56 protein-coding genes (2 of these 56 cut by a window edge) are annotated in these 57,671 nt (G+C 46.8%); 23 read left to right on the top strand and 33 right to left on the bottom strand.

All coding sequences use genetic code 11. From position 1 onward, the window contains the following. Together DYP60_RS04175 and DYP60_RS04170 are read right to left on the bottom strand one after the other, a co-directional pair. Positions 1 to 1,071: the 5' portion of an EAL domain-containing protein gene (locus DYP60_RS04175; protein WP_165849492.1), read on the bottom strand. Its footprint begins 1,359 nt before the window's first position; 1,071 of the gene's 2,430 nt are visible here — the first part of the coding sequence; it begins with the start codon at positions 1,069 to 1,071; the stop codon falls past the left edge of the window. Positions 1,072 to 1,206: 135 nt separating this feature from the next. Beyond that, positions 1,207 to 2,556: a dicarboxylate/amino acid:cation symporter gene (locus tag DYP60_RS04170; protein ID WP_117329625.1), complete on the bottom strand. Its 1,350-nt coding sequence runs from the start codon at positions 2,554 to 2,556 to the stop codon at positions 1,207 to 1,209. 347 nt (positions 2,557 to 2,903) lie between these two features. Between DYP60_RS04170 and DYP60_RS13955 the strand changes: the two genes are divergently transcribed. From DYP60_RS13955 to DYP60_RS04145, 4 genes are all read left to right on the top strand, one after another. After that, positions 2,904 to 3,149, top strand: a complete 246-nt coding sequence (locus tag DYP60_RS13955) for a hypothetical protein (RefSeq protein WP_133299277.1) — start codon at positions 2,904 to 2,906, stop codon at positions 3,147 to 3,149. 711 nt (positions 3,150 to 3,860) lie between these two features. Then, a complete protein-coding gene (locus DYP60_RS04155) occupies positions 3,861 to 4,502 on the top strand; it encodes a GntR family transcriptional regulator (RefSeq protein ID WP_202384381.1) in 642 nt (213 codons plus the stop codon). A 627-nt stretch (positions 4,503 to 5,129) separates the two neighbouring features. Next, entirely contained in the window at positions 5,130 to 6,104 is a 975-nt protein-coding gene (locus DYP60_RS04150) for a dihydrodipicolinate synthase family protein (protein WP_117329621.1), read from the top strand. 75 nt (positions 6,105 to 6,179) lie between these two features. Beyond that, positions 6,180 to 7,415 (top strand): benzoate/H(+) symporter BenE family transporter, encoded by a 1,236-nt coding sequence (locus DYP60_RS04145; RefSeq protein ID WP_117329620.1) that lies wholly within the window; start codon positions 6,180 to 6,182, stop codon positions 7,413 to 7,415. A 434-nt stretch (positions 7,416 to 7,849) separates the two neighbouring features. Here the strand turns inward: DYP60_RS04145 and DYP60_RS04140 are convergent, their stop codons facing one another. After that, positions 7,850 to 8,383, bottom strand: a complete 534-nt coding sequence (locus DYP60_RS04140; protein ID WP_117329619.1) for a D-lyxose/D-mannose family sugar isomerase — start codon at positions 8,381 to 8,383, stop codon at positions 7,850 to 7,852. 24 nt (positions 8,384 to 8,407) lie between these two features. After that, the gene (locus DYP60_RS04135) at positions 8,408 to 9,751 is read right to left on the bottom strand and encodes a family 4 glycosyl hydrolase (protein ID WP_117329618.1); all 1,344 of its coding nucleotides are present in this window, start codon (positions 9,749 to 9,751) and stop codon (positions 8,408 to 8,410) included. Between the two features lie 121 nt (positions 9,752 to 9,872). Between DYP60_RS04135 and DYP60_RS04130 the strand changes: the two genes are divergently transcribed. Both DYP60_RS04130 and DYP60_RS04125 read left to right on the top strand, forming a co-directional pair. After that, positions 9,873 to 10,610, top strand: a complete 738-nt coding sequence (locus tag DYP60_RS04130; protein WP_117329617.1) for a response regulator transcription factor — start codon at positions 9,873 to 9,875, stop codon at positions 10,608 to 10,610. Then, positions 10,607 to 12,280 carry a cache domain-containing sensor histidine kinase gene (locus DYP60_RS04125; RefSeq protein ID WP_117329616.1) on the top strand — a complete coding sequence of 558 codons (1,674 nt, stop codon included), beginning with the start codon at positions 10,607 to 10,609 and terminating at the stop codon, positions 12,278 to 12,280. Before DYP60_RS04130 ends, DYP60_RS04125 begins: the two co-directional genes overlap by 4 nt. Here the strand turns inward: DYP60_RS04125 and DYP60_RS04120 are convergent, their stop codons facing one another. Genes DYP60_RS04120 through DYP60_RS04110 form a run of 3 tightly spaced genes read right to left on the bottom strand, consistent with a single transcriptional unit; the run spans position 12,281 to position 15,345 of the window. Then, positions 12,281 to 13,126 (bottom strand): carbohydrate ABC transporter permease, encoded by an 846-nt coding sequence (locus DYP60_RS04120; RefSeq protein ID WP_117329615.1) that lies wholly within the window; start codon positions 13,124 to 13,126, stop codon positions 12,281 to 12,283. Next, positions 13,123 to 14,013, bottom strand: a complete 891-nt coding sequence (locus tag DYP60_RS04115; protein ID WP_117329614.1) for a carbohydrate ABC transporter permease — start codon at positions 14,011 to 14,013, stop codon at positions 13,123 to 13,125. The genes DYP60_RS04120 and DYP60_RS04115 overlap by 4 nt, the downstream gene beginning before the upstream one ends. Before the next feature lie 57 nt (positions 14,014 to 14,070). Beyond that, on the bottom strand, positions 14,071 to 15,345 hold the full coding sequence (locus tag DYP60_RS04110; protein ID WP_117329613.1) for an ABC transporter substrate-binding protein: 1,275 nt from the start codon (positions 15,343 to 15,345) through the stop codon (positions 14,071 to 14,073). 174 nt (positions 15,346 to 15,519) lie between these two features. Between DYP60_RS04110 and DYP60_RS14145 the strand changes: the two genes are divergently transcribed. From DYP60_RS14145 to DYP60_RS04100, 3 genes are all read left to right on the top strand, one after another. Then, positions 15,520 to 15,675 carry a hypothetical protein gene (locus DYP60_RS14145; protein ID WP_160525809.1) on the top strand — a complete coding sequence of 52 codons (156 nt, stop codon included), beginning with the start codon at positions 15,520 to 15,522 and terminating at the stop codon, positions 15,673 to 15,675. A 204-nt stretch (positions 15,676 to 15,879) separates the two neighbouring features. Beyond that, positions 15,880 to 16,020 carry an amidohydrolase family protein gene (locus DYP60_RS04105; RefSeq protein ID WP_117329612.1) on the top strand — a complete coding sequence of 47 codons (141 nt, stop codon included), beginning with the start codon at positions 15,880 to 15,882 and terminating at the stop codon, positions 16,018 to 16,020. 106 nt (positions 16,021 to 16,126) lie between these two features. Beyond that, positions 16,127 to 16,498: an iron chaperone gene (locus DYP60_RS04100; protein ID WP_117329611.1), complete on the top strand. Its 372-nt coding sequence runs from the start codon at positions 16,127 to 16,129 to the stop codon at positions 16,496 to 16,498. A 17-nt stretch (positions 16,499 to 16,515) separates the two neighbouring features. Here DYP60_RS04100 and DYP60_RS04095 read toward each other — a convergent pair whose 3' ends face one another. The 6 genes from DYP60_RS04095 to DYP60_RS04070 all read right to left on the bottom strand — a co-directional run bounded on the left by DYP60_RS04095 (position 16,516) and on the right by DYP60_RS04070 (position 21,393). Further along, the gene (locus tag DYP60_RS04095) at positions 16,516 to 17,148 is read right to left on the bottom strand and encodes a carboxymuconolactone decarboxylase family protein (RefSeq protein ID WP_117329610.1); all 633 of its coding nucleotides are present in this window, start codon (positions 17,146 to 17,148) and stop codon (positions 16,516 to 16,518) included. Positions 17,149 to 17,259: 111 nt separating this feature from the next. Then, complete coding sequence (locus tag DYP60_RS04090; RefSeq protein ID WP_117329609.1) at positions 17,260 to 18,441, bottom strand: YibE/F family protein; 1,182 nt, start codon at positions 18,439 to 18,441, stop codon at positions 17,260 to 17,262. 68 nt (positions 18,442 to 18,509) lie between these two features. After that, positions 18,510 to 20,000, bottom strand: a complete 1,491-nt coding sequence (locus tag DYP60_RS04085) for an alkaline phosphatase (RefSeq protein WP_117329608.1) — start codon at positions 19,998 to 20,000, stop codon at positions 18,510 to 18,512. A gap of 236 nt (positions 20,001 to 20,236) precedes the next feature. Further along, on the bottom strand, positions 20,237 to 20,491 hold the full coding sequence (locus DYP60_RS04080) for a type II toxin-antitoxin system PemK/MazF family toxin (protein ID WP_206363099.1): 255 nt from the start codon (positions 20,489 to 20,491) through the stop codon (positions 20,237 to 20,239). Next, entirely contained in the window at positions 20,488 to 20,742 is a 255-nt protein-coding gene (locus DYP60_RS04075) for an AbrB/MazE/SpoVT family DNA-binding domain-containing protein (protein WP_117329607.1), read from the bottom strand. The genes DYP60_RS04080 and DYP60_RS04075 overlap by 4 nt, the downstream gene beginning before the upstream one ends. A gap of 189 nt (positions 20,743 to 20,931) precedes the next feature. Beyond that, complete coding sequence (locus DYP60_RS04070) at positions 20,932 to 21,393, bottom strand: putative immunity protein (RefSeq protein WP_206363098.1); 462 nt, start codon at positions 21,391 to 21,393, stop codon at positions 20,932 to 20,934. 234 nt (positions 21,394 to 21,627) lie between these two features. On the opposite strand from DYP60_RS04070, the gene DYP60_RS04065 reads away from it, so the two are divergent. Beyond that, positions 21,628 to 22,593: an ADP-ribosylglycohydrolase family protein gene (locus DYP60_RS04065; RefSeq protein WP_117329605.1), complete on the top strand. Its 966-nt coding sequence runs from the start codon at positions 21,628 to 21,630 to the stop codon at positions 22,591 to 22,593. A gap of 245 nt (positions 22,594 to 22,838) precedes the next feature. Then, positions 22,839 to 23,174 (top strand): hypothetical protein, encoded by a 336-nt coding sequence (locus DYP60_RS13950; protein WP_133299275.1) that lies wholly within the window; start codon positions 22,839 to 22,841, stop codon positions 23,172 to 23,174. A 149-nt stretch (positions 23,175 to 23,323) separates the two neighbouring features. Here DYP60_RS13950 and tkt read toward each other — a convergent pair whose 3' ends face one another. After that, positions 23,324 to 25,318 (bottom strand): transketolase, encoded by a 1,995-nt coding sequence (tkt, locus tag DYP60_RS04060; protein ID WP_117329604.1) that lies wholly within the window; start codon positions 25,316 to 25,318, stop codon positions 23,324 to 23,326. A 125-nt stretch (positions 25,319 to 25,443) separates the two neighbouring features. Further along, positions 25,444 to 26,295 carry a hypothetical protein gene (locus DYP60_RS04055; protein WP_117329603.1) on the bottom strand — a complete coding sequence of 284 codons (852 nt, stop codon included), beginning with the start codon at positions 26,293 to 26,295 and terminating at the stop codon, positions 25,444 to 25,446. Positions 26,296 to 26,621: 326 nt separating this feature from the next. Here DYP60_RS04055 and DYP60_RS04050 point away from each other — a divergent pair, with 326 nt between their 5' ends. Then, complete coding sequence (locus DYP60_RS04050; protein ID WP_117329602.1) at positions 26,622 to 27,935, top strand: sugar phosphate nucleotidyltransferase; 1,314 nt, start codon at positions 26,622 to 26,624, stop codon at positions 27,933 to 27,935. Between the two features lie 339 nt (positions 27,936 to 28,274). On the opposite strand, the gene DYP60_RS04045 is transcribed toward DYP60_RS04050, so the two are convergent. Genes DYP60_RS04045 through DYP60_RS14140 form a run of 3 tightly spaced genes read right to left on the bottom strand, consistent with a single transcriptional unit; the run spans position 28,275 to position 31,705 of the window. Next, positions 28,275 to 29,240, bottom strand: coding sequence for a glycoside hydrolase family 130 protein (locus tag DYP60_RS04045; protein WP_117329601.1), 966 nt, complete (start codon positions 29,238 to 29,240; stop codon positions 28,275 to 28,277). A 19-nt stretch (positions 29,241 to 29,259) separates the two neighbouring features. Further along, a complete protein-coding gene (locus tag DYP60_RS04040; protein ID WP_240622817.1) occupies positions 29,260 to 31,566 on the bottom strand; it encodes a glycosyltransferase family 4 protein in 2,307 nt (768 codons plus the stop codon). Position 31,567: 1 nt separating this feature from the next. Further along, entirely contained in the window at positions 31,568 to 31,705 is a 138-nt protein-coding gene (locus DYP60_RS14140) for a hypothetical protein (RefSeq protein ID WP_165849491.1), read from the bottom strand. Positions 31,706 to 32,397: 692 nt separating this feature from the next. On the opposite strand from DYP60_RS14140, the gene DYP60_RS14525 reads away from it, so the two are divergent. Next, positions 32,398 to 32,592 (top strand): hypothetical protein, encoded by a 195-nt coding sequence (locus DYP60_RS14525; protein ID WP_476712870.1) that lies wholly within the window; start codon positions 32,398 to 32,400, stop codon positions 32,590 to 32,592. 161 nt (positions 32,593 to 32,753) lie between these two features. Here DYP60_RS14525 and DYP60_RS04030 read toward each other — a convergent pair whose 3' ends face one another. From DYP60_RS04030 to DYP60_RS04000, 8 genes are all read right to left on the bottom strand, one after another. Beyond that, positions 32,754 to 33,422: a rhamnogalacturonan acetylesterase gene (locus DYP60_RS04030; RefSeq protein WP_117329600.1), complete on the bottom strand. Its 669-nt coding sequence runs from the start codon at positions 33,420 to 33,422 to the stop codon at positions 32,754 to 32,756. After that, the gene (locus DYP60_RS14135) at positions 33,419 to 33,592 is read right to left on the bottom strand and encodes a hypothetical protein (protein WP_160525776.1); all 174 of its coding nucleotides are present in this window, start codon (positions 33,590 to 33,592) and stop codon (positions 33,419 to 33,421) included. The genes DYP60_RS04030 and DYP60_RS14135 overlap by 4 nt, the downstream gene beginning before the upstream one ends. A 1-nt stretch (position 33,593) precedes the next feature. Continuing rightward, positions 33,594 to 34,205, bottom strand: a complete 612-nt coding sequence (locus tag DYP60_RS04025; RefSeq protein ID WP_117329599.1) for a response regulator transcription factor — start codon at positions 34,203 to 34,205, stop codon at positions 33,594 to 33,596. Further along, on the bottom strand, positions 34,202 to 35,296 hold the full coding sequence (locus tag DYP60_RS04020) for a sensor histidine kinase (RefSeq protein WP_117329598.1): 1,095 nt from the start codon (positions 35,294 to 35,296) through the stop codon (positions 34,202 to 34,204). The genes DYP60_RS04025 and DYP60_RS04020 overlap by 4 nt, the downstream gene beginning before the upstream one ends. 6 nt (positions 35,297 to 35,302) lie before the next feature. Next, on the bottom strand, positions 35,303 to 35,980 hold the full coding sequence (locus tag DYP60_RS04015; protein WP_117329597.1) for an ABC transporter permease: 678 nt from the start codon (positions 35,978 to 35,980) through the stop codon (positions 35,303 to 35,305). Next, on the bottom strand, positions 35,977 to 36,708 hold the full coding sequence (locus DYP60_RS04010; protein ID WP_117329596.1) for an ABC transporter permease: 732 nt from the start codon (positions 36,706 to 36,708) through the stop codon (positions 35,977 to 35,979). Before DYP60_RS04010 ends, DYP60_RS04015 begins: the two co-directional genes overlap by 4 nt. Then, on the bottom strand, positions 36,705 to 37,643 hold the full coding sequence (locus DYP60_RS04005; protein ID WP_117329595.1) for an ABC transporter ATP-binding protein: 939 nt from the start codon (positions 37,641 to 37,643) through the stop codon (positions 36,705 to 36,707). The genes DYP60_RS04010 and DYP60_RS04005 overlap by 4 nt, the downstream gene beginning before the upstream one ends. A gap of 72 nt (positions 37,644 to 37,715) precedes the next feature. Next, positions 37,716 to 38,150 carry an OsmC family protein gene (locus tag DYP60_RS04000; protein ID WP_117329594.1) on the bottom strand — a complete coding sequence of 145 codons (435 nt, stop codon included), beginning with the start codon at positions 38,148 to 38,150 and terminating at the stop codon, positions 37,716 to 37,718. Positions 38,151 to 38,267: 117 nt separating this feature from the next. Here DYP60_RS04000 and DYP60_RS03995 point away from each other — a divergent pair, with 117 nt between their 5' ends. The 3 genes from DYP60_RS03995 to DYP60_RS03985 are packed head-to-tail and all read left to right on the top strand — an operon-like array spanning position 38,268 to position 46,298. After that, positions 38,268 to 41,447, top strand: coding sequence for a hypothetical protein (locus tag DYP60_RS03995; RefSeq protein WP_117329593.1), 3,180 nt, complete (start codon positions 38,268 to 38,270; stop codon positions 41,445 to 41,447). After that, complete coding sequence (locus tag DYP60_RS03990) at positions 41,444 to 43,447, top strand: oxygen-binding di-iron domain-containing protein (RefSeq protein WP_117329592.1); 2,004 nt, start codon at positions 41,444 to 41,446, stop codon at positions 43,445 to 43,447. The genes DYP60_RS03995 and DYP60_RS03990 overlap by 4 nt, the downstream gene beginning before the upstream one ends. Position 43,448: 1 nt before the next feature. Continuing rightward, positions 43,449 to 46,298, top strand: coding sequence for a glycosyltransferase family 2 protein (locus DYP60_RS03985; protein WP_117329591.1), 2,850 nt, complete (start codon positions 43,449 to 43,451; stop codon positions 46,296 to 46,298). Here the strand turns inward: DYP60_RS03985 and DYP60_RS03980 are convergent. The 6 genes from DYP60_RS03980 to DYP60_RS03960 are packed head-to-tail and all read right to left on the bottom strand — an operon-like array spanning position 46,264 to position 50,793. Further along, a complete protein-coding gene (locus tag DYP60_RS03980; protein WP_117329590.1) occupies positions 46,264 to 47,013 on the bottom strand; it encodes a LamG domain-containing protein in 750 nt (249 codons plus the stop codon). The genes DYP60_RS03985 and DYP60_RS03980 overlap by 35 nt on opposite strands. Then, on the bottom strand, positions 47,010 to 47,861 hold the full coding sequence (locus tag DYP60_RS03975; protein WP_117329589.1) for a polysaccharide deacetylase family protein: 852 nt from the start codon (positions 47,859 to 47,861) through the stop codon (positions 47,010 to 47,012). Before DYP60_RS03975 ends, DYP60_RS03980 begins: the two co-directional genes overlap by 4 nt. Continuing rightward, the gene (locus tag DYP60_RS03970) at positions 47,858 to 48,502 is read right to left on the bottom strand and encodes a carotenoid biosynthesis protein (RefSeq protein ID WP_117329588.1); all 645 of its coding nucleotides are present in this window, start codon (positions 48,500 to 48,502) and stop codon (positions 47,858 to 47,860) included. The genes DYP60_RS03975 and DYP60_RS03970 overlap by 4 nt, the downstream gene beginning before the upstream one ends. After that, positions 48,490 to 48,885, bottom strand: a complete 396-nt coding sequence (locus DYP60_RS14625) for a phytoene/squalene synthase family protein (RefSeq protein ID WP_276308956.1) — start codon at positions 48,883 to 48,885, stop codon at positions 48,490 to 48,492. Before DYP60_RS14625 ends, DYP60_RS03970 begins: the two co-directional genes overlap by 13 nt. Continuing rightward, positions 48,858 to 49,328, bottom strand: a complete 471-nt coding sequence (locus DYP60_RS14620; RefSeq protein ID WP_276308954.1) for a phytoene/squalene synthase family protein — start codon at positions 49,326 to 49,328, stop codon at positions 48,858 to 48,860. The genes DYP60_RS14625 and DYP60_RS14620 overlap by 28 nt, the downstream gene beginning before the upstream one ends. Beyond that, complete coding sequence (locus tag DYP60_RS03960) at positions 49,318 to 50,793, bottom strand: phytoene desaturase family protein (RefSeq protein WP_117329587.1); 1,476 nt, start codon at positions 50,791 to 50,793, stop codon at positions 49,318 to 49,320. Before DYP60_RS03960 ends, DYP60_RS14620 begins: the two co-directional genes overlap by 11 nt. 160 nt (positions 50,794 to 50,953) lie before the next feature. On the opposite strand from DYP60_RS03960, the gene DYP60_RS03955 reads away from it, so the two are divergent. Next, on the top strand, positions 50,954 to 51,406 hold the full coding sequence (locus DYP60_RS03955; RefSeq protein WP_117329586.1) for a NanQ anomerase/TabA/YiaL family protein: 453 nt from the start codon (positions 50,954 to 50,956) through the stop codon (positions 51,404 to 51,406). Between the two features lie 110 nt (positions 51,407 to 51,516). Here the strand turns inward: DYP60_RS03955 and DYP60_RS03950 are convergent, their stop codons facing one another. Continuing rightward, on the bottom strand, positions 51,517 to 52,647 hold the full coding sequence (locus DYP60_RS03950) for an IS30 family transposase (RefSeq protein WP_165849490.1): 1,131 nt from the start codon (positions 52,645 to 52,647) through the stop codon (positions 51,517 to 51,519). A gap of 279 nt (positions 52,648 to 52,926) precedes the next feature. Between DYP60_RS03950 and DYP60_RS03945 the strand changes: the two genes are divergently transcribed. The 6 genes from DYP60_RS03945 to DYP60_RS03920 form a co-directional block, all read left to right on the top strand. Further along, positions 52,927 to 53,925, top strand: a complete 999-nt coding sequence (locus DYP60_RS03945) for a sialic acid TRAP transporter substrate-binding protein SiaP (RefSeq protein ID WP_117329584.1) — start codon at positions 52,927 to 52,929, stop codon at positions 53,923 to 53,925. A 66-nt stretch (positions 53,926 to 53,991) separates the two neighbouring features. Then, positions 53,992 to 54,519, top strand: a complete 528-nt coding sequence (locus DYP60_RS03940; RefSeq protein WP_117329583.1) for a TRAP transporter small permease — start codon at positions 53,992 to 53,994, stop codon at positions 54,517 to 54,519. Then, positions 54,519 to 55,808 carry a TRAP transporter large permease gene (locus DYP60_RS03935; protein WP_117329582.1) on the top strand — a complete coding sequence of 430 codons (1,290 nt, stop codon included), beginning with the start codon at positions 54,519 to 54,521 and terminating at the stop codon, positions 55,806 to 55,808. The genes DYP60_RS03940 and DYP60_RS03935 overlap by 1 nt, the downstream gene beginning before the upstream one ends. A gap of 12 nt (positions 55,809 to 55,820) precedes the next feature. Continuing rightward, complete coding sequence (locus DYP60_RS03930; protein WP_117329581.1) at positions 55,821 to 56,744, top strand: dihydrodipicolinate synthase family protein; 924 nt, start codon at positions 55,821 to 55,823, stop codon at positions 56,742 to 56,744. Continuing rightward, positions 56,741 to 57,079, top strand: a complete 339-nt coding sequence (locus DYP60_RS03925) for an HpcH/HpaI aldolase family protein (protein ID WP_117329580.1) — start codon at positions 56,741 to 56,743, stop codon at positions 57,077 to 57,079. Before DYP60_RS03930 ends, DYP60_RS03925 begins: the two co-directional genes overlap by 4 nt. A gap of 52 nt (positions 57,080 to 57,131) precedes the next feature. Further along, on the top strand, positions 57,132 to 57,671 hold the 5' portion of the coding sequence (locus DYP60_RS03920; RefSeq protein WP_117329579.1) for a FadR/GntR family transcriptional regulator. The gene runs 189 nt beyond the window's last position; only the first 540 of its 729 coding nucleotides appear in the window; the start codon lies at positions 57,132 to 57,134; its stop codon lies beyond the right edge, outside the window.

Here is a 57,671-nt window from a genome sequence, read left to right as displayed (position 1 = left end):
ATCATCGAAAATACCTCGCCCCGTGTCGTACACCCATTTCGTATCACCTCCCTTGGTGATAATCTCATATTCCTGACTAAAAGGGGTGTCATTATGGACGATTGAATTCCACTCTTCTTGCACCTTCTTGCGATGACTCGGGGCAATTACTTCATTGAAAGAAATAACCGTGTTTCCTATCAATTCTTCAGGCAAGTAGCCTGTAAGACTTTTACACCCCGAAGAGACAAACTGCATTGTCCATTTCTCATCAAATAAACAACGATAGGCCATTCCCGGCAACTGAGAAAAATAGGATTGGATTACCCGCTCCCGCTCCTGAAGTGAAGCCGCAAGCTCTTTCTGCTCAGTGATATCCTTGACGATAACAAGATAGTCTGCTGAGTTAGGCCGGTCAGCATATAACCATGAAACGGTCATATTCACCCAAACAAAAGACCCATCAGGTTTGATGAACCGTTTCTCAATCTCATATGCAGAGAGTTCATGGCGAGCGAAACGCTCGTATTTGACCAGCTCCTCCTTAAGATCGTCAGGATGGGTAAGTATTCTCCAATCGAGAGTCTTAAGTTCTTCTTTTGTACGCCCCATGATTTCGAGAAGGATTGAATTGGTATGAACCATTTCCAAATGAGCAGCATCGATACCGCTATATACAGCAATACCTACAGGAGCTTGCCAAAGCAGACTGTCAAACAAGACATGGTCTTCGTCCTGCATGATGGGATCTTTCGCTTTGGTATGCAAAGCTACCCGCAGTTTCAACATCTCGGGGGAATAAGGTCTGCGCAGACAGTCTGTTGCTCCCATTCTTATAGCTTCCATCTCTTCATCCATAGTCTCTGAGCTGCTGAGAACTATGGTTCGGATGGGGTATCTGGCGATTGTTTGCAACATTGGGAGAGCAGGAGGAAGATTGAGGAGAGCTATGCGAATTGAGGGATGTTCTTGTATGCACGCAACAGCTTCTGCCTCCGTTGAGACAACCCAAAGTTCAGCTGAGTCAAGACTCTTCTCTATTGTTGCAGCTTCTTCCCCAGAAACACCAACAACGAGCACACCACCCTGCACCATTACGCTCCCGCATACAAAATAAATAATAATGCAATCATTCCACTATTTTCGAGTTAGTATACAGGAGCATAGGAGTCCACACAATGTGAAAAACAAAACAAATTCCGACGATTCCGCTATTATTATCTCTCTTTATGTCGCCTGAGCAGTTGCGACCTTGAGATCCTGTGAATTGAATGCATCCCGGTCAAACTCACCAAGCGCATTTGCAACAACAACAGATGTCGTCAGATCACCGGTAACATTTGTCATGGTCCTGAACATATCCACCAAGAAATCGACACCAGCAACCATCCCGACTGCTTCAACCGGAAGCCCCACAGTCGTAAGCGTGATAATGGTGAAGGCGGTTGCACCCATCGGGACAGCAGCACTTCCCAAACTTGCAAAAATAGAAACTACCACGATGAGAATGTACTGGGAGAGAGCAAGTTCAATCCCAAAGGCATTAGCGGCAAACACCGCTACCATTGCAGGGAAAATACCTCCGCATGCATCCATGTTCATTACTGCACCAAGCGGTCCTACAAAGTTTGCCACTCTGGAATTCACTTTCAGCCTATCTGTCATTGTATTGATGGTCATTGTCAAGGAACCCAGGCTCGAACGACTGGAGAATGCTAGCAACATTGCTGGACTTGCTGCCTTGAAAAACCGTATTGGATTGATTTTTACTAAGAAAGCAAGCAACCCGCCATACACCAGACTAATCTGCAGCAAGCAGGCGAATATCACTGCCAGCACAAACAAACCTAGCTGGCCCAACGCCGCCAGTCCTGTGCTCGACAGCCAGTAGGTGGTAAGCGCTAGTACTCCATAGGGAGTCAAGCGAAGCACAATCTTGGTCAACTCAATCACTACCTGAAGAAAGCTCTCCAACAACTGCTCGAGAGGCTTGATTGCATCTGGCTTCTTTGTCTTCACTGCAATTGCAGCAACACCAATGAAGACGGAAAATACGACCAGAGGTATCATCTGCATTTCAGCAGCGGATTGGACGGGGTTGGACGGAATAAAAGCCCTGAACTGTGCAAAGATATTGCCAAGAGTATTAGGAGTACGCTCAGCAAGGTCACCTACCACCATCCCCTGTCCAACTGCAAACAGACTCCCCACCAGGAGACCAATGGTACCGGCAATGGTAGCAGTGAATAAGAAAAGGGAGATGGTTCTTACTCCCATTCTCCTAAGCTCATGAGTATTCCCAAGCCGCATCAAACCAGCAATGATGCTCGTTGGGACCAAGGGAATGATGAGCATACGAAGCAAATCAACATACCCATTGCCAACCAAAGCCACCCATCTTCTTACCTGGGATGAAATTGATTCTTCTACAAAAAAGAATAAGGATAACCCCAGAGCAGCTCCTAGGAGTAATGAGACCGACACCCTAATTGAGAAGGAGAGATGCCAGACCCTCTTCATTGCCACCAATGCAGCAAGCAAAGCGACGAATATCAACAACCAAAGTACCATTCCCATAAGAACCCCCTTTTCTAATCTACTACTAATTCTATAGTTTTAGTATGATATATATGGCTAGCATACCTGTCAAGTCTTTCTTATTTTACCTGATAGCTTTTTTTTAGCAAGCTATCCATCTTCATTTATTCGAAAACAAAGTCCAGAACTTGGGAAAGTCGATTTTTAAACTGCAGAAAACTTTGATAAGTAATTCGACTATGATTCAGCGTCCCATCGAGTACCCGTTCAATTAAAGAGGATTGACTTGTTTCCCCAAGCCGTCCCTGCAATTGCTTCTTGTACGACTGTTCAGAGTGTCTTCCTCGTACAGTGTATTCAAAATTATCATGGGACTCTCCTTGCCGATGAAAGGTATCAATACTCCAGGGCAAGCCCTGGACTCAGGAGGCGTTGCCTCCTTTTCCGCCCCAAGGGACGGGGTATCTTACCTTGCTTTCCCGGCACTCGCTCGGGAGAGGAACCATCATGCTGATTCCTTTCCTCTCGCTCCGTTGGGGAATCAAATTGGTCTTTCGGAAGGTGGGATAAATATCCAGCAAGTCGCTCCCCACCCGAACCTACATCTTCAGCCTCCCGAGATCGAGACCTGATAATTTGAGGATTTAACAACTCTAAAGACTTCAATCCTTCCACAAAAGTTTTAATTGCGGTTACCTCGGGCATGGTCTCTGGATCATTGATCAAGAAGGAGAGAATAGAGCCAGTATAGTTGTAGTCTTTTGCACTAGCAGTAATTCTATCATGACCTCTTCTATACCTAAGAATGCCATCTGACAACTGCATTACAGTATCCGACCCAACAACTATTGACTCAACTGTACATCTAGAGACCATTGGATTGAATACCCCTTTCCACTGATAGGAAGAAGTGCCTGCAGATATCATCAGGTCAAAAGCAACATTTTTTTCTTAGACAATCTACTTGTCAACTCGTTTAGCTTCCATCCTCTTGTCTTAAGCCATACTTCAATATCACCTAATGCGAGATGATGCACAAAATCCATCGCTTGGAGTATGGTGGACTTACCTGCCCCATTGGTTCCTACAAGGCAAGAAATCTTTATTCTTTGCTGAAGAAAAGCTTAAAATTATCTATAGCACACTGCCTAAGCATTCTAGCCTCCGTGGTTGCGGACAGCAAAAAAATTACATATCCTATTTATAATTGAGGCAAATCAAACCTACAACCTTGAATGGTAGGTGCTTTTGCCATGCTTTGCCCTGGACGTGCATCATGATAGTTTGACCGAACCACAATTTTTAGGTATTATGGCAATACGAGTGAAATAGGAAGTAATGTTTTGGGAATACCGTCGACAAAGAGAAGCGAAATAGCATACAACCAGATTAAAGAGTGGTTACTGAGCGGATCAGCAAGACCTCAGGAAGTCTTTTCGTCGTATAAAATATCGGAAACACTCAATTTGAGCAGAACGCCCGTGACTGCAGCACTCAAGCAACTCGAACATGAAGGGTTCATCGAAATCATTCCCCAGGTTGGCTGTATGATACGGTACCCAGACCCTGCCGAAGTGCAGGAAACCTTCCTTATACGGGCGGTTTTAGAAGGCCTTGCAGCGGAGATAGCTGCTAAAGAATGTACTGAAGAGGATATTCAAAAACTAAAAAAAATTTATGCCGACAGTATCGCAGCCGCGGAAAAGAACGACCTCATCGAATACGCGAAATGTAATCGGCTTTTCCATTTGGAGATTACCGGTCTTTCAAGAATGGAACGGCTCATCTCCCTCGACAAACAGTTCTGGGAAAACGTAAGCTACCAAGCAGCGAGCGTCGAATTTCTCCTGGAGAGGCATGACGTTTCAATTAAGCAACATGAAAAAATTCTCAATGCCATCGAGAAAAAGAACGGGGTTTTGGCCCGCACGCTTGTGGAAGCCCATTTACGGGAGTGCACCGACGATTTCTGCAAAACACTATAAAAAGCAATCCGGAAAGATAATTTTCTGTGGCCAGAAGATAGGGTCATAGACAAGCAATATGCAATCTTTAAACCAACAGGTGGCTTGACTGTGCTGGAGAATTCAGTACCCGTGGCAACTCTCCCGCCTGGAGTCGGGGGTCTTCTCGTGCTCTTTCTTATAAGACATATCATCCTCATACCGTAGAAAATGACCCGGTACGTCAGGTCCACTGTGGTATGATTCTTCAACGAAACAAAGTCCCTTATTGAGCATTTGCTCTTTTGGTGACACTCGGGCTTCAGTATAGATAACAGCGTACGGATTATCGATGATAGTTCACGGAAAAATATAGCCCGTCAGTGTATATCCTTGAAGAAGATCCACCATGAAGGTTTTGAGGAGAGAGCTGTCCCACACGCACTATAACGAGTATAGCAAAGAAACCGTACATATCTTTTAGGCCTGCGACTTCTTGGCAGAACTCCTATCTGCAAGGGAATGACCCCAAGGATGGTACTCCAAGCAGAGCTCGTGCATGAGCTCTGCTTCACAGGAGACCCTAAGAACAAATAACACCAAAAATAATTTGACATTAGAATGCTAGCATGCTAGCATTTCTATATCAAACTGTGTAGGAGGTTTTTTATGAGTCTAAAGTTCAAAGCAAAAGATGTCCGTGGAATTTTCAATATCATGCCCACGCCAGCCACCGCGGATGCGACGCGATGGGATTGCGTCGATTCGGTGGATTATGAGGAGTCTGCAAGAATAGTCAATATGCTCATTGACAACCATGTGGATGCAATCTTGACTAATGGTACTTTCGGAGAGTGTGCCTCCCTAACCGAATCTGAATGGAGAAAATTTAACCAAACGGTAATCACCACGGCTAATGGAAGGGTACCCGTATTCTCGGGCGCAACAACTCTCAACACAAGGGACACAATCAGTCGTTCCAGAGAAATGATGGACATGGGAGCAACCGGTCTATTTCTTGGACGACCCATGTGGCAGGAAATGGATGAAGATGCAATTGTAGGTTACTACAGCGATATAGCGGAGGCTCTTCCCGATGCACCCATTATCGTGTACGACAACCCTGAGGCATTCAAGGGCAAGCTGACACCCAAGACATATGGAAGGTTGGCAAAAATTCCCAATATAGTCGCATCAAAATACATATCTGTGGGCCCTCAATATCTCGCAGATGTAGCAGCGGCCGGTGACAATATTGTGATTATGCCATTGGATAGCGACTGGTATTTCGCATGGAAATGGGCACCGGAAAAGGCTAAAGCAACATGGACCGGAAGTGGCAATTGTGGCATGGCACCGCTCCTTGCTCTAAAGCATGCTATTGAAACAGGGGACGACACGCTTGCAAGAACCATAACGCTTGAACTCCGAGATGCATATAAAACACTTTTCCCGCGAGGCAGTTTTCACGAATTCTCTATTTACAACGTTCAGATTGAGAAGGCTCGTTTCAACGCAGCGGGTTTAGTCAAGGCAGGACCCTGCAGGCCTCCCTATAATCGGGTACCAGAGGAAATCACCAAAGGTGCGGTTACAACTGGGCAGAAGTACGCAGCACTTCAAGAGAAATATGCGAGTAACTGATGATCGGTGAGTTGACAAGATACCGTCGCGTTTTAATCAAAAACGCGACGGCATACACTATAATAGGAGGCAACAATGCTTAATATGGAGAAAGGGGCATCGATAGGGAAATCTGCAAAGGATTTCAGGAAAAGTCTGACACCTGCAGGTATAGGTGTGTCCATCGCCGTTACATTGTTCGGAATGGGTCCTGTTTTCCTGCTTCTGAAGCTTATGAACGATGCTAACCTCGCCAATAATGTGGCGATTTCGTGGTTGACAATTATTTTTGCCGTTGGCGGGGTTCTAACGATTATTTTTTCCTTGTACTACAGACAGCCAATACAATTCGCATTCTCGATACCAGCTATGGCGATTATCGCCGGTGCCTTGCAGAGATACGCTTTTAGTGACATCCTGGGTGCAATTGTTTTGTCCGGTCTTTTGGTCCTGTTGCTAGGTGTAACAGGTCTATTCAAAGCCTTTCTGCGATACATTCCGATACCTGTTATCCAGGGAATGATTGCGGGAGCCCTTGTAACTTTTGGGATTGCGATTATAAAAGCAATAGAAGTTGAACCTGTTGTGGCTGGAGGTACATTCCTCGTCTTCATTATTTTTAGTCTTTTTCCTGCGGTTTCGCGTAGATTTCCACCCATCCTGAGCGCAATGATACTTGGTTTTGTTATCACACTGCTTGTTGGAAAAGTAAACATAAGCGACATTAACTTCCAATTTTCGTCACTAACATTTATTGCGCCGACGTTTAACATAGCTGCCATTATCGAGTTGACTATTCCACTCGCGCTGCTATCGGTGGGATTCGGCAATATCCAAGCGATTGGAATATTAAAGACTCTAGGTTACAATCCTCCTATCAACGCCTTTGTTGTACTCAGCGGAATAGGGACCATTGTAAACGCGTTTTTTGGAGGCCACAATACCGTGGTTGGTGGCCCAACGATTGCGATGATGGCGAGTCCAGATGTAGGACAAGAAGAAGAAAGGTATTCTGCTGCCGTACTTGCAGGTATCTTAATGTTGGTTGTAGCCGCCATTGCGCCGCTGGCTATATCATTTACGCGGGCAGTTCCTACGCCGTTCATAGATGTCCTTGCAGGTATTGCCATGCTAACTGTAATAGCCAACAATTTCTCGAAGGCATTCAGCTCTAACCTGAAGATGGGCGCATTGTTCTCCTTGCTTATCACTATGAGCCAGATAAAAATATTCAATATTGGATCTACTCTCTGGGCAATTTTGGGTGGAACGCTCATCTGTATACTTCTTGAAAGAAAAGAGTATCTTAAGACCATTCGTGAGGCAAATTAGGCTATATGGGAAGAGAACGTGATGGTCGGGGTGACAATGAGTTGAGCAGACCGGGCTTAGCCCAGTCTGCTACCATGATTACTCACTTAACTACCTGTAGCGGTTCATGATAGGAAAAGTAATCGAGGAGTGCAAAGCTGAAACAGAAAAAATCAGCAAAAAACACCAACCCAGATCAGAATAGCCCTATGGCAACCCAGAAACGGTAGATAAGTATATTCTCCTATTGTAATAACCACCGAATATTATTGGTAAGAACGAAAGTTTTTCTGGTAATTAAGGTGGTTATATTTCACCCTTAGGGTGCTGGAGAAGGAACATGGGCGCATATATGGTGGCAAAAATCAACACTGGCAAATTTTTGTTTTATTGCAGTTGCTTCTACCATGATGTTTGCTTTGCTTTACAGTTCAGAATAGGGAACCCCCTTCAACCTACTCTACCCGGGGTGCCCGCTCTATAGCAGGGTCGGTGAAGATATCCTTCTCATCAAAACTGGGGGTGGAGAACTCAGAGACCACAGCCCCTTCACTCCCTGCCTCGAACCAATGTTTGGTATTGGGGCTCAGGGTATATTGCTCACCGGGGCGGAGTACAATCTCATGGAAGACAGTATAAACACCTTCCTTTTCCTTGGCATTACGGTTCTCTGTGGGTTTTCCGTCCACATACAGGTAAACTTCCCCCCACCGGCAACGAAAGGTCTCTTCCTTGCCAATGTATGACCCAAATGCCGGATGGCGATGTTCAGGGCACCTCTGGTGGGGAAACAGTACCAGCTCCTTCGCACACACGCGGTCAGTATTGAGGTAGGTGACCAACTCAAGACCCGTGTTATAAAGGTCGTTGAGGCCGAAATCAGCGACCTCAACGTTCCCCTTCTCTTCATCGGTAAGAACGATTCCAGCCTTCTCAAAGAACGAAAGCGTCCGTTTCACTGCCTCTTTATATAGCTCTCTGCTGATCATCCTATACCTCCCTAGGTTCTACTCTTAGTATTTGAGATCGGAAGCCACAAGCATCTTCTCAAACAGTTCCCTGGCCTTGTCCCTGCTCAAGTTCATCAAGGGATCACTCAGAAATGCGGCAAAGAGCAACTCATCGTCCTTGTTCCAGATTGCCTCCAGGGTCATCTCTTGCACATCACTGACCTGCTTGATTAAATTCTGGATTGCAAGTGGTGGATCACTAGCGACAATCGGTCTGATTGAATCTTCACTCAACACACCATTGCTCTCGACAATCCTGCCCTTGGGCAGGTAACTAATCTGTCCTTCATTGGGTCGGTTGATATTGGTGACCATGCTCTTGTCGCCCATCAGACAACGCATGATATCCACGCCTTCCTCGTCAGAGAGCTCTGCCTTCAGATCCTCGTCCTTAAAGACACGCTCCCTCTTCTCCTTGGCAGTTCTTTCTCGCCATGAGTACGGAGTCCTGATCACCCCATAGGTGTGCAGGTTCTCATCGCTGGTAAGGAACCAAGGAACAAATTCAGCCAGGTGACGGTCACCAGCCGCCCCAAGAGCACCGAAATCCCTCAGGAAGCTGAGTGCAATCTTCTGGTCACAGTCGAACCAATTCTCTTCCTCCAATCGCTGCTTTGCAACAGCAGTTCCATCACTGAAGGTAGCACTATCCTGAGCAAGCTCAATGAGCTTTGGCATCAGGTCATGGGTCTTCCAGTATGCCTTGGTCACGAAGGTGAAGTGATTCACACCGGTAAGATCGATCTTAATCTCCCTTCTATCGGGAACCGGCACATCAAACCACTTAGCCACTTTCTCAGCAAGGAAGTTCTGGGTATGGAACACTTCATGGCAGCATCCCAGTGCCTTGATACCGGGGAACGCCTTATAGAGCGCTGCGGTACAGAGCGTCATGGGATTGGTGTAGTTGATAACCCAGGCATCAGGACAGTATTGCTTTACTTGCTCGGCAATCTCGAAGAACAAAGGGACAGCACGTCGAGCTCTCATAATGCCACCAGGGCCAGTGGTATCCCCTACTGACTGGAGAATTCCGTACTCCTCAGGAAGCACCAAGTCGCCATAGCGACACGCTGTCTTTCCGGGTTCTATGGAAATGATTACTAGGTCACAACCAGCCAGTGCTTTCCCGATTACATCCTCTGCAATAACACGGAATCGCCCTTCACTGTTGTTTACCTTGAATACACGTTCTGCAACTGCCACGTTGTTGTGTGCTGCTTGTTTATCAATATCGTACAGAACCAAAGTACCGTGAGTCATGGTGTTATACGCAAGATCCTTCATGAACTGGATGGCCCAAAGCCGGCCACCACCTCCAATAATACAGATACGAGTTTCCTTCATCCGCTTCTTCCTCCCAGTACTCTCATTCTCCCTATCATAGTAACAGATAAACAGCCCATGTACCTTGACATTGGGTATCTTTTTTTGACATTTCTCCCTAAATGGTGTATTACCTTAGAGCATGTATAGCTTGGTTATCGTTGACGACGAGACAGAACTTCTGGAAGGACTTACCCACTACTTCCCCTGGGAATCCATTGGATTCTCCGTTATTGGATCCTTCCGTGATGCGCGAAGCGCACTCGCATTCTGTAAAGACCATCACGCTGATGTACTCCTTACCGACATACGAATGCCTTTCATGAGTGGGTTGCAGTTGATCAAGGAGCTGAAGCAATTCCCTTCTCCACCCCAGTTTTGCATCATGAGTGCATACGATGACTTCGGCTATGCAAAAGAGGCAATTGGGTACGGAGTCCTGGAGTATTTAGTAAAACCTTCCTCGTTCGAGGAAATCAAACACACCTTTGAGAAAATTCGGTACGTGTTGGATGGATCCACCCCTGCAGTAGTGAATACATCCTCATTTGCTTCTTCCAACCCTTTGGTCACAAAAACCTTGGCCATCATTGAAAAGAAACTCAGCAGTTGTACCTTGCAGAATATTGCTTCAGAGCTTGGTGTAACTACGAGTTACCTGAGTAGACTGTTCAAGGAAGAGACCACCCAGAATTTCCAGGTGTATCTGCTTGGACATAAGATGGAAGTTGCAAAACAGATGCTTACCAGCAAAGTAGGCTATAAGAACAAGGAAATTGCACAAGCCCTAGGGTATCAGGATACCCAGAACTTTTGCAGAACCTTCCGCAAGTATTGGGGCACCAGTCCCCAACAGCTGAAGAAGGAACAAGGTTTATGAATAAACGAATCATCCGTATCTTCTTCCGGCACAGCCTCCCTTTGGTTATTGTAGCCATTCTCTTAGGAGGAGGGGCAACCTTGCTGACCCAGAACTTCATCAGAAGCAACTCGATCAGGCAGGCAAGCCAGAAACTTGATGAGGTACAGGCCTATTATGATGTTATCTTGGATGAGATGGACAGTCTCTCCTTGATGTTCAGCACCAACCCCGAAATGATGAATCGTCTGCAACGGGTCCTCAGTGGAGGAGAAGTCGTCAACTTGGACAACTATCGCGAGTTCCGCCTGATCCGCTCCTTCCTTGCAGCCCCTGCCAATGCAAGACCCTATATCCATGACATCTACGTCTACTTGGACAACCCGCAGCACCTGGTACTCTCCAGCGATCTTGCTTTCACTGCCATTGCCTATATGGAGGATTCCTCTTGGTATGAGACCTACAAAAAGCTTCCTCCAGAAAACCAAAGCTACTCACAGAGGGTCACACTCAAGGAAGGAACACCGGTAGAACAACATATTATTCGCATCTTGAGGCCAATCACCAACCCAGTCAACGAACGTATCGGGGTAATTGTGCTGGATATCAAGGAACAATCGCTTTCAGGGGCCTACCATTTCCAAGAGGGCGAGATTCTCACGGTCCACAACCGTGACGGACAGTTGCTCTTTTCAAATCCAGAAGACCATGTGGTATATAATGAAGAGGACATGTACTACTTCCAAGCATTCTCTGGGAAGTATGGGTGGAAATACACCCTCGGAATGTATGAACCAATTCTCTACCGTCTCTCCACAACCCTGCTCTACTATACCATTGCCCTGACAGTCATCGCCCTGCTACTTGGCCTCTTCCTCACACACCGTACCAATCGGCAGGAACGAAAGTTCCTTGCCAATGTAATGCAACAGCTGAGCCAAGTAGGAGAAGCAGACTTCACCGAGGAAAATTCAGAAAAGTATCGAAACATCTTTGACTACCTCAACCATCATGTCATCAAGACCTTCCTTGAACAGGACTACCTCAGGTGGCAGACTGAGGCAATGGAGTACCGTGCCCTGCAGATGCAGGTCAATCCCCACTTTCTATTCAATACCTTGGATACCATCAACTGGAAGGCAGTAAAACTTGCTTCCGGGGAAAACGATGTTTCTACTATGATCCAGCTCCTCTCGAAACTGCTCAAGTACTCATTACAGGTAGACGACTTCTCAGGTGTCCCTCTTTCCAAGGAACTTGAACAGACTGAGTACTACATCCAATTGCAACACATCCGTTTCAAGCAGGCTTTCACCTGTGAAAAGAATATTGATCCTTCACTCCTTGACGTCCGCGTGCCTGCAATGCTGTTGCAACCCATCCTGGAGAATGCATTCAACCACGGCTTCAAGGAGGACGAGCCCCTGCATATCACCATCAGCGCAACACAAGTGGATAACAGGATGCAGATTGTGGTTGCCAATGACGGAAAAAGCATGAGCCAAGAAGACGTTGATGCAATCAACCAGAGCAGAGCAGATGTACTGCAGAAAAAAAGTTCCCTAGGGCTGTTGAACATCAATAAACGGCTGATGCTCTTCACCCAAGGGAAATCCTCGATTGTCGTTGCGAGGAAGGAGGAAGCCGGGGTTACAGTCACCCTGCATCTTCCACTCAAAAGAGAGGAATGATCAGGTCTTCATTCCAGTTGTAGCAATTCCCTCTACAAAGTACTTCTGTGCAGCGAAGAAGAGAATCACAGGAGGGAGGATGGAGATTAGGCTCATCGCCATAATCTGGTTCCAATCAAATTCAGTTGAGATGTCCATCGTCATTCGCAGTCCCAACGCCACAGGATACTTGGCCACACTACTGATATAGATCAATACATTGAAAAAGTCGTTCCACGTCCAGACAAACTGAAATACGATGACTGAGAAAATGGCTGACTTGCAGAGCGGCAACAGCAAATCCTTGAGGATGACAAAGCTGTTGCATCCGTCCAATTTGCCTGACTCATCAATCTCTATGGGCAAGCCTCTGAAGAACTGGACCATCATGAAATTGAAGAAGGGAAAGCTTCCGAGCATTGCAGGTACAATGAATGGGAGATAGGTATCAAGCCATCCCAGCTTCTTGAAGAAGATATAGCGAGGGATAATGATAACCGTCGCCGGTAGCATCAGGGTGGCAATCATGATGAAGAACAAGAGCTTCTTCAACGGAAAGTTGAACCTGGCAAACCCATAACCAACCAAGGTTGCACTGATAACGGTGAAAATTACCGTAGGAATTACCATCAAGAAGGTATTGTACAGGAATGTTGAGAACCCATACTGACCCGTGCCTGTCCAGCCAGCTGCAAATGCACCAAAGACAGGGTTCTTGGGAAGCAATCCAATGGTTCCAAACATCTCCTCATTGGTCTTGAACGCTGCCCCGATCATCCAGAGCAACGGGTAGATCATGATGTACGCTAAAACGATCAAGAAGATGTATGAGATAATTTTTGATACAGGAGTTGTTTTCTTGATCATATCGAATCTCCATAGTGTACCCAGCTCTCAGAACTACGGAACGTCAAACTGGTGAAAAATAGGATGATGGCAAACAGTATCCAAGAGAGTGCGGATGCATAGCCCATCTTGAAGAACTTAAAGCCCTGATCGTAGAGCATCAGTCCATAGAGGTAGGTAGACTTCAGTGGTCCTCCTTGTGTGATGACAAAGGCACCGGTAAAGTCCTGGAATGCATTGATCATCTGCATGATGAGGTTGAACAATACAATGGGTGAAAGAGCAGGGATGGTAATCTGGAAGAAAATGCGCATCCTTCCTGCCCCGTCAATTCGTGCAGCCTCATAGAGGCTGACAGGAATCTGCTTAAGTCCAGCCAAGAAGAGCAACATGGAAGAACCAAACTGCCAGACAGTGACCAAACTGATGGTCCCTAAGGCAAGTTCAGGACTCCCAAGCCAATCGATGGCAGGGATTCCTATTACACCAATGATGTTGTTCACCACTCCCTGGTTCATGAACAGGTACTTCCATAGTACGCTGATGGCCACACTTCCACCCAATATGGAAGGAATATAGTACAGGGTACGAAACAAGTTGATACCCTTGATTTTCTGATTGAGAATGATTGCGACCAAGAGAGCAAAGCCAATCTTAAGAGGAACGGCAATCAGTACATAGTAAAACGTCACCTTCAAGGACTGCAGGAAAGTAGCATCGGCAGTAAAGATTTTCTTGTAGTTGGCAAGTCCAAGAAACTTCGGATCACCCAGCAACTGGAACTGTGTAAATGAGTACCAGAGGGAGTTGACCAAGGGAACAAGCTGGAGAAGCAGAAACCCAATGATCCAAGGCAGGATATAGAGATATCCTATATATGTGTAGTTCTTATATGAGCGTTTTAGCATCTCAATACCCTTTAAGACCTACCACCCGCCAAGTGGCGGATGGTAGAATTGTGCGATTTACAGGGAAGCAAGTGTTGCTTCCAGATTCTTGATCAGTTTGGCAGAAGCTTCTTCAGGAGTAAGTCTTCCAAATCCAAATTCATCGATGACATCCTGCATTACCTGTATGACTTCACTGTTCATCTGGTAGACGCTCTGTGGGTCACCAGCCTGAGCAATGCCTTCATTGGTTGCCTTCTCCACCATTTCGGAAATCATGCCTTTTTCAGCGAGGACACTTCTTCCGATTGCTGTAGAAGGGATACCACGCGCAAGACCCAACTTCTCGATAGCCTCAGCATCGGTGAACAAGTAGGCCAGAAGCTTGATAGCTTCATCCTTGTTCTTGGAGTTGTTGTTGACTACAAAGATCTGGGAAGGGCGCATCAAGATACCGGTGTTTACAGCGCCATCCATAACGGGGAATTGACGGGTTTCAAAGTTAGGTCTTCCAGCAAAGTCCTTCTCCATGGAGCTTACAAAAATCCTTGCAGCTGCCATCTTGCCGTTGATCCAATCAGGATTTTCCTGGAACTTCTGATAGAAGAGGGATGTCTGTCTGAAGGGAGCAATGATGCCTTCGTCGAACCAACGCTTGAAGTAGGTGAACGCTTCGGTTCCCTGCGCTTCAGTGAAAGCAACCTGCTTGTTATCATCGACCACTGCACCGGCAAGCTGGGCAATATAGATTTCTAACCAGGCGCGAAGATTGTCAGGAGTAGCCCCACTGAAGTAGCTGCTGGGATCCTGTTCATTGATCTTCTTACCTTCACTGATTATGTTTTCCCAAGTCCACTTGGTGTTGGGATCAATTCCGAAATCAGCAAGCATTTTGGTGTCTACCACAAAGGTATTGACGTTGGTTCCAGTGGGAAGCCCCATCAACTTACCATCATAGGAGCAGTAGTTCTTCAGGAAAGCAGCATCAAACTGAGAAAGATCAACCATGGAATCATCGATGACAGTGAACACATCGCCTTTCGAGGAAAGCTCTGCGAGCCAAGGCTGGTCAATCTGGATGATGTCAGCAGCAGTGCCACCAGCAATCTGGGTCACTAGCTTCTGGTAGTAACCATCCCAACCACCATACTCTCCTTCCAACTTGACATTGGGATTCTTTGCCATGTAGGCATCCATTGCTGCAAGAGTCGGGGTATGACGAGAATCGCCACCCCACCAGGAGAGACGCAGGGTTACAGGGCCGTCTTCCTTTGCAACTTCTTTTGAACCAGTTGCGAATACTGTTCCCATAGCCAAAAAAGCAATGAGCAGTAAAATAAGCATTCTTTTCATTAACAAGCCTCCATTTGTGTTTTTGATAGCTCTATTCTGTAGGGGTTTTCTCCCAGTTGCCAGCAAGAGAGTTTTGACAAAGTTGTATCATCTTTTGACATTCAGAGAAAACCTTTTCTACGTTGACGAGTGGATCAAACCCAAGTAGGGTACAGGAAACATGGAGAAATCACCATGCCTATCATTGATTCCCATGCACATGTATTCACTGAGCTCTGTGGTTTTGGAGCCGACGGAGAGCTTCGCTCCATCGGTGGCGGGAAGGTCTGTTGGGCTATTGGGGTAGTGATTGATCTCATACCCCAAAGCTATGGGGATACCTTGCTCTGATGCTAATAGTCATCTGCCTTCTCATGAGTCCCCGAGGTCACCACACCACAAAAGGGATCTCTAAGAGGGCTTAACAGTGATGAAACGGGAGAATATTTACTTTGACCTTGCCGCCCTTCATCACAAGGTACGGCCTGAAGCGTATCCGTTCCCAACCGCGAAGGATTTCATATTGCTCAAACCTTCGTAGGAGCGGACCACTTGATGTGGGGCACCGATGTACCTTCCACCTTGGTGCAATATAGCTACCAGGGGCTTTTGGACTACCAGTGGGAGCTGTTTACAGAGGAAGAGCGTAAGCTGGTCTTTCACGATACAGCTGAAAGAATCTATTTTCCAAAATAATACAGGTACCCAAACTTTCATTGCTCTTTACTGCTTCTCTTTACGAAGGAATATATTCAGGGGTATACTTAATGCCTACTACTTTACTAGGTATAACGAAATATTCATGCATATATTTCAATCTTATCTTGAGGAAATTGCTGATGAGAACCACCGAAAGAAGATGGATGCGTTGCTTACTTGGGTACATGAGACATTTCCAACACTCGGAATGAAAATTGCCTGGAATCAACCCATGTTCACTGACCATGAAACATTCATAATCGGTTTCAGCAGGGCAAAAGCACACATCAGTGTTGCGCCTGAAAGCAAATCAATCGAGAAATTCTCAGATGATCTTTCAAAGGCAAAACTGTCAGCTACCAAGGAGTTGTTCAGGATCACTTGGGAGCAGGAAATCCCCTACTCCATTCTTGAGAGAATCATTCGCTTCAATATTGAGGATAAGAAGGAGTGTTCAATATTCTGGAGGAAGTAAAGACCCTTGCTGGAATTTTACAGTGTGGGGAGACCGATACGGCGCATTATGAGCAATCGCCCAACCCCATGTAAAAGGGCGATAGGGAGCAACACGACACTGAGCACTTGCATGCCCAACTCATAGAAAAGAGAACTGCCATGATATGGATGCCCTTTCAGTCTCGAGATAAATGCACTGAACGGAATACCATAGATATTTCCTACCTGCATCATCCTAATTGCTGATAGCATAACCCTGGCTTCATTGATGCCGTAGGTTTCTTCAATCATTCGATAGGTTTCCATGTCAGGAGACCCTCCGGTATCTGCAAAGTGTTGTGCAAACATGATTGCTTTTCCTTCCTCTGGTCTGATGAGAGAGCCATCCCCACTGAGGAGGCTATAGATTTCCTCACTGCTTATACCTTGTTTCAATGCCATTTGAGTATGAGCATATGAGCATGCTGCACACCCGTTTACCTCGGTCACTGCTAGTTGCATGCGCTCGAGCAATTCGAAGGAAACAACCTTATTTTTCCGATTATATTTCAATCCTGAGACTGCTTCAGGGACCAACAAGATTCCACGATACAAGTCTCGGACGGTAAATTTTCGCTTGTATGCCTCTCTCTTGAGTACTTCGCTTGGTATTGTATCCTCATGCATCATACGTTCCGTCCTTCAGCATATCTGGCTCGGTTCACCTAAAAGGTACCACACCTCTAGCAAACAGCATAGGTAGTGCATCTTGAAATCAACGTTGTTATTGCTTGTAGCAAACTATTTTCTGGTAATACTGGCATCAGAGTGATTCTGTACAAGCACCTTTAGCTCTGTATTTCTGCTTGTATAAAGATATCCACAGGTAACAGAGGTAATGGGAGCAACCAGTACCAAGGCTATACATCCAACCATGGTATGGAGGATTTCTGCTGCAACACTAGGAGAGTTAAGAATGCTCATCACCGGTGTTCCCTGTGCCATGTACACCATCATAATGGTAAGATAACTCCCGATATACGCGAGCAAGAGTGTCGTGGTCTGGCTCCCCACCACTGATTTGCCAATATTCATTCCGCTTCGTATCAACTCAGTACGACTGATGGTAGGATGGTGGTATTGTACTTCATCTAGTGCAGAACTGATATCAATGGCCAAATCGAGCAAGGCTCCCAGACAGGAGAGGTAGATTGCAGCTTGAAATACCTTGGTCAACTGCATACCCTCATAGCCGGCAAACAGCAATGATTCCGACCAAGGCATCACAGCCCCATGTAATTTTAAATACCATGTTCCCCACATGGAAAAGAGCACGGTAAGAACAGAGCATATGATAGTCCCAATGATTGCTGCATAGGCTTTTTTCGTCAGCCCGGCTACCAACAGCAAGCAAGAAACAGCAAGAAAGGTTCCCACCAGCAGGGAAACAAGCATGGGCTCATACCCCTTGAGGGTAGCGGGAATGAGTACTTTCCAGATAAGCAAAAAGGCCAGAGCAAACGAGACTATGGTTCTGATTCCAGTCCTTCCAGAGAAGACGATGAGTCCTATAGCAAAGAGTGCCAGGAGCAGTAGCTCCTTGGAGAAGCGGTAGTGGCTGACCATGTTGGTAAATAAAATCTCTTTGTCCGTGTCCTGTTCTACCAATACCCAGGCAATATCCCCTTCTTCATATACCGAGTCAAATTCGAGCTTTCCGTTGAGGAGGTTTATAGCCTCAGTCTGTTTGCCTGCATGAGGCCCTGTAAGTATCTCTATCGTGCAGATTTGTTCACCCATCCGAACCACCCCAGTCTGGTACATATTGGAGTTGTCCAAGGATACAACTCTTGCCTTGCTTCCAACCGCATTGACATAGATCTCTCGCTCAAACCCAGTTGGAATCATCACGAGAAGAAGAACCACTGTAAGCAAGATTACCAGCAACCACCACTCTTTATACCTATGTATTGTTTTCTTCATAACCACTCCCTTCCGAGACAGCTTCCCCCTCTCTGAGGAGGGGGAAGCAAACAAGGTTCAAGACTGTATCAGACAATGCCGACCAGCGTTTTCAGTTTGGTATATACATCGGTATTGTCGTAGGAACCTGCAAACAACTCGGCTCCAACACCATATGCATATACACCTACCGGAGTACCAGTATGCGCATAGCTCGTCCAACCGATTCCTGCTTTATTGTTCAATATGTGAGTCAAGGTGACCGAGAACGGGTTATAGCTTCCGTACAATTGATAGCTCAACTGGTCACTTTCCCTGCTGCTTTCAGGCATCATTGCCTGCTTGAAGGCTTTCTCCAATCGTGAATACTCGAATTCGCTCAACACCAGCGCATCATCGGAAGCCTTGCTTCCAGGAGAAGCCAACCCAAAGTACTCTTCTACCAGCACCATTGCTTGTCTAAAACTCAGATTGGGGTTCTGAGCAATTATATCACTCATGATCTCATCGAAAGCAATGTAAGAGGCTTTCTGGTTTTCAAGGATGTTGAATGCTGTATTGTATCCAGTTGAGGCAAACCCAATGGTCATTCCACCTGTTTCGTGGTCACCGGTTACTACAATCAAAGTCTCTTCAGGATGGGCTTTAGCAAATCTGACTGCTTCCTGAATTGCCTCATCGAATGCAAGCAAATCCCTGATTTCTGAGGCAGCATCATTGGCATGACAAGCCCAGTCGATCTTTCCCGACTCAACCATCATGAAGAAGCCCTTCTCATTGTCCAGGACATCAATCCCCTTCTTTACGAACTGAGCCAAGGTAACATCACTTGCATCCATGTCAATTGCATACGGCATTGCCCCCCCATCCTGCAATCGTGGACTCTGTGCATAGACCTTTCCGCTATCGCTTGAAAGTGAAAGTATTTCGTTCTTGTCATCTGTAACCAAATACCCTTGTTCTTCCAGTAAGGTGTAGATGCTCTTCTTTCCACCATCCTCAGCCTTGTTGACCGAACCACCCGCAAAGTAGTCAAAACCACTATTTGCCATCTGTACTCCGATGTCATAGTAGTTGTTCCGTGAGGGAACATGGGCATAGTAGGCAGCGGGAGTTGCATGGTTGAGGGTTACAGTTGATACCACCCCTACTTTCCAATCTTTCTGTTCTTTAAGACTTTCTGTGATGGTTTTTCCAACAAACTGTTTGTCTACACCTAATCCAAGGACTCCACTGTGAGTTTTGTAGCCCGAGGATAGGCTGGTTGCTGTTGAGGCAGAATCAGGACAGAAGGAGGTGGCATCATAGGTTGTCTGCAATCCAACTACTGGAAATTCAGTGAAGGTAAGGTTCGCCAAGGAAATAGAGCCTTTGGTGTTGTTCCCTTTTAAAACCTGGGCAGCGTTGATCTGCACATGACTCATTCCATCGCCGATGAACATAAAGACATACTTGGGTGTTTTTTCTGTACTCTGTTCTGAGACTTTCCAAGTAGTTGCACTCTCTCCTGCAGGCTGAGCTACAAGACCCAAGGTGACTGCTGCCAAAAGCAACATTACCAGAATCAATCGTTTCTTCATGACTTCCTCCATAAGGAATATTGAGATGGCTCAACTATGGGGAATGCTTGTAAGCAAACGATGCAAAAACCATGAGAAAGTCTTAAGAAAAGTGTTATGATGAAGACATGGTTGTCAACAAGCCTGCCCTCCTAAGTGAGATGGGCTTATTTCCCTATCAACAACATCAGCAAATCCTTGACGCCATCCACGACAGCAACACTGGCGGTCTCCTTGTAAGCAGCATTTCTTGCTCGTCAATCGAGGCTTCGTATCTGGTCAGCTAGGACAACACCAAAGGTAAAGCCGTCACTGCTGGATAGAGTTATTTCGGACTGATACCCTTTTTGCTTACTTGCAATCGGACAAATTAACGCCAACCCTATCTTGTTGTATTTCTTGGGGCTTACTACCAATCCAGGTCTTCTTTCGGCTTGCCCACCACCAGGCGGAGGAGTGAAGTCCAGCCACACAATGTCCCCTTCCTCAGGGACGTAAGCATCACTTATCATACTTCGCCCCCTGCCTCGTCTCCAAAGAGTTCAGGACCATACATATTCTCTGGGCTTATTCTTTCCAAAAGGAGATCCAATGTTTCTTCACGTGTTGGCCTCCTAGGATACATCATTATTCCATCCCCAACTCTTTCCAGTTCTACCACAGTACCATTATCCAGATGCAATTCCTGCAATAGTAGTTTCGGAAGTCGGATACCTGAACTGTTCCCCCATTTCTGGATGGTTGTCTTCATATACTTCTCCATATAAAAGATGTCTCATTGATATTGATAGTTCAATGCCTTTCCCTCCTGCATGAGTTTATACTTATGTATATACATGATTAATATATATTGAATGTGAAAACTCCAATACAACTGTTCGAACTCTGTATATACTTAACTACTCTAAGAAGAAGGTTTATATAGGTATGTACTTCAGTAGAACTATATAGGCTATAGCTTCCTAAGCAGTTCCTGCTGTACACGAGGCAGGAGATAAGGATTGAGATCAGCCAATCTTTCAAGTTGCCAGGAAAGCTCCTTATCTGCATCCATATTGAGCAGAACCAGTAGCTTTTTCCCATACCACACCGGGCCAAGACAGTGGTCCGCCATGTGGGCGGTGGCTACTGCCTGAGCGACTGCCCGGCAATAGATTTGAGTAGGTTTGTCACCTACAGTACGGGCAAAGACATGCACTTCTCGGCTCGCTTTCATTGCCTCTCCAGTCTTTGCATTTCCTTCACTCCACCTATGCCCTATTTCCAATGCTGAGGAGATTACTGCTTCCTGTGGAAATTCATGGTACTCCCCAAGATGCTCTGTACAGAGAAGTGCCCACTTCATAAGAGAACGATGGTCTTCCGTAGAGAGTAAGCCTCCCCTGTGCTCCGCTACAAATAACCTATTTCTCAATTGACTTGCCTCCAGTATATGCAGTAGTTAGCACTGATCTGGCACTGTTTGTAAAGGATGTCTCATCCCAGATTTCCCAATAAGTGAGATCTGACTTTTACTGGTCTTCAGCTGTATGGCCCCCAAGTATGCAATCTCTTTCATAATCTCTACATAGAGGTTCTATAGAACACATAAAATAATTACAATAAGCGATGATTCTATACATATTTTATTACTTCATGTGCTACAATCATGGCAAGGAGCAATGCAGTGACAACACGATATGAGCGAGCATTGGGATCCCTGCTTGGGAGTTTTATAGGAGATGCTCTGGGAGCACAGACAGAGTTCAAGCGTGAAAAAATAGTTCGCCAAGCTTATCCTGATGGTATCTGGGATATGGGTGTATGTTCCCGGTATGTTGGCCTAGCTGGGCAGGTTACCGACGATAGTGAAATGGCCATTATGATGATACAAAGCATTCTAGAAAAGGGTTGCTATCAGAAGGAATCTGTTCGAAGAGCGTACCTCCGCTGGAGAGATGCAGGCCCCTTGGATATCGGAGTTACCATTTATGGAGCACTGGATGGTACTTACAATCCTCAGAGCCAGGCAAATGGAGCCCTGATGCGTATTACTCCAATAGGAATCCTGGGGAGTAATTACTCAACAACATCATTGATGCACCTTGCAGACGAGGATTGTTCCATTACCCACACCCATCCGGTTTGCAGAGACTGTAACCGTCTCTATGCTTTTGCACTCTCACTCGCTATCAGCAAGGGATGGGATGCCCAAGAGATTTATACCTATCTGGTAAAGTCAGCCCCTTCTTTAACCAAAGAACCGTCGGTTCTTGAAGCACTCTGCCGAGCAGAACATGAACCACCCAAAGATATCGATGGCCCCAACAAGGGCTGGGTATTGGTAGCTTTCCAACTTGCCTTTTATACCTTGTTGCACCAGGAGTCATTCGAACAAGGAATGGTGGATGTCATCATGCGTGCTGGCGATGCTGATACTAATGCAGTTATTTATGGGGCCTTAGCAGGAGCAATTGCAACAAGAGAAAACATGCCTGAGCGCTGGATTTCTGCCTTGAAAATCTCCAACTGCCTGCAAAGTTTGATCGACTACCCACATACACGGTTGGAACGGTTAGCTGAAAAGTGGGTCGAAGCATTGATCAATCTACCAGTGGTACAGCAACTTTCGTAAGTATTGCATTGATCCAATACTCCTTCTGCCCTCCCTGGGCGGAGGTCCTTTGTTTGCACGAGTTCCTTGAGTGAGCACCAAGGTAGTTCATCAACAAACTGTTTGAATTGTTCTTCGGTAAAACACGTGAAGGGCAGTAGGCAACACCATGATCTTTTAATGCTCTGAAACACAAGAGCCTTGTGCTCATGAGGAACATGCAACAATGATGCACATACCCAGATACCATCGAATGTATTCTCATAATGAAAGGTATCAATACCTCAGGGCAAGCCCTGGACTCAGGAGGCGTTGCCTCCTTTTCCGCCCCAAGGGACGGGGTATCTCACCTTGCTTTCCCGGCACTCGCTCCAGAGAGGAACCATCATGTTGATTCCTTTCCTCTCGCTCTGTTGGGGAATCAAGTCGTACAGACATGCTTGTCATGTCAGTTCACAGGTAGCTTGAACCATCGCTTCACTCAAATAAAAAGCTTCTACCTGATACCACAGCCTGCATCAAGAATGAGGCCACCAGAGGCGATGCAGGGAAGGGACAATGCAAAGTGGCAGGGACTAAGGTACTGCTCTGTATGCAGGTAATAGTTTTCTGATGAGTCTATTATGGACCAATCCCCATGTCCTAGTAGATGGGAATACACCAGTTCTACGATATCGTGCAAATCCTTCCGAGACAACACTGCCCGCCTCCGAGAAGGAAGCGGGCAGTAGGATATTTTCATGCAATTGTACTAGAGCAGTTCTTTGGCTGCCTCATATACTGCTTCAGAAGTAATGCCGAAGAACTTGTACAGGTCACTTGCAGGTGCTGACTCACCAAAGGAGCGCATACCTATGATCCTTCCATTCAGTCCAACGTACTTGTACCAGTAGTCTGCCCAGGCAGCTTCAACAGCAACCCTGGCTTTCACTGAAGATGGAAGTACAGCTTCCTTGTACGCAACATCCTGCTTGTCAAATACCTCTGGAGAAGGCATTGAGACCACACGGACGGCAACCTTTTCCTCAGCAAGTTTCTTGGCAGCACTGATTGCAAGCTCGACTTCACTACCGGTACCAATGAGGATAACCTCTGGCTTATCCCCTGACTCATAGAGTACATAGGCCCCCCGTGCAATCTGGGAGAGCTGCTCATCGCTACGATCCTGTGGGGCAAGTCCCTGACGACTAAGCAGGAGTGCAGAGGGACCATCAGTTCTCTTAATTGCACTCTTCCAAGCAATACCAGTCTCAACAGCATCACAAGGTCTCCAAGTAACCATGTTGGGAGTCATTCTGAGGTTTGCAATCTGCTCAACCGGCTGATGGGTAGGCCCGTCTTCACCGAGGCCAATAGAGTCATGAGTAAAGACAAAGATGTTCCGGATTCCCATCAAGGCGGACATGCGTAGTGCATTGCGTGCATACTCCATGAACATGAGGAATGTAGCACCAAAAGAGAGGAACCCACCATGGAGAGCAACACCATTGAGGATTGCAGCCATGCCGAACTCACGAACTCCAAAATGGAGGTAATTGCCCTTTCCAGTCTTGGGATCAAAAGCCTCTGACCCCTTCCACTCAGTCAAGTTGGAAGGAGCAAGGTCTGCTGATCCACCCAAAAGCTCAGGGAACAAGGAACCCAATACATCAAGTGCCATCTGGCTTGCCTTTCGACTTGCTACCTTGGCCTTATCACCCTGCCAGCTCTTGATGACCTTGTCGAATTCTGCTTCCCAGTCAGTAGGGAACTGGCCGGAGAGTCTTCTTTCAAGCTCAGCAGCTTCGGATGGATATTCCTTCTTATATGAGGCAAAGAGATTATTCCACTTACCTTCAAGTTTTGCACCCCGTTCACTCTGATCCCATGCTTCATAGATATCCTGAGGAACAAAGAACCGCTCGTCATACTCCCAGCCCAGTTGCTTACGAACGAGTGCTACCTCGTCCTCTCCAAGGGCTGCTCCATGACAAGACGCTGTACCTTGCTTATTGGGAGAACCATATCCGATGGTAGTCTTACATATAATCAAGGAAGGTCTGGAGGTATCATACCTTGCAGCTGAAAGAGCCTTCTGAATTGCATCAGAATCGTGGCCGTCAATATCTCTGAAGACCTGCCACCCATAGGACTCGAAGCGCTTAGCAGTATCATCAGTAAACCAACCACCCACTTTACCATCGATGGAAATGCCATTGTTGTCATAGAACACAACAAGTTTACCCAGTTTCCAGGTCCCAGCCAAAGAAGCTACTTCATGGCTGATGCCTTCCATCATACAACCGTCGCCAAGGAAGGCATAGGTGTAGTGATCGACTACCGGAAATCCATCTTTATTGAATTTGGCAGCGAGGTTTTTCTCTGCAAGCGCCATTCCGACTGCGTTTGCAAGACCCTGACCAAGCGGTCCAGTGGTAGTCTCAACTCCTGGGGTAAGGTTATACTCTGGGTGTCCAGCGGTACGGGAGTGAAGCTGTCTAAACTGCTTCAGATCTTCAATACTCAGGTCATAGCCGCTAAGGTGCAACAGTGAGTAGAGCAACATTGAAGCATGACCGTTAGAAAGCACAAAACGATCACGATTGACCCATTGTGGATTCTTAGGATTATGCGCCATGGTCTTGCGCCACAAGACTTCAGCAATATCTGCCATGCCCATCGGGGCACCGGGGTGTCCAGAGTTGGCCTTCTGCACGCCATCCATGCTCAATATGCGGATTGCATCAGCAAGTTTATTCGTTTTCATCCATCCCTCCAAAAAATCTCTAACACTCATATATGAAACACCCCGAATCTGAAAGAAGCCGGGGATGTAATCCTGACACTAAAGATACAGTGTTCTTGACAAATAGTCAAAACCGTCATCGTTCCCTACAAAGCATAGGTAAGAATAAGCACTATCCGTTTAAAAGCTGCATCTCCTTTTTTGATAACTCGGTTGTCATCCTTGGAGTAGTTGGTGAACTGTACGGCAGTCAAGAGAGAAAGATCTTCAGTAAATTGGGTATTGGCAATGACGCTCAAATCCCCAACCATATCTGTTGCATCATCGAGAATATTGTAGGTGTAGGTTTCCAGCTGCAAACCAACCAAATTGACCATCAAGGGCATCTGGTAGCCAAGGATATATTCGCCTTTGTAGTTGAATCCATTGACCATGGCCCCTCCATTCTCATACTCCCAGGCTTGGTCAGCTGAAGCATTGCTGTACCCTTTGTAGTTCAACTCATGGTAGGTGCGAATTACTACGCTCATCCAGTCTCCAGAGAAGATAGCACCCGTGTCAAACTGAAAGGCAGCCCCTGCCCTACCCATATAATACAATCCATTCAAACTGTCAGAAGCAAGAGGAGCTCCTACTGCAGCGCCAAGTCTCAACCCGTTGAGGTCCATCAAGTCAAAGTCCCAACCGGTACCAACGCCACCACCCAAGCTGATCTCAGCTACAGCGATGGGAGTAAGGACCGCATCAAGGGTCACTGTCCCTGCAATGGGAGAAAGCCCAAGGTTAGCTTTTACCTTTACATTGTTACCACTGAACAAGGGGCCTTCCCCTGCCAGTACCGGAATCCTTACCTGATAGGCAGCATCGAGTTTTGCTTCAAGGTCACTCCCATATGCACCGGTAAGCTTCAACGTGCCACTGGTGGTTGTCTGGGCGAACAAGAGCCCACCGGTCATGAGTATCACCAAGAGTGAGAGTAATCGTTTATTCTGTTTCACAGTAAATCCTCCAAACATAGCGTAGGTACAGCATACCATAGAGGAAGAAGTAACCAAAATACTTTCTTCCAAAGAAACTCGCTAATCAATCCGTTGTTTTCTTCTGTATTCTGAAGGGGACATGCCCTTGATCTTTTTAAAATACGTACAAAAACATGATGTATTGTAGGGCTCCTCAAATCCTATCGTTGTTTGGTTATAGAGTACAGAAAATTTATCGTTTGTTTTCTTTCCATTATGCGTAAGCTGTCCTATCATGAAGACATCATACACTTTGGGTGCTACATAGAGCCAAAAGAAATAAATGTTAGTTAGGAGAGACTTGGATGCATATCGTGCTATTATCAGGCGGGTCGGGGAAACGCCTTTGGCCATTATCAAATGAGGTACGGTCGAAACAGTTCATCAAATTCTTCAAGCAGGAGAATGGGAGCTATGAATCAATGCTTCAGCGGGTTCATCGACAAATCAAGAAGGTTGATCCGGATGCAACCATTACCCTTGCAACCTCCAAGACACAAGTTTCTGCAATCTATAATCAACTGGGAAAGGACGTAGGTATCTCAGTCGAACCCTGCCGTCGTGACACCTTCCCTGCCATTGCACTTGCTGCTGCCTATATGCACGACGTGCAGGGCGTAGATGAGAAAGAAATAGTTGTTGTCTGCCCAGTAGATCCGTACGTGGATGATGAATATTTCACCATGCTCGAGAAAGTGGGAAAGCAGGCAGAGACAGGTGGAGCAAACCTGGTTCTACTGGGTATCGAACCTACCTATCCAAGTGAAAAATATGGCTACATCATTCCTATTGATGAGAGTAGGGTGAGCAAGGTCTCCACCTTTACAGAAAAACCAGATATGGCAACTGCCGAGACTTATATCGCTTCAGGGGCGCTCTGGAACGCAGGAGTCTTTGCATTTCGGTTGGGGTATCTGTTGGATACAGCACACCGGCTCATCGATTTCACTGATTACCATGATTTGTTCGAGAAGTATGAAACACTTAATAAGATCAGTTTTGACTATGCAGTAGTCGAGAAGGAATCAGAAATTCTGGTGATGCGGTATAAAGGGATTTGGAAGGACCTTGGTACATGGAACACACTCAGTGAATCCATGAGCGAGCCTATTGTCGGTCTTGGAGAGATGGATGAATCTTGTGAAGATGTGCATATCATCAATGAGCTGGAAATCCCCATTCTAGCAATGGGCTTGCATGATGTTATCATCTGTGCCAGTGCTGAAGGCATCCTTGTCTCTGATAGGGAGCAATCGAGCCATATCAAAGAGTATGTGGAATCGTTCAAGCAGCCGATTATGTTTGCAGAGAAATCCTGGGGAAGCTACCGGATTCTCGATGTTGGGAATGAGAGTCTTACCATCAAGGCAATACTCCAGGCTGGAAAACAGATGCACTATCACAATCATGAGCGGCGTGATGAGGTTTGGACAGTAATCAACGGAAAAGGGATTGTAGTGCTGGACGGGGTGCGCCAAACAGTGGCCGCGCCTGAGGTAATATCCATCAAGAGAGGGACCAAGCATACCATCATTGCTGAGACGGAACTCACCTTAATCGAGGTGCAACACGGAAAGGACATCACAGTAGAGGATAAGCAAAAGTTCCCACTTCCTTAGAAGGCCCGAACAGCCTATACAACCAATAGTTCTTCTTTTTCCACCCTACCTTAGACCCCTGTGCTTCATCTGAATACAATTTAATTGACACTTTCTGAGTGGGGGCCTTTAGGAGACAGGAGGAGGTGCAATGGGGCATTACCAATTGTTTCCGAATATGCTTCATCTTGCGCGCAGGGTCTTCCGACAGGCAAACACGTGGGGAAAACCGACTCCCCCTTCGTTCCCGCGGCAAATCCGTACCGGACGTTATACGGTCGACGACCAGGACCACCATTATATACACGTGCAAGAAACCTCCCCTCACTCCGAATTACCGGCATCCCGCAGCGTCTCCTCCTATTCGAGTCCCAGACTTTGCTTTGCCGTCATGTTGTGAGTTTCCAACCAGTCGAACAATTCCGTAAGGCTCGCCGTTGCGCAACCAATGCATGTATCGGCACATCCATAGTAGATGCGCACGCTCTCCCCATCCAGAATCCATCCGCAGGGAAAAACTACTTTATCCACATTGCCCACCATCTCATACGGCATCTGTGGGGCAAAGACCCATTCATCGGATCTGGCCAGCAAAATGGTGGGATCCTCGAGATCGGCAAGCGCAAGGCCAAGACGGTATATGCTACCGCTCGCATTATCCTGCACTCCGTGATACATAATCAACCATCCCTTGTCGGTGCGAAGTGGAGGCGGGCAAAGTCCCACCTTATTTGCATCCCACCATCCTCCTTTCCGCGCCGGTATAAGAATTTGGTGATCACCCCAATGCTGCATATCGGGACTGAACGATATCCAAATGTGGGACCCAGTCCCTTCTCCGGAAGAATATGGCCGGTGTATCATCGCCCACCGCCGGCCGAATTGCACGGGGAAGAAAGCCGCGTCCTTGTCTTCAGGCGGGAGAATGCTCCCTTTCCGTTCAAAATGCTTGAAATCATCGGTTAGAGCCATCGATACTAGCGGTCCGCCTTTCGAATAGGAAGTGTAGACCACAGCCCATGTCAGGATTGGCTCCAAATACGTAATCCTCGGATCTTCGATCCCCCACAATTCCTCGGGATGCGACACGGCTTGTGGTGCCATCGTGGGAACGGCATCGATATGCCAGTCGGTAATTCCGTCCTTGCTTCTCGCAACGGTCAAATGTGAAAGACCGCGGCGGTCCTCCACTCGCATCAGCAACAGTGTTTCTTCGCCGATCCGTACTGCAGCCGGATTAAAAACCGCATTCGCCTGATACGGAAGATCCTGTACAGTGATGATTGGATTCCCTTCGAATCTCGTGAACAATTCATTTTTTCCCATATGGTGCCTCCATGGATTTTTACCTGCCATTCGTGTCCGAAACGGCAACCTCCGCCGAAATCCGGCGACTTCTCATTCGATGCATGTTCAAAAGCGACATGATTCCCGCCAAAGTCGATTCCGCCCCCTGGTTTCCATTCACACCATCAGGCCGCAACCCGTCGCAACAGCCTCCGGTGGTATGGTTGTAAAGACTGAGATTCAGATCATTCCGTCCAAAAAACCATTCCATGCATAGCACGCCATGATCGAGCCATGCAGTGTCCATCGTAGCCAGATACGCCTCGTGGCATGCTTCAATCATATGATACGCTTCAATGGGCTGCTGATCGAACCGCGCCTGTTCCCCACCCCGCTGAAACCAACCGGCATTACCCACGGGGACGAACCAGCCACGCGGATCACGTTGGATTCGCACCAGCCATGCGAGACTTTCAAGCCCAACGTGAAGCATCTCTTCTTGATGGAGAGCCTGGCCCGATATGATCATCGCCTGGGGAATAATCGCGTTCGCATATGTCACGGTGTCGGCTACCCACGGCCAATCCTCCTGACTGTTCTGCCTATAAAGGGCAAAAAGCTTTTCCGAAAGCAACTCCATCATTCGCCGCACATCGCTGTCTCCCTTGTATCGTTTCTGATAGGCATAGAGTCCCTTCAGGGAAAACGCCCACGCCCGGGAAGAAGTGAGTTCACCCACCGCAGGAAGAGCTTTCTTGAACAGACTGACCGCAAAGGCACGGATTTCTTCCTGATCACACATCGATGCGGCTTCACCCAACGCCCACACCGCCCGACCGTGACTGTCCTCCGACCCGGTTTTTTCGGTCCAGACTCTCGTGTAGTCCATGAAATTCCGAAATCGTCCAGTCTCTTCATTGAAGGCATCTTGAAGGAAGCTGAGGTACACATATGTGAGTCGGGTGATCTCCTTGCTCTCGGAAAACACCTCCTGATACATAAGCACCGCGATCAACGCCCGTGCATTGTCATCGGTGCAATACCCGTAATTCCTGTCCGGTACGATGTAATTCGCATGCTGAAGTATACCGGTATCATCGGTGAGTCTCATGATATGATCCAGTTTTGGCTGCGGCAGTTCCCTCGGCTGGGAACCCAGAATCTTCGAAATCACGGCCGATTTCGGCCGATATTCCTGATGTTGTTTTATATCTTGGAACAGCGACACGTAATTTCTCGCCGCTTCCTTCCAAATCATCGTTCTGCCGTACGTATATGCTTTTTTTCGCATAGCCTGTCGTTTTGGCTCGTTGGCAAGCAACTCGTTAACCGCATCGGCCATTGCAGGCGTATCGTTAAAAGGAACCAGCATTCCGCGGCCTTCTCCAAGCAACTCTTCGGCATACCAGTACGGGGTGGAGACAGTTGCTTTCCCGCAACCCAAAGCGTATGCCAGGGTCCCAGAGGTGATTTGTTCTTTATTCAGGTAGGGACTGATGTACACATCCGCCGCTCCCATAAATTCGAGAAGCTCTGGCAGACTGACAAACCGGTCATCGAACAGAATGTTATTGCTAACCCCGAGATCTCTCGCTTTGCGCTGCAGAGAGAGGCGGTAGGTCTCACCCCGTTGTTTTTTTTCATGGGGATGTGTCGCTCCCAGCACGATATAGATGACATTGGGGTGTTCCTTTACAATACGGGGCAAAGCATCAATCATGGTTTCGATGCCCTTGTTGGGGGAAAGCAGACCGAAGGTAAGCAATAATTGTCGATTCTCAAGTCCGAAACGATCCTTGTAGAAATAGGGGTCGACAAAGGGAACATCGGGAACGCCATGGGGAATGATTGTTATTTTGTCGGGATGTATGTGATAAACTTGCTGCAGGATGTCCTTTGCCTTTGCACTCATGACCACTATTTTGTCCGAGAGCTGTCCTATCCGTTTTATGATGGCAAGTTGCCCGGGAGAAGGCTCAAGCAGCACCGTGTGAAGGACGGTCACCCGCACAGCCTGCAGATTTTCCAGAAGTTCGATGATATGCGCCCCGTCGGTGCCGCCAAAAATCCCGAACTCATGCTGGAGACAAACAATATCCACTTTGTTTATATTCAGGAAATCGGCGGCCAGCCGGTAGTCGGTTATGGAACGCTGATTGATTTCAAATCGTACCTGGTCTGGATACGCGTACCCTTCCATCTGATCATTTATTACGGCGGCCCAAATCTCCATATCGGGCTGCTCGCGGGTCAATGCATTTAGCAGATCTGCGGTAAACACTGCGATTCCGCACTGGCGCGGAATATAATTCCCCACGAGCGCGACTTTTCCAATTTGTCCATGATATGGCATATTCTGCGACATGTCAGTCCTCCTTCGTCAAAGGATTCATTCCATTTTCTGTAATTCCCACCAACTCTTTTCCTAGCTTGCACCAGGTATTCTGGCTGGATTCTTGCACTTTCCAATGCTGAATAGTTGCCTTCACACCAGATCTTGGCATGACATCCGGCTCCTCCGCTGAGAATGGAGTACCAGACAAAAGAGAGAGAACAGTATCTCTGTCTTTTTTTTTCCGTAACACGTTGAAAAACATCCCAGTAAGGTGGTGTCTGCAGGTATGTATGAAGAAAGAAACTATCTCCGAAATCAAGAACCATTTTCATAGTACCGGAGGCAATCTTTGCTGATGTACAAGCAATCTCTTTTAGTGCCAGGTCATAGCAGTTGCCGACAGGAAAAGAGAACAAACTGCGTTCTCTGTTTCTGAAAATGCCCTTCCCATCATCAATTACACGACCGAGGCTTTTTTCTTCATTGTATTTCCTTTCATTTTTGTATTTGACAACACAGAAACGTGCAGATTTGTTTCCGTTTTTGGTCTGAAAAGAAATGAACCCAGCTGCCATTGCAAATCCTCCGGCATGTTGGGAATTATTTTAATTCCCTTCATATAATACAATGGATTTTGATTTACTGCAAGGAATTAAACTGAAGCTATAAAAACCATATTTGCAAATGTAAGCTAGGAACCTTCTGAATTCGATTCCTTTTTGAGAAATAGTTAAAGATTCCCGATTCGCCGAAAATATTAGGGGGCTGTATGTACTACATCAATAGTACAATGGAAAAACTGATTTCAAAGATTACCCTATCATTTTATTGACCGGACCGCAGCAGTGCACGAAAACTACGGTGCTTCAGAAACTTATGAATGAGTCAAAAGATAAAAGAGAGTATATTCCCCCGGATGACCTGACTTTGCGAGCCTTGGCCAAGAATGATCCATCCACCTTCTTCCAGCTACATAAACCACCTCTCATGATTGACGAAGTGCAATATGCCCCGGAACTTTTCCCCCTATATCAAGATGATTGTGGACAAAAATAACAAACCCGGACTTTTCTGGCTTACAGGTTCAAAGGGGTCGAATTCGACCCCTTTGAAATCCAGAGTATTCATTGCGTACAAAAGATTCTTGGCATACCCGTACCTTGCGGTGTATGGTCAATGGTTACAACTCATCAAGACTCATGAGAGATTGTTCCTGACTAAGCAAGAAAGGGAAAATCTCGATACTTCTCTTTCAGTAGTGCGATGATCAACGAACAGACTACCCTTGCCCCTTTCTCATTCAGGTGGGTATCGTCAGAGATTCCCTCTGGGTAGTTCGGGTGTTCGCCTGCCTTAAGATGAAGAAACAGTTCCTTGGAGCCTTCCCTCCCCATCTGTTCCAGTAGAGAGAACGTTGTCTTGTTCATATCAATACAGGCATAGCCCCTCGCTTGGCACAGGGAGAGCATCGCATGGGGGTACTCCCCATGGGTTTGGAGGAGCGTACCATCGGAAAAGAATTTTCTTCGAGCAATTGGGGTAAGGAAAACCGGGGTTGCGCTCTTTGAATGCACCGACTCAGCCATACATGCAAGATTCCCCTGAAATGTGGACCAAGGCTCGATGTATCGCTCCTTGTCCTCCTTGCTGTCATTATGACCAAACTGGATGAATACAAAGTCACCTGCTTCCAGCTCGGCAAGACATTGGTCAAACACCCCTTCCTCAAGGAAGGACTTAGTACTCCGGCCATTCATGGCAAGATTTCTCACACTCCAGGAGGAATTGATATAGTTCTCAAAGTACATTCCCCACCCAGTCTCAGGACGTGTATCATCCTCCTTGGGGGCACAGGTAGAGTCTCCTAGGAGAAATACTGTATTCATTGCTTTTCCTCTTCCTCATTTCCCCAACCAGAGAGCATATCTTCGGTGGATATCTTGTCCTCAGTATGTTTCTTAGCGGAAGAATGCTGATTGAGAAGCCCTAAAATTCCCACAATTGCAAAGATTGCTGCCACTAGGTAGACAGCAACCAATATGATAATATCGCGCATCTTACCTCCCGGTACTCTTTCGTTGCCAGTACGAAATGGCAAGTTGGGTGCGGTCACGCAACCCAAGCTTTTCCAACGTTATAGATATACAGTTTCTCACTGTCCCCTCACTCAAACACAACCGTTCTGCAATCTCTTTGTTGCTGAGCCCCTGAGCAAGTTGCAACAGCACCTCATTCTCTCGCTTACTGAGAGAGGAGAAAACCTGCTGTTCTGAAAACTGTTTCAAGGCTTGCTCACTGATTACAGGCAATCCCTGATACACTGCCTTAATCGTCATGATCTGCTTTTCAGTCTCATCACTCTTGAGAAGGAATCCACTAGCCCCGGCCTCTAGGCAGCGATGAAGCGTTCGATAGTCTGAGAATGTAGTAAGCATCAAAATCTTGACCTTCGGGTACTTGGATCGGATACGCTGGGCTGCCTCGATTCCATCCATCACCGGCATCTGGATATCAAGAAGAATGACATCAACCTGGGTATGTTCGAGAAAGGAGAGAGCCTCTCCTCCATGAGAAAGGGCTCCAACAATCTGCAGTTGTGCATCACCGGAGAGCAGAATCTCCAAACTTTCCAGTACCAATGCATCATCATCAACCAACAGAATCTTCATAGCCCCATCTCTCCCCTCACTGGAATGGTAATAAGCAACTTGAACTGTAATCCCTTTTGAATCGACATACTTCCTCCCAAGCGTTCAACTCTCCGTCGCAAATAACGTAAGCCGTTCCCTGTTCCTATGGTCTTCTGTTCCATAACCCCATCATTCTCCATAACCAGTTGCAGCAGGGTGTTATTGCAATCAAGGGAGGCGTTGACCTTCGTAGGTTTGGCATGCTTGGCCACATTCGTCAAAGCCTCCTTGATCGCAGAGTGCAGTACCTGTTGCAGGGCAGGAGGCACCAAGGCAACATCCCCTCGTATTGTATACTGCACGGGATAGACAAATTCCTCAAAGAGCCTGGCAATGGACCGCTCTACTTGCTTTTGATCCGGTTCCAGTTGCCTGACCGCAAGCTTGAGCTGCGTCAATGCGGAGGAGAGCCGTTGTTCTATCTGTTCTCGGCTCACCTTTGCTTTCCCAATATCTTCTTTTTCAAGAAGCATATCGAGTGCTTTTACGCACAAGTGGGCTGCAGTCAATTCATGCCCCAAGCTGTCATGCAGGGTCTGGGCAATTTGCTCCCGCTCCTGCAGACGGGATAGGTGTTGGGCATCGGCATAATCCAGGAGTAGGTGCTCAGTTTCTGCTTCAAGGTGGTGGGAGCGGAGCCGATAGTCGTCTGCTTCTTTTCTGAGTTGCATCCTTTCAAGCTCCCAGACGCCTACGAGGGCTCCAAGGAGTAGCGAAAAAAGTGGAATAAGTAACTCAAGCCCCTGTAGTGCTACAGCCAAGTATACGGCAAAGGGGATACAAAAAAGTAAATTCCTGTGAGATGCGAAATAAAAAAGATACAGAGAAAGCAGGATCATTGCTGCCGGTAGCGAGAGGGAACATAACGCCAATAAGAACGCATCAATGAGCATCCACGCAGTACCAATCGAGAATCGCCAACGAAGCATCAGGGAGAACACTACCAGGAGGAAAACCAAAAGCAAGGGAGGATCCATTTCACCGTAACGCAAGGAGAAGACGAGGAACAACAACACAACGAGGACAAAACGAAACAGGTGCTTGCTCTCTATCGTTATTCTCCTGTCCACCAGTCCCTACAGCCTCCTTCTACTTCCTACCAAGAGAAATATCCCTGCAAATACCAAGAGTATCACAACAGAGAGCAACAGAGAAGCTCCCGCTTGCTCATAGAGGGAGGCAAGGCCATGGGCAAGCCAATATGTAGGAAACACACGGACCAAACGCTGCATGGCAGGGGGAAGAAAGCGGAGGGGAAAGGTAAGTCCACTGACCAGGCAGAGTATTGAGCCTACCCCGCTGAAGAGCGCAAAACTGGTAGTGTAGGAACGAAACAGGGAATTCCATGCCAAAGAGAACGAAAGCGTCATGACGCTATAGGCACTATAGAGGATAAAGAGCAACAGGTAATTGGTTGTATTACTCCCATACACGATGAGTGAAGCAATGATCAGGACCAAGCTTTGTGCAATTAGCAACAGAGAACCGGCCGCCAAGTGACTGGTGAGATAGTGCGCATGGCTGATGGGAGAGGAAGCAATTCTCACAAGCACCCCGTGCATCCGATCTTCAGCAACTGTGCGTACCAGCAAGAACGCTGAGTAGAAGTTAAGCAAACCAAACAAACTGAACGCCATCGGTAAGGATCCAGGCATGCTGGGAACCAGCAGAAGGACCAAAGGGAAGAGCAAGAGTAACGGTAGTGTAAATTTTTGACGGAGGTTCTCCTTCAGAGCAAAGGTAAAAATACTCATATGCTGATCCTCCTTATCAAAGGTTGCAAACAGAAAAACAACACTGCTATCAGGAGAAGCAAGACAGCGAGGCAGATAATGAAGAGCCGAATTTGTCCCTCCATCACCGCAAGGCTGGCGGTATTGGCCAAACTCATGGGAGAACCATACATTCTCAGTAGTCGGAAAAACTCTCCCTTGGGCAGTGGGAAATAGAGTCCAACAGTCATGGGTACTATCGAGCCGTAGATGGTGGTGACCATATTCGCAGTCTTAACCCCTCCGGTAAGCAACAAAAGTACCGTTCCAAAGAGTTGATTGAAGACAACAGAGACCAGTAGAACCAGCAAGACAAACGGGAGAGAAGGGAATGAAGCTCCCAAAATGATGCTGGAAAAGACAAGCAAAATAGCTGTCTGTAGGAAACTTACCAGCGTTGAACTGACAAGAATGGAGAGAATAATGGAACGCATCTCAACAGGCGAAGAGAAAATTCTATCATGCATAGGAGAATAGAGGTCCTCAGCCAGTGTTTCAAAACTAATAGCCGATCCATAGATCTGGAAGGTCAAGGCGAATCCAATTACCAACGCCGTAATAGGTGATTGCCCCCCCATGCCCATCCCGGTCTCGATGTTGACATTCTTATAGAGGTAGTCGAAAAAGAATATCAATGCCAAGGGGAAAAGAATCAAGACCGTATGGCCTACCAAGTCCCTGCTGCTGCGTTTCAATTGAAAGGCAATCATGACTGGACCTCATCACGCAGTTGCTTGCCCGTCAGGGTCAAGAACACATCCTCAAGATTTGGTTGCTTGGTATTGATCGTCACCAAGCCTTGCTCACTGAGAATCAGGACAATCTTGTCCAACACTGGAATTCCACCAGGCACTACAATCCTGTAACGATTCCCCTCAAGAGCCACTTCTTTCACATCAGGAAGTTGTTGTAGTTGCAGCTTCTTCTCTTCACTTGCAATGCGGACCTCAACCTCAATGAAATGATCACCCTGGATCCGAGCGATTAGCTCTGGGAGCGTACCTTGGGCGATCATATGGCCATTGTCCATGATGTAGATGCGTGAGGCCACCGCCTCAACCTCCTCTATGTAGTGGGAGGTATAGATGATGGTACTGCCGTCCCTGGCAAGCTGTTTGACAAACCTAAGGATAAAAGAACGTGATTGGGGATCGATACCAACGGTGGGCTCATCCATGATGATCAATCTGGGGCTGTGTATCAAAGCGCAACCGATATTCAGCCTCCGCTTCATTCCCCCACTATAGTGCTTGGGCTTGTCATCAAGCCGTCCTTCCAAGCCGATGATCTGGGCAACCTCTTCAATCCGATTTGCAATGGACAGCTTATCCATCCCATAGAGAGAGGCAAAAAAGGCTAGGTTATCCCTCCCGCTCATCTGCTCATAGATGGTGATCTCCTGGGTAACATACCCAATATTGCGTCGAATTTCCCGGTTTTTCCCATCTTGCTTTTGTGAGAAAACCGTAATAGATCCCTCATCAATGGGAATCAGCCCGATGATGGAGCGAATACACGTGGTCTTCCCCGCTCCATTGGGACCGAGCAGCCCAATGACCTCTCCCTCTTCCACCTGCATGGAGCAACAATCCAGGGCAAGGGTCGACCCAAACCGTTTGATGACTTCATCAACCTGTAACAGCATAATTTTATACCTCTTGCTCGAGTATACAGGCAGGAGGCGCTTACTGTTCAGTGACAAATGTCACAATATGTATCACTTTACCAAGACATTCGGTTCAATGGTTACTTCAGTTTTCATTGAATTGGAGATAAGGCAGTACTTTTCCGCTTTTTCAAGCAGGGTTACCGTCTTTTCCTTGAGGCTTTCCTCTGCAACCACTACCGTTGGCTTGATATGGATACGTGTCATGAGAAAACCCTTCTCGGCCTTCTCCATGGTCCCAGAAGCTTCGCTCTTATAGCTCTTGAATACAAGCTTGGTTTTTTCTGCGAGGGAAAGAAAGGTAGTCATCAGACAGATTTCTGCAGATGCAGTGTAGAGATGCTCAGGTGACCAGATCCCCTCATGCCCTCCAGGGAAATTAGCTGGGGTTGCGACCTCAATGGTAGGCAGTGAAGGGGATGAGAGAGCTGCCCTTCTCTCTTTGGTCCACTCAACATGAGTGGTATACGTATGACTTTCGCTCATAATTGACTCCTCTTAGTTGAAAACAAATATACTCAGAGAACACAAATTCGACTACTGGAGGCACAATCAGGAACTTTTTCTTCCGTTTACCCCATACCTACGCGTATACTGTTAGTGATGAAATCAAGAAAAAAGCGCAAAAAACCAGGAAAAGCAAACCCATGGGTTTTTACGACCATACTAGCCCTCCTGCTTCTCTTGCTTGCTCTCCCATATATCCTCCACCTCATACAACCTAATAAAGCGCTGGTTGTCTCTGTGTATGATAAAACGGTACCCGAAAAACCGGCACAACAACATGAATGGCTCTCCTGGTTTCTCAATCATCATAAGTACCCCACCAGCGGGGGCATGGTCTTCGATGCAGAAGAGAGTTATTTGGGATATCATCCGGATCGCGAAAAACCGGTTGTAGATCTTGCTGGATTGGATCCAACAAACGACCTTCTCTATATTGCCGATACCTATGGCATCTATAAATCCGGAGAAGGATTCAGTAGAGCTGCAGGGGAAGAAAACAACCTCATCTGGGGAGGCTCCAGTGACCAGGATGCTCTGGAAATCCGGAAATTCCTCAACAGGGAAAAAAGCAGCACCGTCGTTGCAGAGTACAACACCTTCGCCACCCCCACTCCATCCTATGTACAAGCCCAGATGTTTGAGCTTCTGGGAACCCGCTGGACCGGCTGGACCGGCATGTACGTACATGACCTCTCCAGTAAGGGCGAAACCCCCTCTTGGATCCGTGAGATGCATGCTGGAACATGGGAGTATAGTGGTAGTGGGATCATCCTCTACAACATCCATGATGAAGTGATTGTGCTTCCCAGTAAACAGTTGTTGGGACCTGATGAAATGCAGCTCTCGTTCACAGAAAGCGGAACAAAGACACTGGGAATCTCAGGTTCAGTTGCTTATGAAATGATTTTTGACATTAGCGAACCGCTGGAAGGAACTGAAGTTCTGGCAAACTATACGCTCGACCTCACTGAACAAGGGAAAGCCGTGCTTCGCTCCTATGGGCTGGAGGACACGTTCCCTGCCATCCAACTGAAGAAGACCGCGAATCACCGGGCATATTACCTAAGTGGCAACTGGGCCTTTAGCAGACGGAACCTCCGCTTCTCAAAGTTGAAGGGCATGCAATGGTTCATGGAAAAAACCGCCAATGAAAATGAGATATTCTACTGGAAGTTCTACCTTCCCTTACTATCCTCCATCTTCCAGGAGGCAGAAGAGCGAAAGGCGTTCCAGATACCAGATTTGACACAATCGACAACCATGATAGGACAGACCAAGGTCGTCGCAAGAGCAACTTCCAGAGAGTTATTGTTATACAATAATGAAACATGGCAGCCCTTCTTTGTGTATGGCATGAACCTAGGAACGGCTACCCCGGGCAAATGGTTTACCGAATTCCCCAAGGACAAGAGTCTGTATTATCGGTATCTTGTGCAGATGGGGGAACTGGGAATCAATACGCTACGGATTTATACCTTGCTGGACCCTGAGTTCTACGACGCGTTCTCCCTCTACAATCGGCTTCACCCTGACAAGCCCATCTATCTTATGCAGGAAGTGTGGCCGGAAGAAGAACCTCCCGGGCATGATTACCTGAAGGAAGCCTATCAACAGGCCTTCGAAGAGGAAATCCGAAATGTAGTTGATGCAATCCATGGAAATGCAGACATCAGTGAGCGCAAAGGGAGGGCATATGGGTCCTATCAGAACGACATTTCCTCGTATGTCATCGGGTATTTAGTCGGTCGTGAGTTGGAACCTCATGAAGTCGAAGAGACTGACCATCAACATGAAGGGTATCGATTCATCGGTTCCTACATCAGTACTACCGAAGAGGCAACACCCACAGAGTCCTGGCTTGCCCAGAGTTGCGACTACCTACTGGATTATGAGGAAGAAACCTATGGCTGGCAACATCCTGTATCCCTCGTCAACTGGCCTACCCTGGACTATCTTACCCATGAATCAGAGCGGGATGAGTTTGGGGTGAAAAAGGATGAGTACAATGATCGAACTACAGTGGATATCAATCATCTGGTGTTGGGAGAAAAGAATAAGGCGGGGCTTTTTGGGTCTTATCACATCTATCCCAACTACCCAGATTTTATGAACAACGACCCTTCATACAATGCATATGAAGATGACGAGGGCCGATTTCGCTATGGGGGGTATCTTAGGGCATTCATGGAAGGACACCAGAGGTATCCTGCAGTGGTTGCAGAGTTCGGTATTGCAACCGGTATGGGGAATGCCCACTACAACCCAGATGGGTACCACCATGGGGGATTGAGCGAACAGGACCAGGGAAAGATGATCATCCGCATGTTTGAAACCATGGAAAGGGAGGGGTATAGCGGTGGTATCATCTTCGCATGGATGGATGAGTGGGCTAAGAAGACTTGGACCACTGAACCCTACATGGTTCCGTATGACCGCCAGATCCTCTGGCACAATGCAGTTGACCCGGAACAGAACTATGGAATCTTGGCAAATGAGGCGGTAAAGCCAAGACGGAGTACTGTAGCCCATGGTGCACAAGATTTCATCGAAACTATGGAAGTGCGTGCTGACGCTTCCTTTCTCTGGTTTGACTTCACATTCTCGAGACCTCTTGAACTTGAACAAGAACAATTGATTATTGGAATCGACACCATCTACCGTGATAGAGGTGAGCTGAAATACACACCAGATATTCCTTATGAGGCATCATTTGGTATGGAATACGTAGTACTGATCAATGCAGAGCAGAACGCTCAGCTTCTTGCCTTGGATGAAGCAAACTATACCCGTTACAACTTCTCTACCGCTCCTGGGCTCACCAGAAAAGGGCAATTCACTCCACTAATCAAGTTGATCAACAGGAAGCGGGCCCTTGGAGACGGTACAATCATCGAGCCCCACTATGAGGACGCAAGCCATTTGCGGTATGGGGAACTTCTTGGTGCGACGAACCATTGGTACAAAGAAGCGAATACACTGACAGTGAGGATACCTTGGACAAGGATCAATGTCAGTGACCCCTCTTCGCATCAAGTATTGGATGATGAGAGACAGTATTACAGCGATCCACTCCGAGATACCATAACCACATCAGCAACCGACAGTTTGAGGCTCAGCACCTTGGTCATAGAAAAAGATAGTGGGATAATGACCGACAGCATCCCAAGTATTTCATTCACTTGGAATCCTTGGAATCAACCGGTGTACCAACAACGATTGAAGCAAAGTTATAAAATACTCCAGACATATTTCCATGAAAAGAGGAGCTCCCTATGATAGACCTCTCCAAACCTGTCACCGTAGCTGGGAACCTTTATTGGGTTGGTTCAGAAAAAACCCACAAGTACCTGCAATGTAACCCGTACCTCTACATCGAGGGTGAGACAGGGGTCCTGTTCGATCCAGGCTCTGCCTTGGATGGAGAGATTGTCATAGAGAAAGTAAAAAGCCTGATTCCCATCTCACACCTGGAGGCAATTGTCTGCAGTCATCAAGACCCTGACCTCTGCATGGCCATTCCTCTCTTTGAAGGAGCTGGATTCAAAGGCGTCATTTGTTGCCATGAGCGTGCAGCCCTGTTGATCCAGTACTATGGGATCAAGAGCCCCTTCTACCAGGTTAACTACCATCAGTTCTCGTATACCATGAAGAGCGGGGCAAATATTGGCTTTATTTTTACCCCCTACCTTCACTTTCCCGGTGCAATCATGAGCTATCTACCCAAGCTACAGGTTTTGGTCAGTGGGGACCTGTTCGGTTCGATTACCGCTGATTGGCACCTCTTTGCTGACGAAAATTATCTGGATGGAATGGTAGCGTTCCATGAAGTCTACATGCCAAGCCACGACATTCTTGCATCTGCAATGGATCTTCTGGATAGCTATCCATTGGAATTGATCTGTCCGCAACACGGTTCAATTCTCCGAGAAGCATTGATTGAAGAGGCAATCAAGACTCTCAAGACGATACCTTGTGGACTCTTTTTGGAGACACCCGTAAAAAACCTGAGTGAAGTGGGAGACATCAAGAGCCTACTCGACCAGGTTCTCACCCGTCTCATAACCATCCATGGGGCATCAGAAATCAGGGCAGTGTTCAAGCAAAGCCCATTCACCGTGGATACAAAACTCCGTAAAATTACGAAAAGCACCATTTCTGATGACTCAATCTGGAAAGCATTCTTCAGTTTTTTGAGCGAGCAAGAATCAGGGATACAGTATCTTACCTCGATTTCCAGCATTGTTGAACTCCTATGCAAGAGGTATGGCTTGCCACTTCCCGAATCCCTGAATTCTGTATTGTTCCGCTCACAAACAGAAATTGAGGAGAACAGAAGGCAAGTACAGCTCCTCCAGACACAACTCAAGAAATTTGAAGAAGACTTGCTCCGTGACCCAATTACAAAACTCTACAATCAGGAGTTCTATCTAGCATGGTTGCAAAGAGAGCTTTCAGGTATATCCACTGAGGAAAAGGCCATTACCTCGTGTGTTATGAACATCGATAATCTAGACCGAATCAATCTCGATTTTGGGAGTACCGAAGGGGATAAAACACTCCGCCTGCTTGCCGACCTAGCAACCGGATATGTTGAACCTCAGGTACATGTTTGTCGTATTGGAGGGAGCGCCTTCGCGCTCCTCTATTCCTCACTTGGGAAGGAAGAAGTCCTCAACCGTGTCACAAAGCTGAGAAATGCAATTCATGAAGATGACCGATTCATCGTCCCCATCAATATCTCCATGGGCCTTTTTCACTCTTCTGAAATCCCCCGGACATTGTACCAAGATCCTGAACAGATGGCACTTTTGGTAAACCAGGTCACCTTGTTCAGGGCCCGCTTGGCAAAGAAACAGGGAGGCGGAATTGTCTCTACATCAACGAGTGTTTCCAGCAGTAGCGCAATGTTCACCATCCTCCTCGTAGACAACCCAGGATTTTCACGCGACATCATCCGACAAACATTGGAGAGAAGCTCATTCCGTGTCCTCACCGTAGCAAATGGCTTAGAAGCTAAGAAACAATTACTCTCAGAGCCGGTTGACCTAATTCTCTGCGAGTTGCTCATTCCAAAAATCAGTGCTCTCACATTGAGGAAGCAACTACTTGCTACTCCATCTGCAGGAAAGATTCCTTTTATCCTAATGTCAGTGAACAAGCAAGAACAGAGTGTAAAGAGAGCTCATAGCTTGGGTATCGTGCATTTTTTCTCCCGCCCTGTTGCGCTTTATGAGCTTGTTGGTCTAATCGAGATACTCGCAAAGAAGGGGGCGTGAGGTGTCCAGCTCACTTGCAATAATCTTGACAGTTACAGTCCTCTCCATAGATTTGGTGCTCTTGCTTGCCACCTTGGTGGTCCGTTTGGTACGAGCATCCGGAAAACGGAAAGACCACGCTCTTGAAGAGCAATTGCTTCAGCAACTGGAGAGCGAGACGCTCCATCTGGATACATTCAAGCCAAAAGATCTTCTCAGGCTTTTCAACAAACTTTCCCCAACACTACATTTTAATGAGATAGTGGAAAAGGAATTTTATGATTATCTCACCTCCACTTCCTATCTTCGAAAAGTTTGCAAACGCCTGCAAAGTTTCTCCGTACTAGGCAGAATTGAAGCTGCCGCAAAACTCAGATACCTAGCAAAGGACCCCTTTATCCGTGAAACCATGCTTGCTGCACTCAAGATAGAGACAAACCAGGTGGTCATACTCTATCTGTTCCAAGGTCTGGCACGTAGACGGGAAAGGAAGGCAATAAGCATCATGCTCACAAAGCTGCATCGCGCCACGTTCTGGATGGCTGGTCGCTACCGCTCACTTCTCTTGAGCTACGAAAGCCAGTTGCTACCCTATCTCCTAAGACGATTGGACAGGAAAAGTCCTTCGATGCGCCTCCTTATTTGTGAATATGCACTACTCTATTCAACGGAAGTGCTCAAGGAGTATCTGGCCACACAGGCACAAACCTCCAACAAGCAGGTTAGAATTACTGCACTTAAAGCGCTCAGCAGGCATTTTCCTAAGCGCTTGCTTGTCCCTGAATTCCAGAAACCCCATTACCAGGACACACTTCCCTTTGTCATCAAAGCGTACGCAAATCTCCAGGATAAGCGACTGATCCATGAGATGCTTGTATATGCAAGCCATGCTAAATTGCATGATTACCTGGTTCAAGGTCTCACAGAAATGAGCGAACGTGATCCTTCCCTCATCTCTCTCTTACTCACACGATTCGTAAAACATAAGTCGGTACCGCAACGAAAGATTCTTGCAAAAGTATTGGATAACCGGCTCTCCTACATATTGGAATCACAGGAGGGGCCTTTGACACCCCAGCTTTCCGATTTGATTTCCACCTTGGTAGACCAACTGCATATAAGTGGTTTAATACAGTACCTCAATACCACTAAAGACAATGAGAAACAGGAGGCAATCCTTGCACTTGTCAAACAACGTGCAAAAAGGCAAAAAAAATTAAGGGGTTTGCTTATCACGTATCTTGATTCGGATATCCTTGAGAAAATCCAACTAAAACCTATCAGTGAAAAGGGACCGGTGGCTGCCCCCCACCAAGAAACTCCCCAGCGACTGATGCTCATCCTCCTCTTGGTAATTACGCTCTTGATTTTCCCATTGCTCATCCTTGTTACAGAGCTCCCAAACCTGGTTGATCTCACTGCCCGGGAGATACTTAACTTGTACGTGGTACGGTTCAACTACCTCTTAGTGTACTACTCAGTAACAATCAACATCATCTATCTCGCAGTACTGGCAGTCTCTTTCCGTGCAGCCAACATCCAGAACCGGCTCTGGAGGGCAAAAGATGGTCAAATGCTCTTTACCAAAGGGTTGCTCCCTTCTATATCCATCATTGCTCCAGCTTATAATGAGGCAAGCAACATCATTGAAAGCACCAACAGTTTACTGAACCAACAGTACCCTGATTATGAGTTGATTGTGGTCAACGATGGCTCGAAGGATAGTACACTGAAAACCTTGATCGAATACTACAACCTGGAAAAACAGGACAAGATGGTCTCTAGGAGACTTTCCACCCGTCCTCTACGTGGAATCTACACGAACAAAAGCATACCCAACCTCATGGTGGTGGATAAGGTAAACGGTGGTAAGGCAGATAGCCTGAACCTTGGCTTGAATGTCTCAACCAAGGAGTTCTTCTGTGGCATCGATGCAGACTCACTTCTTGAGCCCGATGCCCTGCTGAAGGCGGTTTCAGTCATGCTGGACACCCCAGTTGAGAGCATAGCTGCAGGAGGGAACATCTGCCCGGTCAACGGCTGTACCGTTGAGTTGGGTTCCCTGGATAACGTACAACTGCCAGACAACTTCCTGGCCAGGCTACAGAGCCTTGAGTATATCCGTTCCTTTATGACCGGCCGAGTTGGTTGGGCGAGCATGAATGTATTGCTCATCATTAGTGGTGCTTTCGGTATCTTCCATCGGGAGAGAACCATTGCTACCGGTGGATATCTTACCAAGAGCGGCAAGTTTCATAAGGATACCGTGGGAGAGGATATGGAGTTGGTGGTTCGCCTCTCCAGATATATGCGTGAGAAGCACAAACCGTATCGTGTCCAGTATGCATGTAACGCAAATTGCTGGACTGAGGTCCCTGAAAAATGGAAGGTGCTACGTCGCCAGAGAAACCGTTGGCACCGCGGCTTGATCGACATCATGCTTTTTCATAGCTCCATGATTGCCAATCCTCGGTATGGAAGATTGGGAATGGTAGGGATGCTCTATTATTTTATCTTCGAATTGCTTGGGCCTTTCATTGAAGCCCAGGGGTTGTTGTTTGTAGTACTTGGAGCTTTTCTGGGATTGCTCAACCTTCCGATTGCCCTGATGCTCTTTACCTCCACTATCGGCCTTGGGATCCTCGTTTCGCTTTCAGCTGTGTTCATCAGTGAGTATGATAAGCCGCTCTATTCATGGAAGGATATTTCCAGACTGTTCGCGATGGCCATTATTGAGAACTTCGGGATACGGCAGACCATCAGCTTACTGCGTGTTACTGCCTACTTCAGTGCCATGCGGAAAAACCGTGGTTGGGGGGCACAGGTCAGGGTTGGGTTCAAGGCTTCCACTTCTCAAACAAAAACGAAGTAACAACCAGATGGACTGGAGAAACAGGAGCTTTCCCCTGATACAGCCATAGGTTAATCCTGAATCGTACCCTTCCTTCACTGGGACTCTGAGGATAGCTCCATCTGTTGATCAACATATTCTCACTCTGGGGATCATCAGGATCGACTGCCCCATGATAGGAAGCGAAAGAGACATCCTGTGGGGTCCAGATAATACGATGAGTAGTGAGATTCCCGTTGAGTTCAGGATCAAACACCTCAATTCTTTCAGGATCCGTATAAGGCTGGACGACATACTGAAACTTGGTCCCGTCTGGCGACCCCCAGGCAGCAAACTCGATGTCGATCTCCCTATTGTACTCATCTGGAGCTGTGTCCCACGTAAAGAATCCTGCAACAACATGAGGATCAAAGGCAGCGGCGTTTGTTTCCACGGTAAAGGTGTAGGTTCCATACCCCACTCTCTCCCGGGTATATATTTCAGTAGCCCACCATTTCTCACCATGTTGTTTAAGCGTAAGATGCAGACCCCAGTCATCTACCCATATGGCAGAGGGATCAGCATTGAAATAGTTGGGCCCGGGACTAGTAGGTGTGATACTACTCTTGGTTCTCCAATGCAATCCTCCGAATGCAAGCTCTCTTGGTTTTACCTTTATCAAGGTAGTTTCCTCAGCAAAAAGCACACAAGAGACGAAGAGAAAACTAAGCAAGAGGACAGATAGCTGTTTTTTCATTTCCGTTTTCCCATCAGTGCAAGCACCTTCTGGACCAATACATCACTGCTGTAGTTCTCAACATTCATGGTCCCTATCATCCAAGGATTTAGCTTGGTAAGGATATGGGTTTCAGGTTTTGATGTTCTGATTGCCTGGTACCCAAGATCATAGGCTACACTAATGATACGTTCGTCACCCGCACCGCTGCCGAAGGGGAGCGCCAAGATGGTAACAGGCTCCCCTACTTTTTCTTCGATAGTCTGTTTTGATTGTTGCAGCTCCCAAATGATTTCTTCTTCACTGAGATCTCCCATCCTACGATGGGTCTGTGAATGTGATTCAAAATAAAAAAGTTTCTTTCCATCTGCAGTTCGGTAGTCACTCATCTCACTCACCTGATCCCAGCTCATGTAGCCTACCTTCCCGATAAACGAGGGAACCAAGAAGATGGTAGCTTCCAATTCGTAGGCCTTGAACAGAGGGAATACGATTGCATATAAGGAGAGGTCACCGTCATCAAAGGTGATGATGGCTTGGTCTGTCCTTGAATCATCTGAGCTGGTAAGCAACTGCTTGAAGTTTGTTATCATAAAGTTTCGCTTCACGAACGATAGGTCATTCTCAAAATTGTACAAATCACGGTTGTAGACATTCCCGGTGCGGCCAAAGACCACATTATGGTAGAGCAAGACCAGAAGCTTCGGGTCCGAGCGAAGCGGGATAGTGTGTTCTGAAGCTAGAGGAGAGCCTTGAGTATCAGTCCAATAGCGAATACTGGGTGCATAGGAAGGCTCCTGCTGCGGCTCTGCAACCAGGGAGGCCATACTGAAGACAAGGACAATAACGCCCACAAGTTTTATTCTCATATTGCAAATACCTGTAGAGAAAGAAAAAATAAAAACTGTATCATGACTATGATTGTAGGTACCTTGTTCGCACTGTGCAAGTTATTCCTGAAAAACAGATAGGAGAAGAGGAATGCTATTGCGAACCAATCAATATAGTTCTGCTGGGGAATGGAGCCGGCTGTCCAATTCCAGTAGTCGAATGCAATGGCTACTGGTTCCATGACATAGTCAAACAAGACGGTTAGGGAGGCAGTTATCAGTGCAGCAAGAGCATTGTTGGTGACTTTCTGTCTCACGACATCTGCAATTCCTAGGATGATGATGGTCCAGTTTATCCCAATAAGCAGAGGAACTCCCAGCAGCTTCACGCCAAGGGTGTCCCCATAGGTATAAGCACCAAAGACAAGCGAGGTGGCCACCCCAACAATCTCAAGGAACAATGTAATTTGGAAGGTGATTAAAGACCACAGTAACAGGCGCTTGTTCTCCTCTCGTACATCAAAGAAAAACCCAGTGAAAGAGGTTAAGAGGATTGAGTACGGGGTCAAAAGCAGCATAAGGGGAAGCGTGGCATCGATGATGTGGGCAATTGTCCCCACAAGATAGAAGATAACCAGGAGATAGATGATCAGATATTCTTCCTTTTTTAGATTGAACATGACAGGGCTACTCCTAATAAATGGGCAACTCCCTTTCGTAAAATTCTGAATTTTGGCGGCTTGACCTGACTCTCGAAGACAATAAACGGGTCCTTGGCAATCTGGCTTGCTGTCCAGCAGTACATATCTGTCGCAGTCATGATAGGAATCCTATAGCGGCGAGGAATATAGGAATATCCTTTCGCTGCTTCCTTCTGCCACCCCTGATAACGCTCAATTTCTCTTCTGATAAAGGCAGAGAAAGCTTCCGGATTCTTTTTAGCTTCCTTTTCGCTCAGAGCCTCCAGTGGAGTGTCCAATAAGGGCAGGTAGCGTCTTCCCAGTCCATTGTCCTCTGCAATATCACGAATGAAGTTTATATATTGCATCGCTCGGCCAAGCATGGCTGCATAAGGAAAGGAAGCTTCATCCAAATCCATGATTCGTGCCATATGAACAGGCCAATGACCTCTGCTGAACCATAGATATAGGTCAGTACATCCTCAATTGTCTCAAAGGTTGATTTGCTTAGGTCATGTTCCATGGAATCAAGGAAGGCTTCAGTCCACGCCGGATCGAAGTGCTTCCGTTTCTGCAACTCAATAAATGCATCAATGACTTCATCACCACTGGATTTCCCACTACTGAACGAATGTGCATACAGAGAGCGAAAGTCATGAAACTGATGGGGGTCAACCGGCTGGTAATCCACCAGGTTATCAGCTACACGAACAAAACCGTAGAGCGCATATACGTCCCTCCGTACCTGAGGAGGGAAAAAGCGGGAGCTGAAGTAATAGGTAGTACTCCCATTTCGAAATATATATTCATGTCGGTCAGCTACCATAGGTTTCCTGAATTTCCTTTGCTATCAATTCACTGGCGATGAGCACCATGGGCACCCCTATCCCCGGGTGTGTATATTGCCCAGTGTAATAGAGATTCTTTATAGTCTTGTTCTGGTGGCGTGGACGGAAGACGGCAGTCTGCATCAGCGTATGACTCAGGCCAAGAGCAGTTCCCTTATATGCATGGTAGTCAGAGATGAAGTCCCGATGGGAGTACAACCGTTTTACCAGAAGGTCTTTTCTGATATCCTCTCCTGTTACTTTCTGGACATGGTCGGCTACATGCTCAAAATAGGCGTTTCGCTGCTCTTCAGTATCCACTAGGCCAGGAGCCACTGGTACCAGCAAGAACACATTCTCACAACCAGCAGGAGCTGAAGAGGGGTCTGTCTTGCTGATGCAACTGAGATAGAAACAAGGATCTTTTGGCCAGGAAGGGTTCTTGAAAATAGCATCAAAATGCTTATCCCAGTCTTTTGCAAAGTAGAGATTGTGGTGTTCAAATCCTTTCAATTCCCTACCAATTCCCAAATAGGCAATAAACATCGATGGGGCAACCACCCGTTTCTCCCAATAGGAGTCAGAGTACGTGCGATGCTTGGTTTCAAGGAGATTGGTATCACTGTGGTGATAATCGGCAGAAGAGACAACCACATCTGCCTTGAATGTTCCTTTATTGGTTTCAACCCCAACTGCTCGGTTCCCTTCAGTCAGTACTTTCAGCACCTCTGCATCGGTAATCAACTCAACACCCAATTCCCTACAGAGAGAGGCAAACCCTTCTGCAACTCCGGCCATGCCTTTCTGGGGAAAGAATACACCCAGATTGAGATCAACATGGGTCATGATGGAGTAAATTGCAGGGGCCTGGGCTGGGTCTGTACCCAGAAACACCATGGCATATTCGAGAATCTGTTTCGCCCGATAATCTTTGACATAGTTTGAAACAAAGGTGTCAAGCTTTCCCAGCACTCCAAGTCGCAATCCCTCTGTCATCAACCGTCTATTGAAGAACTGCCCGATGTGTTTGTACTCGCGATAGAGGAAGTCCCCCATGGCCACATCATACTTGTAGGACGACTGCTCCATGTAGGCTTTCAAGGCTTTTCCTCCACCCTTTTCGAATGACTCAAAGAGTTTCTGGTTCTCCTCAAAACGTGGGGTGAGTTCAGCAGTTTCCCCACCCTCAAAATAGACCTTATAATACGGGTCAATGGGACTAAGATCGTAGTAGTCTTCCCGCTTTTTCTCGAAGTGGGTGAAGTAGTGTTCGAAGACTTCAGGCATGAGGTACCAGGAAGGCCCCATGTCAAAGGTAAATCCATCTTTTTTCCAGTATCGGGCTCTTCCCCCTAGCTGGGCATTCTTCTCGACCAAGGTGACAATCCATCCATCACGGGCCAGGAGTGCTGCTGTACTGAGGCCACCAAAGCCTCCACCGATGACTACTGCTTTCTTATTCATGGAAAAATCCTATGTGATTTGGTAGAGAAAAGCAAGAATTAAATGTGGGTTGATTATTAAAAAAGAACTAATCTTAATAAGAGATTGCTTTAAACTGTTCTCACTATATCCTGCTTCTCACTTTTTGAGCAATCTTGTATGCTGGCACAAGGAGAATCCTATGATATTTGACCAGATCAGCAATCTACAACGCTACATTCCCAGTTTATCAGCCCTTCAGACCGTGCAGGATATTTTGGAAAGCGGCAAGTTGCCAACCATGGAATGTGGTAGTTATAAAACCGACAATCCCAAGGTTCGCTACAATCTATTTACCTATAGAACAGCTACACCCGCAAATTTGACGTATGAAATACATAAAAAGGAAGTGGATGTACAGATTCTGCTTTCAGGGTTTGAATCGATGATAATTGCAGATGCATCATCACTAAGAGAGACCAACGAGTATGATGCCAGAAAGGATGCTGCTTTTGTAGAAGGGACCCAGCTTATCACCTATCATGCAACTCCCTCTACCTTTGCTCTGTTCTTCCCAGGGGAAGGCCATGCATGCAATCTTACCGATGGGCATGTTACCGATGTGGTGAAGGTAGTATTTAAGATTCTTGTATAGTTCAATGCTGTTCACTTTCTGAGGATGTTTGTTCCTAAATAGTCATTTTCACAATTCCTTGGTTTCTTGTAAAGTAGAATGTCCGCTTAATTGATTCTTTGTCTTCTTCATTAACATGCCTCCAATAGCTTGATGCTAAGATCTTCCAGTTCGAATTCTTCTTTGAATACTCTTAAAGGAGTAGAGCCATTGAGAATCTTCCTTGGGTAGGTATTCATCCAGTCCTGTATTTTCCTTATGCTCTTAGCCTTGATATCAGCAAAATCAGTACCCTTGGGAAGGAATCTTCTTATGATTCCATTATGGTTCTCGTTAGTTCCACGTTCCGAGGAACAGTAGGGATGAGCGAAATATAACACAGTCCTCCTGCTCCTGGTCAGCACGGAGTTCTCAAGGCCCAGGACATCGGAGAACTCGACCCCATTGTCGAACGTAATCGACAGGAAAATCTTACGGAAGAGGCGGCTGCCGAACTGCTTCTCTATCCAGTCGAGACCCTTCTTCACCGACTTTGCCGTCCTGTCAGGTATCTTGACTATCAGCTCCATCCTTGACTTTCGTTCCACAAGCGTCAGCAGGCATTCCCTTTGCCCATTCTTCGAGCTGTACACCGTGTCCCCTTCCCAGTGACCAGCCTTCAGACGCTTGAGAACCTCCTTGGGGCGGTCCTCTATGGACCTAGCGGCAAATTCCACGTTGGCATGTTTTTTCTTGCCCCCATGGCCTTTCCTGCGCTTCATCTTGCCTTTTCTCGGCAAGTCCTCGATCGTTACCCCAGGGATATCCCCAGCTTCTATCCAGTTGTACAAGGTCTTCTCACAGATCCTCAAGCCTTCTGGCCAGAGGCCTTTTTCGTCCAGCTTCATCAGCACAGCATAGGGGCTGTATTGTTTCTCCAGGATCAGTTCAGATATCTTCTGCACAAGCGTATAATGTTTGCCTGACTTGGGCAGCGGTCCCTTGTATTTCATCTTCTCCTCTGCATCGATCTGGGCATGCTCTGCATTGTACTCAATCCGAGAAAATGGGATTTCAGAGAGCACATGCTCCACCATCCCCCTCCTCAGCTCCCTGCTGATAGTTTTTCTGCTCTTCTGGAATATCTTGCCCAGCACTGTAGGCCTGCGTTCCTTCCTGTATCCGTTGCTGCCGGCATAGTAATATTGGAGCTTCAGCCTTTCACCCCAAGTGAAATGACTTCCCCTACAGTGCTTTTCCAGTGTAAGCTGTCTACGTCCCATGGTATCTCCCTGTTTATCTTGATTTAGTGGTAAACCAATGATAACACGATTCCCATGGGATATTTTTTTGTCTCCTTTCTCTCTCTTTTTAGTGGGACACTTCATATTACTACTCGCGTTTTCACAATTCCTTGCAAATTCTATTTGACAGATTGGAAAAGTCATGTAACGATAAACCTGTAAGACAGCTTTACATGTTTACAGATTTTACAAGACTTGGCGTTCGTCAAGGTAGAAAGAAACATTGTTACACCGCACAGCGGTCCACAGGAGGAAACAATGAAAAAAAGTATTATCGCACTGTTGTTGGTAGCCCTGGTACTTCCCATGGCTTTTGCCCAGGGAACATCTGAAGAAAAGCCCGTTGAATTGGTCTACACCATGACAGCGGTTCCTACAGATGCTCATGCTGGGGCTATGCGCGTCTTTAAGGAGACCGTTGAACGTGTTTCAAATGGTCAGATCAAGGTATTAACCTACGATTCTGCTTCTCTATTCAAGCAGGAACAGGAAGTCTCAGCTGTGAAAAGCGGACAGGCAGATATGACAGCAACCGCAGCATCATGGCTTACTGATGGTAGTCCTTGGGTAGGTATGTTCACTGCAGGATATATCTTCAAGACCTACGACCATATGACCAGTGTTCTCAATGGTCCGATAGGCCAGGAAGTATTTAATCGCATTGCAAAAGAACAGGGAATTCGTCCCCTTGGTGCAGAGTACCTGGGAACTCGGCAGATCAACTTGGTCGAAGATCGTCCAATCAAGACCCCTTCTGACCTCAATGGCGTCAACCTAAGAATGCCAAACTCTGATTCTTGGATTTTCCTTGGCAAAGCAATGGGTGCCAATCCGACCCCGATTTCTTTCAGCGAATTGTACATGGCACTTCAGACCAAGACCGTAGATGGCCAGGACAACCCGCTTCCAACCAACAAGAACGCAAAGTTCTACGAGGTTACCAAGTCAATCACCATCACCAACCACTTGGTCGACTCTGTCTGGCCTGCAATCAACGAGGCAAAATGGCAGTCCTTGACCGAAGAACAAAAAGGTTGGGTCATGGAAGGAGTCAAAGCTGGTATTGAGTATTGTGATACCACCAACCTCAAGGCAGAGGCTGAACTTGTAGAGTTCTTCAAGAATGAAGGCCTCAGCATCTATCAAGCTGATATTGATGCTTTTGCAGAGCATGTACTCGCACAATATCTTGACAGCTCCTATTCCGATTCCTGGGATATGGACATGTTCAAGAAAATTCAGGCTGCCGGAAACTAAGTACCATCTCATGACCCGGGGCATGGTGCTCCGGGTCTCTTCTTTTGTTCAATGGAGGCCGACTACGTGAAAAAAATTGCGTTGTTTCTCAGGGATGTTATAGAAGTCTACATTCCCATCCTCTCGTTTATATTCCTATTCTTGGCTTTCATCCTGCAGGTCTTCTTTAGGTATGTGGTTAACCACCCCTTGACCTGGACACAGGATGTTATCGTCATTGGGTTTTGTTGGTCAGTAATCCTGGGTGCATGTTATACAATGCGCCGAAAAGGACACGTCCAGTTCACCATGCTCTATGATGCCTATAGCCCGAAAGTGGCTGCTTGGGCAAGAATGTTGGGTAATCTACTGATTATCTTCACGTTTGCTATCATGGTAATTCCTTCATTCAAGTATGCTTTTTTCCTCGGTTTCCAAAAGACTCCTGTGCTCAGGGTTCCCTACACATGGATCTTCCTCCCCTTCACATACTTCCTACTCTCCATCATCGGTTACACGATCAAGCCGGTAATTGAAGACTGGAAAGTGATTACCGGAAAGCTTGAGGACAGTCTCGATCATCGCTTTGATCCTTTGCTTGGGGAGGTAAACTAATGAGTTTTCCACTACTTGTAACCTTATTGGTTTTTATCCTGATCTTCTTCCTCCGTATGCCGATTGCCTTCGGTATGCTCGCTTCAGCAGCTTGTTACCTATTGGTAAAGGGTGCTGACCTGAGCTTGGTAGTTAATCAGGTGATGAATACCTACTATACCAATTATGTCATTATCGCCGTCCCGCTCTTTATCTTCACCGCAAACGTCATGAACACTGGAAAGATCACTGACATGATTTTCAAGTTCGCTGGTGGACTCACGGGACGAATGAGAGGTGCGTTGGGACATGTGAATATTATCGCTTCTTTAATATTCAGTGGAATGACAGGTTCTGCAATTGCAGATGCAGCAGGACTTGGAAAAATCGAGATCGAGGCCATGAAGGATGATGGATATGACCCGGAGTTCTCATGCGCAATAACTGCAGCATCTGCAACCATTGGCCCCATCTTCCCTCCATCGATTCCCTTGGTTATCTACGCCATGCTCTCCAGCACCTCAGTGGGGGCACTCTTTATGGGAGGAATGGTTCCGGCTGTCCTTCTATCGCTTTTCTTGATGATCTATGTCGCAATAGTCGCAAAGAAGCGAAATTACCCAAGGGGAGAAAAGGTCGTCTGGAAAACGTTCCTAGCCTTCACTGTAAGAGCAATACCAGCACTTCTCACCCCAATAATCCTTTTGGTTGGAATCTACACCGGTGTTACAACACCCACTGAAGCTGGAGCAATTGCTGGCCTGTATGCCATGGTTATCTCAATTTTTGCCTATAGAGCCATGGGATTCAAGGATTTGATGAATGTCATCCGTGACACCATCAAGGATGTTGGGGCAACCAGTATCATGATTGGGGCGGCAGCTATCATCAGTTACATTGTTGCTCGTGAGCAACTTGCTGCAAATATCGGAAACTGGATCCTTGGATTTACTGCCAATAAGTATACGTTCCTCTTCTTGGTGAACATTGTCATCCTTATATTGGGGATGTTTATGGATACATCGACAATTCAGCTGGTGTTTGTGCCCATCATGATTCCTGTCGCTACCGCTTTGGGAATCGATATGGTTCACTTCGGCTTGGTAGTAACGTTCAATATGATGGTAGGTCTCTCTACCCCGCCCTTTGGGATGTTGTTATTCATAACCAGCGGTATTTCAGGAACCCCTCTTAAAGGTGTCATGAAAGAAATTCTCTGGCCACTGACCGTAATGCTGATTGTTTTGGTGATCATCACCTACTTCCCAGAAGTCACCCTATTCCTGCCGAAAGCAACCGGCCTTATGTAAGGAGTAATTTAAATGCAAGAACAATATAATGGTTGCTGGCCAACCATGATCACCCCATTCACTGAAGACAACAAGATAGACTTCCAAGGAGTCAAGAATCTTACCAACTGGTACATTGACCGGGGATGTGATGGTATCTTTGCAGTCTGCCAGTCTAGTGAGATGTTCTACCTCACCCCTCAGGAGAAGCTCGATATTGCAAAGGCTGTGGTCGAAGCAGCTGAGGGAAGAGTCAAGGTAATCGCGAGTGGACATACCGCTGATGACCACCAAGCACAAATCCAGGAACTCGGAGCAATGGCTGAGACCGGTGTTGATGCTGTGGTACTGGTATCGAACAGGATGGCGAAGGAAGAGGAAGGAGAAGATGTATTCAGGCGAAATGCTGAAGATATCTTTGACCAGCTTCCTTCCGTCACCTTCGGATTGTACGAATGTCCCTACCCCTATCTTAGGCTATTGAGTGATGACTTTCTTCATTGGGCTGCCCATGAAGACAAGTTGGTCTTCCTCAAAGATGTCTCTTGCTCACTCGAGATCGAGAAACGACGTGTTGACCTGGTGAAAGGGACCAAGCTTGCTCTCTTCAATGCCAATACCGCTACAGTGCTCGATTCTTGGATTGCCGGTTATGATGGGTACAACGGAGTAATGGCAAACTTTCATATTGATATCTATAAATGGTTGTATGAGCATTTCCGAGAGGATGAAGCTTTAGCTAGACGTGTGAGCGATTTCCTTACGATTGCAGCGATTGTGGAAGCAAGAGCGTATCCCATTAATGCCAAATATCATTATGCGCAAACGGACGTTCCCATGAGTTTGGTCACCCGATCAAAACCGGTCTCCTTGCTCAATGAGAATTCACGCCACGAAATCGCCAGCTTGATCCGAATGGAGAGGGCAATGCGAACTGAGTTGGGATTGAAGCAATGAACCGTGGAAACGAGTTTCGAAAGAGATTAGCGGAAGGCACGGCCATTGGAGGCCATGTCTTCCTCAATGATCCTGCAATTACTGAAGCGCTTGCCCGTCATGGCTACGATTTCATCTGGATTGATGCTGAGCATGGGCCATTTGATAAACAGAACTTATTGATGCACATCAAGGCAGCAAAGAAGGCCAAGAAACCTGTGGGGGTTTCCATCGGCCCTGATCCAAAGATGATAGAAACCTACAAATCATTGGGAGTCGATTTCTTTAGTTGTGGGGATGATATTTCATTCCTGCAAATGGGTGCAGAACGTACAATTTCAATGCTACACAAGTAGCCATAGAAAGAAATAGTAAAAATAGGTATGCTTTACAGGAACGGAGGTTAGCATGGACATCTCAAACATTTCGCTTACTCGGACAAATCTTAGTTCACAGGTTGCTGACCATCTGGAAGAATATATACTCTCCTCGCCAAAGAGTAAGGTCTCTGAAAAACTCCCTTCAGAGATGAAGCTTGCAAAACAGTACAACGTAAGCCGCCCTGTGATCAGGGAGGCGATGAAACTATTGCAGGAAAGAGGTCTTATCTCATTGAAGAATGGAAGTGGTGCATATATCACCCGCCCTGAGACCGATACGGTGATGAATGCCATCAACCGCATCATGCAGGTAGATCATATCAAATCTGAGGATTTGACACAGGTAAGAGAAATTCTAGAGCTCTCTTCTGCCGATCTCGCAGTACAGAAAATCACAGATGAAGATCTCCAGAAGATGGATGAAATCCTTTCCAGGTTTGAGGACAAAACCCTCCCTTTGAAAGAACGCGTTAAGCTGGATGAGCAGTTTCATCTGACCATTGCACAGGCTGGAGGCAATGAGCTGCTGTGCATGTTTATTGGTGTTCTAACGTCTCTACTCCGAGAT

The organism is Sphaerochaeta halotolerans (assembly GCF_003429665.1).
GTDB classification, from domain to species: Bacteria; Spirochaetota; Spirochaetia; order Sphaerochaetales; family Sphaerochaetaceae; genus Sphaerochaeta; species Sphaerochaeta halotolerans.
The sequence above is the reverse complement of the archived record's forward strand: the minus strand, read 5'-3'. Positions and strand labels throughout refer to the sequence as shown.

Excerpts from the sequence above, each read along its gene's own strand:
- DYP60_RS04170 (WP_117329625.1), bottom strand. The coding sequence starts at position 2,556 with ATGGGAATGGTACTTTGGTTGTTGATATTCGTCGCTTTGCTTGCTGCA.
- DYP60_RS13955 (WP_133299277.1), top strand. The coding sequence starts at position 2,904 with ATGAAAGGTATCAATACTCCAGGGCAAGCCCTGGACTCAGGAGGCGTT.
- DYP60_RS04150 (WP_117329621.1), top strand. The coding sequence starts at position 5,130 with ATGAGTCTAAAGTTCAAAGCAAAAGATGTCCGTGGAATTTTCAATATC.
- DYP60_RS04145 (WP_117329620.1), top strand. The coding sequence starts at position 6,180 with ATGCTTAATATGGAGAAAGGGGCATCGATAGGGAAATCTGCAAAGGAT.
- DYP60_RS04140 (WP_117329619.1), bottom strand. The coding sequence starts at position 8,383 with ATGATCAGCAGAGAGCTATATAAAGAGGCAGTGAAACGGACGCTTTCG.
- DYP60_RS04135 (WP_117329618.1), bottom strand. The coding sequence starts at position 9,751 with ATGAAGGAAACTCGTATCTGTATTATTGGAGGTGGTGGCCGGCTTTGG.
- DYP60_RS04130 (WP_117329617.1), top strand. The coding sequence starts at position 9,873 with ATGTATAGCTTGGTTATCGTTGACGACGAGACAGAACTTCTGGAAGGA.
- DYP60_RS04125 (WP_117329616.1), top strand. The coding sequence starts at position 10,607 with ATGAATAAACGAATCATCCGTATCTTCTTCCGGCACAGCCTCCCTTTG.
- DYP60_RS04120 (WP_117329615.1), bottom strand. The coding sequence starts at position 13,126 with ATGATCAAGAAAACAACTCCTGTATCAAAAATTATCTCATACATCTTC.
- DYP60_RS04115 (WP_117329614.1), bottom strand. The coding sequence starts at position 14,013 with ATGCTAAAACGCTCATATAAGAACTACACATATATAGGATATCTCTAT.
- DYP60_RS04110 (WP_117329613.1), bottom strand. The coding sequence starts at position 15,345 with ATGAAAAGAATGCTTATTTTACTGCTCATTGCTTTTTTGGCTATGGGA.
- DYP60_RS14145 (WP_160525809.1), top strand. The coding sequence starts at position 15,520 with ATGCCTATCATTGATTCCCATGCACATGTATTCACTGAGCTCTGTGGT.
- DYP60_RS04105 (WP_117329612.1), top strand. The coding sequence starts at position 15,880 with ATGTGGGGCACCGATGTACCTTCCACCTTGGTGCAATATAGCTACCAG.
- DYP60_RS04100 (WP_117329611.1), top strand. The coding sequence starts at position 16,127 with ATGCATATATTTCAATCTTATCTTGAGGAAATTGCTGATGAGAACCAC.
- DYP60_RS04095 (WP_117329610.1), bottom strand. The coding sequence starts at position 17,148 with ATGATGCATGAGGATACAATACCAAGCGAAGTACTCAAGAGAGAGGCA.
- DYP60_RS04090 (WP_117329609.1), bottom strand. The coding sequence starts at position 18,441 with ATGAAGAAAACAATACATAGGTATAAAGAGTGGTGGTTGCTGGTAATC.
- DYP60_RS04085 (WP_117329608.1), bottom strand. The coding sequence starts at position 20,000 with ATGAAGAAACGATTGATTCTGGTAATGTTGCTTTTGGCAGCAGTCACC.
- DYP60_RS04080 (WP_206363099.1), bottom strand. The coding sequence starts at position 20,491 with ATGATAAGTGATGCTTACGTCCCTGAGGAAGGGGACATTGTGTGGCTG.
- DYP60_RS04075 (WP_117329607.1), bottom strand. The coding sequence starts at position 20,742 with ATGGAGAAGTATATGAAGACAACCATCCAGAAATGGGGGAACAGTTCA.
- DYP60_RS04065 (WP_117329605.1), top strand. The coding sequence starts at position 21,628 with ATGGCAAGGAGCAATGCAGTGACAACACGATATGAGCGAGCATTGGGA.
- DYP60_RS13950 (WP_133299275.1), top strand. The coding sequence starts at position 22,839 with ATGAAAGGTATCAATACCTCAGGGCAAGCCCTGGACTCAGGAGGCGTT.
- tkt (WP_117329604.1), bottom strand. The coding sequence starts at position 25,318 with ATGAAAACGAATAAACTTGCTGATGCAATCCGCATATTGAGCATGGAT.
- DYP60_RS04050 (WP_117329602.1), top strand. The coding sequence starts at position 26,622 with ATGCATATCGTGCTATTATCAGGCGGGTCGGGGAAACGCCTTTGGCCA.
- DYP60_RS04045 (WP_117329601.1), bottom strand. The coding sequence starts at position 29,240 with ATGGGAAAAAATGAATTGTTCACGAGATTCGAAGGGAATCCAATCATC.
- DYP60_RS04040 (WP_240622817.1), bottom strand. The coding sequence starts at position 31,566 with ATGTCGCAGAATATGCCATATCATGGACAAATTGGAAAAGTCGCGCTC.
- DYP60_RS14140 (WP_165849491.1), bottom strand. The coding sequence starts at position 31,705 with ATGCCAAGATCTGGTGTGAAGGCAACTATTCAGCATTGGAAAGTGCAA.
- DYP60_RS04030 (WP_117329600.1), bottom strand. The coding sequence starts at position 33,422 with ATGAATACAGTATTTCTCCTAGGAGACTCTACCTGTGCCCCCAAGGAG.
- DYP60_RS14135 (WP_160525776.1), bottom strand. The coding sequence starts at position 33,592 with ATGCGCGATATTATCATATTGGTTGCTGTCTACCTAGTGGCAGCAATC.
- DYP60_RS04025 (WP_117329599.1), bottom strand. The coding sequence starts at position 34,205 with ATGAAGATTCTGTTGGTTGATGATGATGCATTGGTACTGGAAAGTTTG.
- DYP60_RS04015 (WP_117329597.1), bottom strand. The coding sequence starts at position 35,980 with ATGAGTATTTTTACCTTTGCTCTGAAGGAGAACCTCCGTCAAAAATTT.
- DYP60_RS04010 (WP_117329596.1), bottom strand. The coding sequence starts at position 36,708 with ATGATTGCCTTTCAATTGAAACGCAGCAGCAGGGACTTGGTAGGCCAT.
- DYP60_RS04005 (WP_117329595.1), bottom strand. The coding sequence starts at position 37,643 with ATGCTGTTACAGGTTGATGAAGTCATCAAACGGTTTGGGTCGACCCTT.
- DYP60_RS04000 (WP_117329594.1), bottom strand. The coding sequence starts at position 38,150 with ATGAGCGAAAGTCATACGTATACCACTCATGTTGAGTGGACCAAAGAG.
- DYP60_RS03995 (WP_117329593.1), top strand. The coding sequence starts at position 38,268 with ATGAAATCAAGAAAAAAGCGCAAAAAACCAGGAAAAGCAAACCCATGG.
- DYP60_RS03990 (WP_117329592.1), top strand. The coding sequence starts at position 41,444 with ATGATAGACCTCTCCAAACCTGTCACCGTAGCTGGGAACCTTTATTGG.
- DYP60_RS03980 (WP_117329590.1), bottom strand. The coding sequence starts at position 47,013 with ATGAAAAAACAGCTATCTGTCCTCTTGCTTAGTTTTCTCTTCGTCTCT.
- DYP60_RS03975 (WP_117329589.1), bottom strand. The coding sequence starts at position 47,861 with ATGAGAATAAAACTTGTGGGCGTTATTGTCCTTGTCTTCAGTATGGCC.
- DYP60_RS03970 (WP_117329588.1), bottom strand. The coding sequence starts at position 48,502 with ATGTTCAATCTAAAAAAGGAAGAATATCTGATCATCTATCTCCTGGTT.
- DYP60_RS14625 (WP_276308956.1), bottom strand. The coding sequence starts at position 48,885 with ATGCTTGGCCGAGCGATGCAATATATAAACTTCATTCGTGATATTGCA.
- DYP60_RS14620 (WP_276308954.1), bottom strand. The coding sequence starts at position 49,328 with ATGGTAGCTGACCGACATGAATATATATTTCGAAATGGGAGTACTACC.
- DYP60_RS03960 (WP_117329587.1), bottom strand. The coding sequence starts at position 50,793 with ATGAATAAGAAAGCAGTAGTCATCGGTGGAGGCTTTGGTGGCCTCAGT.
- DYP60_RS03955 (WP_117329586.1), top strand. The coding sequence starts at position 50,954 with ATGATATTTGACCAGATCAGCAATCTACAACGCTACATTCCCAGTTTA.
- DYP60_RS03950 (WP_165849490.1), bottom strand. The coding sequence starts at position 52,647 with ATGGGACGTAGACAGCTTACACTGGAAAAGCACTGTAGGGGAAGTCAT.
- DYP60_RS03945 (WP_117329584.1), top strand. The coding sequence starts at position 52,927 with ATGAAAAAAAGTATTATCGCACTGTTGTTGGTAGCCCTGGTACTTCCC.
- DYP60_RS03935 (WP_117329582.1), top strand. The coding sequence starts at position 54,519 with ATGAGTTTTCCACTACTTGTAACCTTATTGGTTTTTATCCTGATCTTC.
- DYP60_RS03930 (WP_117329581.1), top strand. The coding sequence starts at position 55,821 with ATGCAAGAACAATATAATGGTTGCTGGCCAACCATGATCACCCCATTC.
- DYP60_RS03925 (WP_117329580.1), top strand. The coding sequence starts at position 56,741 with ATGAACCGTGGAAACGAGTTTCGAAAGAGATTAGCGGAAGGCACGGCC.